Source organism: Pseudomonas sp. P129 (assembly GCF_020312195.1).
GTDB lineage: Bacteria > Pseudomonadota > Gammaproteobacteria > Pseudomonadales > Pseudomonadaceae > Aquipseudomonas > Aquipseudomonas fragariae.
Genome location: NZ_JAGPYS010000002.1, coordinates 689,486 through 747,156, shown reverse-complemented (window position 1 = coordinate 747,156; position 57,671 = coordinate 689,486). Strand labels below are relative to the sequence as shown.

General features: G+C 58.1%; 50 protein-coding genes and 3 pseudogenes (2 of these 53 running past the window's edge). 21 read left to right on the top strand and 32 right to left on the bottom strand.

Annotated features, from left to right (window positions below):
• Positions 1-1,620, top strand: partial view of a glycoside hydrolase family 15 protein gene (locus tag KBY02_RS08470; protein ID WP_104684105.1) — the 3' portion only. The gene continues 207 nt to the left of window position 1, outside the view; only the last 1,620 of its 1,827 coding nucleotides appear in the window; its start codon lies off the left edge, out of view; it ends in the stop codon at positions 1,618-1,620.
• Positions 1,621-1,676: 56 nt separating this feature from the next.
• Here the strand turns inward: KBY02_RS08470 and KBY02_RS08465 are convergent, their stop codons facing one another.
• Genes KBY02_RS08465 through KBY02_RS08445 form a run of 5 tightly spaced genes read right to left on the bottom strand, consistent with a single transcriptional unit; the run spans position 1,677 to position 7,624 of the window.
• The gene (locus tag KBY02_RS08465; RefSeq protein WP_225650164.1) at positions 1,677-3,104 is read right to left on the bottom strand and encodes a DUF2723 domain-containing protein; all 1,428 of its coding nucleotides are present in this window, start codon (positions 3,102-3,104) and stop codon (positions 1,677-1,679) included.
• A 53-nt stretch (positions 3,105-3,157) separates the two neighbouring features.
• A complete protein-coding gene (locus KBY02_RS08460) occupies positions 3,158-4,126 on the bottom strand; it encodes a lysylphosphatidylglycerol synthase transmembrane domain-containing protein (RefSeq protein WP_024651516.1) in 969 nt (322 codons plus the stop codon).
• Entirely contained in the window at positions 4,123-4,863 is a 741-nt protein-coding gene (locus KBY02_RS08455; protein ID WP_011267576.1) for an SDR family oxidoreductase, read from the bottom strand. Before KBY02_RS08455 ends, KBY02_RS08460 begins: the two co-directional genes overlap by 4 nt.
• Positions 4,860-6,176 (bottom strand): FAD-binding oxidoreductase, encoded by a 1,317-nt coding sequence (locus KBY02_RS08450; RefSeq protein WP_104684108.1) that lies wholly within the window; start codon positions 6,174-6,176, stop codon positions 4,860-4,862. Before KBY02_RS08450 ends, KBY02_RS08455 begins: the two co-directional genes overlap by 4 nt.
• Positions 6,173-7,624 carry a UbiA family prenyltransferase gene (locus KBY02_RS08445; protein ID WP_024642569.1) on the bottom strand — a complete coding sequence of 484 codons (1,452 nt, stop codon included), beginning with the start codon at positions 7,622-7,624 and terminating at the stop codon, positions 6,173-6,175. The genes KBY02_RS08450 and KBY02_RS08445 overlap by 4 nt, the downstream gene beginning before the upstream one ends.
• A 428-nt stretch (positions 7,625-8,052) precedes the next feature.
• On the opposite strand from KBY02_RS08445, the gene KBY02_RS08440 reads away from it, so the two are divergent.
• Positions 8,053-8,277, top strand: a complete 225-nt coding sequence (locus KBY02_RS08440; RefSeq protein ID WP_003407519.1) for a DUF6555 family protein — start codon at positions 8,053-8,055, stop codon at positions 8,275-8,277.
• A gap of 20 nt (positions 8,278-8,297) precedes the next feature.
• On the opposite strand, the gene KBY02_RS08435 is transcribed toward KBY02_RS08440, so the two are convergent.
• Positions 8,298-9,716 carry an MFS transporter gene (locus KBY02_RS08435; protein ID WP_024639487.1) on the bottom strand — a complete coding sequence of 473 codons (1,419 nt, stop codon included), beginning with the start codon at positions 9,714-9,716 and terminating at the stop codon, positions 8,298-8,300.
• 315 nt (positions 9,717-10,031) lie between these two features.
• On the opposite strand from KBY02_RS08435, the gene KBY02_RS08430 reads away from it, so the two are divergent.
• Positions 10,032-11,339: an Nramp family divalent metal transporter gene (locus KBY02_RS08430; protein WP_225650247.1), complete on the top strand. Its 1,308-nt coding sequence runs from the start codon at positions 10,032-10,034 to the stop codon at positions 11,337-11,339.
• Positions 11,340-11,400: 61 nt separating this feature from the next.
• Positions 11,401-12,852, top strand: a complete 1,452-nt coding sequence (locus KBY02_RS08425; protein WP_225650162.1) for an MFS transporter — start codon at positions 11,401-11,403, stop codon at positions 12,850-12,852.
• 6 nt (positions 12,853-12,858) lie between these two features.
• On the opposite strand, the gene KBY02_RS08420 is transcribed toward KBY02_RS08425, so the two are convergent.
• The 5 genes from KBY02_RS08420 to KBY02_RS08400 all read right to left on the bottom strand — a co-directional run bounded on the left by KBY02_RS08420 (position 12,859) and on the right by KBY02_RS08400 (position 15,574).
• Complete coding sequence (locus KBY02_RS08420; RefSeq protein WP_003349205.1) at positions 12,859-13,056, bottom strand: hypothetical protein; 198 nt, start codon at positions 13,054-13,056, stop codon at positions 12,859-12,861.
• A 153-nt stretch (positions 13,057-13,209) separates the two neighbouring features.
• A complete protein-coding gene (locus KBY02_RS08415; RefSeq protein WP_003367271.1) occupies positions 13,210-13,413 on the bottom strand; it encodes a hypothetical protein in 204 nt (67 codons plus the stop codon).
• A gap of 63 nt (positions 13,414-13,476) precedes the next feature.
• Positions 13,477-13,965: a DUF3828 domain-containing protein gene (locus tag KBY02_RS08410; protein WP_024660401.1), complete on the bottom strand. Its 489-nt coding sequence runs from the start codon at positions 13,963-13,965 to the stop codon at positions 13,477-13,479.
• A gap of 345 nt (positions 13,966-14,310) precedes the next feature.
• Positions 14,311-14,619: an RcnB family protein gene (locus tag KBY02_RS08405; RefSeq protein ID WP_003407540.1), complete on the bottom strand. Its 309-nt coding sequence runs from the start codon at positions 14,617-14,619 to the stop codon at positions 14,311-14,313.
• A 97-nt stretch (positions 14,620-14,716) separates the two neighbouring features.
• Positions 14,717-15,574 (bottom strand): SDR family oxidoreductase, encoded by an 858-nt coding sequence (locus tag KBY02_RS08400; protein WP_096126976.1) that lies wholly within the window; start codon positions 15,572-15,574, stop codon positions 14,717-14,719.
• Between the two features lie 88 nt (positions 15,575-15,662).
• Between KBY02_RS08400 and KBY02_RS08395 the strand changes: the two genes are divergently transcribed.
• The 11 genes and pseudogenes from KBY02_RS08395 (at position 15,663) to KBY02_RS26455 (ending at position 29,566) form a co-directional block, all read left to right on the top strand.
• Positions 15,663-16,127, top strand: a complete 465-nt coding sequence (locus KBY02_RS08395) for a winged helix-turn-helix transcriptional regulator (protein ID WP_024651508.1) — start codon at positions 15,663-15,665, stop codon at positions 16,125-16,127.
• A 138-nt stretch (positions 16,128-16,265) separates the two neighbouring features.
• Positions 16,266-18,155, top strand: a complete 1,890-nt coding sequence (mrdA, locus tag KBY02_RS08390; RefSeq protein WP_011267586.1) for a penicillin-binding protein 2 — start codon at positions 16,266-16,268, stop codon at positions 18,153-18,155.
• 156 nt (positions 18,156-18,311) lie between these two features.
• Positions 18,312-20,030, top strand: coding sequence for a ubiquinone-dependent pyruvate dehydrogenase (gene poxB / locus KBY02_RS08385; protein ID WP_096135685.1), 1,719 nt, complete (start codon positions 18,312-18,314; stop codon positions 20,028-20,030).
• A gap of 371 nt (positions 20,031-20,401) precedes the next feature.
• On the top strand, positions 20,402-22,363 hold the full coding sequence (locus tag KBY02_RS08380) for a methyl-accepting chemotaxis protein (RefSeq protein WP_225650160.1): 1,962 nt from the start codon (positions 20,402-20,404) through the stop codon (positions 22,361-22,363).
• A gap of 188 nt (positions 22,364-22,551) precedes the next feature.
• Entirely contained in the window at positions 22,552-22,947 is a 396-nt protein-coding gene (locus KBY02_RS08375) for a prepilin-type N-terminal cleavage/methylation domain-containing protein (RefSeq protein WP_116893748.1), read from the top strand.
• 23 nt (positions 22,948-22,970) lie between these two features.
• Positions 22,971-23,688: pseudogene (locus KBY02_RS08370) on the top strand (type II secretion system minor pseudopilin GspK).
• 52 nt (positions 23,689-23,740) lie between these two features.
• Positions 23,741-24,112: pseudogene (locus KBY02_RS08365) on the top strand (chemotaxis protein); the annotation flags it as partial.
• Between the two features lie 573 nt (positions 24,113-24,685).
• Positions 24,686-26,083 carry an RHS repeat protein gene (locus KBY02_RS08360; protein ID WP_225650158.1) on the top strand — a complete coding sequence of 466 codons (1,398 nt, stop codon included), beginning with the start codon at positions 24,686-24,688 and terminating at the stop codon, positions 26,081-26,083.
• A complete protein-coding gene (locus KBY02_RS08355) occupies positions 26,080-28,851 on the top strand; it encodes an RHS repeat-associated core domain-containing protein (protein ID WP_162886587.1) in 2,772 nt (923 codons plus the stop codon). The genes KBY02_RS08360 and KBY02_RS08355 overlap by 4 nt, the downstream gene beginning before the upstream one ends.
• 53 nt (positions 28,852-28,904) lie before the next feature.
• Complete coding sequence (locus tag KBY02_RS08350; protein ID WP_225650156.1) at positions 28,905-29,258, top strand: hypothetical protein; 354 nt, start codon at positions 28,905-28,907, stop codon at positions 29,256-29,258.
• An 83-nt stretch (positions 29,259-29,341) separates the two neighbouring features.
• Positions 29,342-29,566, top strand: a pseudogene (locus KBY02_RS26455) (hypothetical protein).
• A gap of 294 nt (positions 29,567-29,860) precedes the next feature.
• Here KBY02_RS26455 and KBY02_RS08345 read toward each other — a convergent pair.
• Positions 29,861-30,121: a hypothetical protein gene (locus KBY02_RS08345; RefSeq protein WP_162886586.1), complete on the bottom strand. Its 261-nt coding sequence runs from the start codon at positions 30,119-30,121 to the stop codon at positions 29,861-29,863.
• Between the two features lie 133 nt (positions 30,122-30,254).
• Between KBY02_RS08345 and KBY02_RS08340 the strand changes: the two genes are divergently transcribed.
• The 3 genes from KBY02_RS08340 to KBY02_RS08330 all read left to right on the top strand — a co-directional run bounded on the left by KBY02_RS08340 (position 30,255) and on the right by KBY02_RS08330 (position 31,847).
• Positions 30,255-30,572 carry a hypothetical protein gene (locus tag KBY02_RS08340; RefSeq protein WP_162886585.1) on the top strand — a complete coding sequence of 106 codons (318 nt, stop codon included), beginning with the start codon at positions 30,255-30,257 and terminating at the stop codon, positions 30,570-30,572.
• Between the two features lie 205 nt (positions 30,573-30,777).
• Positions 30,778-31,296, top strand: a complete 519-nt coding sequence (locus KBY02_RS08335; RefSeq protein ID WP_116893746.1) for a chalcone isomerase family protein — start codon at positions 30,778-30,780, stop codon at positions 31,294-31,296.
• A gap of 17 nt (positions 31,297-31,313) precedes the next feature.
• A complete protein-coding gene (locus tag KBY02_RS08330; protein ID WP_003407549.1) occupies positions 31,314-31,847 on the top strand; it encodes a DUF3833 domain-containing protein in 534 nt (177 codons plus the stop codon).
• Positions 31,848-31,886: 39 nt separating this feature from the next.
• Here the strand turns inward: KBY02_RS08330 and moaA are convergent, their stop codons facing one another.
• The 9 genes from moaA to KBY02_RS08285 form a co-directional block, all read right to left on the bottom strand.
• Positions 31,887-32,885: a GTP 3',8-cyclase MoaA gene (gene moaA / locus KBY02_RS08325; protein WP_116893745.1), complete on the bottom strand. Its 999-nt coding sequence runs from the start codon at positions 32,883-32,885 to the stop codon at positions 31,887-31,889.
• A gap of 265 nt (positions 32,886-33,150) precedes the next feature.
• Positions 33,151-34,497 (bottom strand): cation:proton antiporter, encoded by a 1,347-nt coding sequence (locus tag KBY02_RS08320; RefSeq protein ID WP_116893744.1) that lies wholly within the window; start codon positions 34,495-34,497, stop codon positions 33,151-33,153.
• Positions 34,498-34,646: 149 nt separating this feature from the next.
• Positions 34,647-35,699 carry an ABC transporter substrate-binding protein gene (locus KBY02_RS08315; RefSeq protein ID WP_225650155.1) on the bottom strand — a complete coding sequence of 351 codons (1,053 nt, stop codon included), beginning with the start codon at positions 35,697-35,699 and terminating at the stop codon, positions 34,647-34,649.
• Positions 35,696-36,880: an NAD(P)/FAD-dependent oxidoreductase gene (locus KBY02_RS08310; RefSeq protein ID WP_225650153.1), complete on the bottom strand. Its 1,185-nt coding sequence runs from the start codon at positions 36,878-36,880 to the stop codon at positions 35,696-35,698. The genes KBY02_RS08315 and KBY02_RS08310 overlap by 4 nt, the downstream gene beginning before the upstream one ends.
• Positions 36,877-38,268: an NAD(P)/FAD-dependent oxidoreductase gene (locus KBY02_RS08305; protein WP_116893742.1), complete on the bottom strand. Its 1,392-nt coding sequence runs from the start codon at positions 38,266-38,268 to the stop codon at positions 36,877-36,879. The genes KBY02_RS08310 and KBY02_RS08305 overlap by 4 nt, the downstream gene beginning before the upstream one ends.
• Positions 38,265-38,555, bottom strand: a complete 291-nt coding sequence (locus KBY02_RS08300; protein WP_003407557.1) for a (2Fe-2S)-binding protein — start codon at positions 38,553-38,555, stop codon at positions 38,265-38,267. Before KBY02_RS08300 ends, KBY02_RS08305 begins: the two co-directional genes overlap by 4 nt.
• A gap of 16 nt (positions 38,556-38,571) precedes the next feature.
• Positions 38,572-39,366, bottom strand: a complete 795-nt coding sequence (locus KBY02_RS08295) for an ABC transporter permease (RefSeq protein ID WP_003348289.1) — start codon at positions 39,364-39,366, stop codon at positions 38,572-38,574.
• Between the two features lie 3 nt (positions 39,367-39,369).
• Complete coding sequence (locus tag KBY02_RS08290; protein WP_011267600.1) at positions 39,370-40,242, bottom strand: ABC transporter permease; 873 nt, start codon at positions 40,240-40,242, stop codon at positions 39,370-39,372.
• Complete coding sequence (locus tag KBY02_RS08285; protein ID WP_011267601.1) at positions 40,239-41,267, bottom strand: ABC transporter ATP-binding protein; 1,029 nt, start codon at positions 41,265-41,267, stop codon at positions 40,239-40,241. The genes KBY02_RS08290 and KBY02_RS08285 overlap by 4 nt, the downstream gene beginning before the upstream one ends.
• Before the next feature lie 241 nt (positions 41,268-41,508).
• On the opposite strand from KBY02_RS08285, the gene KBY02_RS08280 reads away from it, so the two are divergent.
• Both KBY02_RS08280 and KBY02_RS08275 read left to right on the top strand, forming a co-directional pair.
• Positions 41,509-42,348 (top strand): IclR family transcriptional regulator, encoded by an 840-nt coding sequence (locus KBY02_RS08280; RefSeq protein ID WP_003407563.1) that lies wholly within the window; start codon positions 41,509-41,511, stop codon positions 42,346-42,348.
• 196 nt (positions 42,349-42,544) lie between these two features.
• Positions 42,545-44,164, top strand: coding sequence for a methyl-accepting chemotaxis protein (locus tag KBY02_RS08275; RefSeq protein ID WP_058399086.1), 1,620 nt, complete (start codon positions 42,545-42,547; stop codon positions 44,162-44,164).
• Positions 44,165-44,234: 70 nt separating this feature from the next.
• Here the strand turns inward: KBY02_RS08275 and KBY02_RS08270 are convergent, their stop codons facing one another.
• From KBY02_RS08270 to KBY02_RS08250, 5 genes are all read right to left on the bottom strand, one after another.
• Complete coding sequence (locus tag KBY02_RS08270; protein WP_024641450.1) at positions 44,235-45,197, bottom strand: class I SAM-dependent methyltransferase; 963 nt, start codon at positions 45,195-45,197, stop codon at positions 44,235-44,237.
• Between the two features lie 65 nt (positions 45,198-45,262).
• Complete coding sequence (locus KBY02_RS08265; protein ID WP_011267604.1) at positions 45,263-45,967, bottom strand: YoaK family protein; 705 nt, start codon at positions 45,965-45,967, stop codon at positions 45,263-45,265.
• 50 nt (positions 45,968-46,017) lie between these two features.
• A complete protein-coding gene (locus tag KBY02_RS08260; protein ID WP_003317903.1) occupies positions 46,018-46,245 on the bottom strand; it encodes a hypothetical protein in 228 nt (75 codons plus the stop codon).
• A 129-nt stretch (positions 46,246-46,374) separates the two neighbouring features.
• Positions 46,375-46,716 (bottom strand): FKBP-type peptidyl-prolyl cis-trans isomerase, encoded by a 342-nt coding sequence (locus KBY02_RS08255; protein ID WP_003407572.1) that lies wholly within the window; start codon positions 46,714-46,716, stop codon positions 46,375-46,377.
• A gap of 152 nt (positions 46,717-46,868) precedes the next feature.
• Positions 46,869-47,150, bottom strand: a complete 282-nt coding sequence (locus KBY02_RS08250) for a hypothetical protein (protein WP_003407574.1) — start codon at positions 47,148-47,150, stop codon at positions 46,869-46,871.
• Positions 47,151-47,796: 646 nt separating this feature from the next.
• Between KBY02_RS08250 and KBY02_RS08245 the strand changes: the two genes are divergently transcribed.
• The gene (locus KBY02_RS08245) at positions 47,797-49,365 is read left to right on the top strand and encodes a TerC family protein (RefSeq protein WP_129450219.1); all 1,569 of its coding nucleotides are present in this window, start codon (positions 47,797-47,799) and stop codon (positions 49,363-49,365) included.
• A gap of 70 nt (positions 49,366-49,435) precedes the next feature.
• On the opposite strand, the gene KBY02_RS08240 is transcribed toward KBY02_RS08245, so the two are convergent.
• The 6 genes from KBY02_RS08240 to KBY02_RS08215 all read right to left on the bottom strand — a co-directional run.
• Entirely contained in the window at positions 49,436-50,011 is a 576-nt protein-coding gene (locus KBY02_RS08240; protein ID WP_129450217.1) for a GNAT family N-acetyltransferase, read from the bottom strand.
• 57 nt (positions 50,012-50,068) lie between these two features.
• A complete protein-coding gene (locus tag KBY02_RS08235; protein ID WP_024659955.1) occupies positions 50,069-50,812 on the bottom strand; it encodes a hypothetical protein in 744 nt (247 codons plus the stop codon).
• Between the two features lie 4 nt (positions 50,813-50,816).
• A complete protein-coding gene (locus tag KBY02_RS08230) occupies positions 50,817-54,197 on the bottom strand; it encodes a toxin VasX (protein WP_225650151.1) in 3,381 nt (1,126 codons plus the stop codon).
• On the bottom strand, positions 54,187-55,068 hold the full coding sequence (locus KBY02_RS08225; protein ID WP_024643128.1) for a DUF4123 domain-containing protein: 882 nt from the start codon (positions 55,066-55,068) through the stop codon (positions 54,187-54,189). The genes KBY02_RS08230 and KBY02_RS08225 overlap by 11 nt, the downstream gene beginning before the upstream one ends.
• A complete protein-coding gene (gene tssI, locus KBY02_RS08220) occupies positions 55,065-57,095 on the bottom strand; it encodes a type VI secretion system tip protein TssI/VgrG (RefSeq protein ID WP_060409344.1) in 2,031 nt (676 codons plus the stop codon). The genes KBY02_RS08225 and tssI overlap by 4 nt, the downstream gene beginning before the upstream one ends.
• A 71-nt stretch (positions 57,096-57,166) precedes the next feature.
• Positions 57,167-57,671: the 3' portion of an Hcp family type VI secretion system effector gene (locus tag KBY02_RS08215; protein WP_024643126.1), read on the bottom strand. The gene runs 14 nt beyond the window's last position; 505 of the gene's 519 nt are visible here — the last part of the coding sequence; its start codon lies beyond the right edge, outside the window; it ends in the stop codon at positions 57,167-57,169.

Here is a 57,671-nt window from a genome sequence, read left to right as displayed (position 1 = left end):
CGGCTGCAGATCTATCTGCCGGATACCAACGTCCTGCAAACCCGCTGGATCTCCGAGGACGCGGTGGTGGAAGTCACCGACCTGATGCCGATCGGCGAAGATCAGGATGATCTGCCGCGTATCGTGCGCCGCGTCCAGGTGCGTTTTGGCGAGGCCACGCTGCGCATGCGCTGCCGGGTGCGCATGGATTACAGCCGTGCCCACACCACCGCACGAGTCGATGGTCAGGACATCTGTTTCGAAGCCGCCGGGCAACCGGGCATGCGTTTGTCGGCAACGACGCCGTTGCGTCTCGAGCAGCACGACGCCGTGGCCGAATTTCATATGCACAAGGGCCAGACCATCGAGTTCATTCTGGGCGGAATCGACGATCCGAATGTCGCTGCTGGCCGCTGCTCGCGCTATTTCGATGACACCTTGAAGTTCTGGCGGCGCTGGTCCGGGCAATCGCAATACACCGGGCGCTGGCGTGAGATGGTCACTCGCTCGGCGCTGGCCCTCAAGCTGCTGACCTCGCGCAAGCATGGCGGCATTGTTGCCGCTGCGACGTTCGGTTTGCCGGAAACCGAGGGCGGCGAGCGCAACTGGGATTACCGCTACACCTGGATACGTGACGCGTCGTTCACCGTGTATGCGTTCATGCGCCTGGGTTACACCGACGAAGCCAATGCCTTCATGAGCTGGGTACGCGGACGACTGGATGACTGCTGCGAACAGACCGAAAAGCTCGGCATTCTCTATGCACTGGATGGCCACGCCGAGCTGCCGGAAGATAATCTCGATCACTTGTCCGGCTACGGCGGTGCTCAGCCGGTACGCATTGGCAACGAAGCGTACAAGCAGGTCCAGCTGGACATCTACGGCGAGCTGATGGATGCCGTGTACCTGGCCAACAAGTACGGCGACGCCATCTCCCATGACGGCTGGCAGCATGTGGTGCGTCAGGTCGACTATGTGTGCGAGCACTGGAGCGACCGGGACGTGGGCATCTGGGAAATGCGCGGCGGCGATCAGCACTTCCTGCACTCGCGGCTGATGTGCTGGGTAGCGCTGGACCGGGCACTGCGCCTGGCCTTCAAGCGTTCGCTGTCGGGGCCGTTCGAACGCTGGACCAAGGTGCGCGAGGAGATCCACAACGATATCTGGGAGAACTTCTGGAATGACGACCTGGGTCACTTTGTGCAGCACAAGGGCAGCCGCAATCTGGATGCCTCGATGTTGCTGATGCCATTGGTACGTTTCGTCGGTGCCAACGATCCCAAGTGGCTGGCGACGCTGGATGCCATCGAGGCCGCGCTGGTGCGTGACGGGATGGTGTTCCGTTACCGCAACGACGACGATCATGATGACGGCCTGGCAGGTGAAGAGGGCGCCTTCGTGGCTTGCTCGTTCTGGTACGTCGAGTGTCTGGCCCGTGCCGGCCGGGTCGAACAGGCGCATCTGGAGTTCGAGCAGTTGCTGCGCTACGCCAATCCGCTGGGCTTGTACGCCGAGGAATTCGACGCGCATGCTCATCACCTCGGCAATACGCCGCAGGCCCTGAGCCATCTGGCGCTGATCAGTGCGGCCAGTTTTCTGGACCGCAAACTGGGCGGTGGACAGGCGCTCTGGCAGCCTTGACACGGTGAAGAAACGGATCATGAAATGAACGTTCAACGCTTCAGCCATGATTCGTTTCACTTGGCGTGCAATGAATACCCCACTGGCTGTTCTTCAAGTCGGTGGTCTTGCGCCACAGTCGCGCAATAACTCAACCGCGGCAGATAAACGCCGTTGCTGCGCATGGCTGCCCGAATCGCCACGTCGTCATCACAGGTCGCCAGCGTGCGTCCGTCAAGCAGCCCGATCGCTTGCCCCGAGCGCATCGCGCCCATCGGTGTCCAGTCGGCAATGATCAACGCACCTTTGGGCACTACCGGCTCGTAGGCGCGCACGAAATGCTCAGCGGACCGGTCGCGCAGGTAGGGCACCATGAAGTAGCGAATATCGTCACGATAGGGCAGCTGCTCCTTGTGCGCCGGAAGGGTGATGACCCCGTTGGCGTAGAGTGAATACGTCAGCAGGATGACTGCCGGTGCCGACAATGCCGAGAGATTGAGCAACGTGCCGCGTGCCGCTGTGCGGGGCAGGATACGCCGCAACTGAATCATGCCGAGGATCGTCAGTATCGCTGCACCGGGCAGAAAAAAAGTAAAGCGGTCGGTCACGTTGTAGGAAATGGCGAACACCAGATTCAGCAGCGCGGCGCTCCATAACAAGCGCAGCCGGCTTCCCCTGGGAAACAGCAGCAGCCCCGCCATTTGCGGCCCGATCAGCGACAGCAGCAACAGCGCTACCGCGCTCTTCTCCTCGAGGAGTTTGTCGAAACGCAACAGACTGCCTTCCCACTCCGGCCCTGCAACGGTCGCGCTGGCCCCGGTCATGTAACGATGCGCAATGTCCAGCAGGCCCATCCCGGCGTTCAGGTCATTGATTACCGCAACAGCGGCCGCCGCGAAACCAAGCATGAAACCGGGCAGGGTGATCAATACTTGCGCCTTGTGCTGAAACAGCAGGTGCACGTAAAGCGGCAGCAGAACCACGAACGTCAGTTGATGAACCGAGGCCGCCAGCCCGGTGAGTACGCCAATCGCGAAGAGTTTTTTCAGCGGCGTCAGAAGCGGACTGTCATTGAAGTACAGCGCATAGGCCAGTAGCACGATCAGCGTGTGCAACAGGTAGACCTCAGCCTTCGTCGACACCCAGAACACAACATGGGCCAGTGTTGTCGCCGCGGCAGCGAGCAGCGCCTGGCGTGCACCCGCGCCAACGCTCTGCGCCAATCGGTAGACGACCCAAGCCAGCGGCAGGAGAAGCACCGAATTCAGCAGGCTGAGCGAACGTGCACCGAACAGGTTGGAAAAAACCGTATTGAACAGCTGATAAAACGGATGCTCCAGTGGCCCGAGCGACTGGCTGAAATACTGACCCTCATGGGCGTTGGCCAGGAACATGCCATTGTCCATCCATTGCACCGGACCACTGGAGGCCAGAAAGCTCGCCGTGATGGCGGCAGCTAGCAAAAACAGGGGGATACACATCGATGCGCGCGAATCGAGTGGCATTGAACCGCTCCTCCGTGAGGTGAACAAAAATGTCGAGCGTCTGAGTTATGGCCTCAAGACTGAGGATTCGGTACGGGTTTCGCGCCGGTAAAGCGCGAGAGCATCACGGCGCCGATGGCCACCGCAAACCACAGGGTCGCCAGACGTATCAGCACTGTGGCAGCCACCGCATCCGCCCCCGGCATGCCCTTGAACATCAGCAGCCCGACCATCACCGCTTCGGCGCTGCCCAGGCCGCCCGGCATGAAGCTCAACGCTCCCGCGAGCATCGCCAGTGCGTAGGTGAATACGGCAAAGGTCAGCGGGATCTGTGCGCCCATCCAGCCAAGCATCCAGTAAAACGCCAGTGCCTCGGCGCTCCAGGCCAGCAGACTGAGCAGGCTGGCGGTCAGTAGCACGTTGCCATGCAGGCACTGGCGAGCCGCAAGCAGCACGTTGAACAGCTGCTGCCACAGGCTACTGACGCGCGTGTTTTTTGTGGGCAGTGAAGCCTGTAAACGCTCCAGCAAGTGACGGCGAGACAGCACCAGCGAGCCCGTCAGAACCAGTGCAAAACCGAGCAGGATCATCGGCTGCGCCTGCGGATACCAAGACAGGCCGAACAGCGTGAGCAGTACGATGGCCAGCAGATCGGAAAGACGCTCGCTGACAAACGCGGCAAAGCTTTGCGGGTACGGCACGCCCAGCGGCCTGAGCAATACGCCACGCAGCGCTTCACCGGCCTTGCCGGGAGTCGTGGTCAGGGCGAAGCCAGCCAGATAGATCCGCAGGCTTTTTCGCCAGGCCAACGAATGCCCCAACACTGAAAGGTAGAGTTGCCAGCGGACGAAGCGCAGCGCGTAGTTGATTGCAGACATCAACAACGCCACGCCGATGCCGAGCAGCCCGACCTTGCCCGTGGCTTCGCCGACCGCCTGCCAGCCGCCCCACAGCGAGAAACCCAGATACCCCATGGCCGAGACGACGATCGACAGAAGCACTGCCCGATAGCGCCATCCGGACAGCAACAGCAAGCCGCTCACAGGTTGAGCCTTTTGAACAACGGCTGCGGGATCGAGCGAATCACCCACATGATCCATGCCCAGAAGCCCGGCGCGTAAAGGCTTGTTGATTGGCGTGCGATGCCATTGACGATGCGTTCAGCAACGTCTTCCGGTTGCGCCACCAGCCAGGCCGGCAGTGGCAGACCCCGGGTCATGGGCGTGTCGACAAAGCCTGGTTTTATGGTCACTACGTGTACGCCCAGCTTGAACATCCGCGCCTGTAACCCGTCGCAGAACGTCGAGACGGCAGCCTTGGCCGAGCCGTACAGATAATTGGAAGGGCGTCCGCGATCGCCCGCGACCGAGGAAATCACCGCCAGTGTGCCGCAACGCTGAACCTCGAACTGCCTGGCCAACACGGTCAGCAAGGCAATCACCGATGCGCCATTGGTGATGAATTCCTGCACGGCCAGCCCTGCGTTCTGCTCGCAGGCCTTCTGATCGGGCAAGGTGCCGTGAGCCAGAAGCACGACATCGATCTGCTGCAGTACAGCCAGACAATCAGCCAGCATCGCCGGGTGCTCCGAGAAGTGCGTGACGTCCATTTGATAGGTGTCTACGTGTCCGGCACCGCGAGCCCTGAGGTCGGCGGCATTGCTCACGAGCTTGTCCGTATTACGCGCCACCAGGAAAAAATCACAGCCTTGCGTGGCCCAGCGTCGGGCGCAGGCATGGGCAATGGTTGATGTAGCGCCAATGATCAGAATCTTTTTCATGACATCACTCGTTTCCAGAAGCGGGACATCAAAGAGGGGTCGCGCAGGGCTTCCAGTTGTTCCCACGCCGGATAGGCCTGACGGAAGTCGCTGCCGCTCATGTGTGCATCCTTGGCCGGGTACAGTCGTCCACCCGCGTCACGGACAATGGCATCCAGACGCGGGAACAGTGACTCGGCCAGATCGCGCGTTTGCGCAAAGTCCAGTGCCAGCGAGGTGCCCTGCATCGGAAAAGACAGCAGCCCGGGCGAGGCGATGTCACCGCAGCGCTTGAGGACTGCGAGGAATGACCCCTGTCCCGAGGCTGCGATGGCATCGAGCAGCAGCTGCATGGCCTGGGGTGCACAATGCTCGGGAATCACGCACTGGTATTGCTGAAACCCCTTGCGACCATAAAGACGGTTCCAGTGCAGCACTCGATCCAGCGGGTAGAAGAACGCCTCGCAGGCGCTGCGGCGGGGCCTCGGCAGGTCTGAGTGCGCGTGCCAGTACAGCGAATTGAACGCACGCAAGGACAGGCTGTTGACCAGCGACACCGGAGGCGTAAACGGCACGTTCAGGCGATTGCGCGCCTCAACCGACAGTGACCCGTAACGGGCGTGGTCGCCGACCATGTAGACCCCGCGGCCGCTATGCGCACCACGGGCCAGGCAGTCGATCCAGGCCACGCTGTATTCATGCTGCGCATCCAGCTCGTGCGACAGCGTAAAGAACTCCGCCAGATTGGCGAAGCGCACTGCCGTACTGTCGATCTGGCTGCTGCGGATCGGCATCAGTTGCAGCTCGACCCAACTGATAACGCCGGTCAGACCGAGGCCGCCAATGCTGGCGGCGAAAAACTGCGGATTGTCCACGGCCGAGCAGACCATGGGCGGCTGGTCATGACGGATCAGCTCGAAGCGCATGACATGACAGCCAAAGGTGCCGCGCCGATGATGGTTCTTGCCGTGCACATCATTGGCCAGCGCGCCGCCTATCGTCACGTACTGTGTGCCAGGCGTGACCGGTAGAAACCAGCCGTGCGGGATCGCTGCCGCGAGCAGTTGCGACAGTGTCATGCCCGCTTCCAGTTGCACCACGCCGCGCTGCCAGTCGGCAGCAATGAAGCGATCCAGCCCGCGCATGTCCAGTACGTGAGCGCTGCTGGCCAGACAGCTGTCGCCGTAGCTGCGGCCGTTGCCGAAGGGCAGGCTGGTGTGATGGTGTGCAACGGTTTGCGAGATGTGCGCGGGGAAGCGTTTTATCGAGTCACATTCGTGACCCTGCTGGGCAACCTGCGGGTAGCGACCCCAGGAATAGAGAGGCCCGCTCATGCTGCGACCCAGAACACCAGCAGGAACAGCAAGCCGATCCCCTGGCTGATCCGGTCGCGAATCGCGAAAACCACCGGGTCCTCGTTCATTTCACCGCGATGGGTGAGCATCCAGATCCGGGTGATCCAGAACAACAGCAATGGGCAGGCCAGCCAGATAACGTGCGGGTGCTGATACAAGGCCACCGTCGCACCTTCATGGATGTAAAGCGCCAGCACCATCACTGCCAGATTGCCTGACGAGGCCCCCAACGAGGCGATCATGTCCAGATCGCCCGGGTAGTAACCACGGCCAGCCGTCTTGCCTGTTACAGCGCGCAGTCGTGCCTCGCGCAGTTCGGCATAGCGCTTGACCAGCGCCAGGCTGAGAAACAGAAACATCGAAAACGCCAGAATCCAGAACGTCAGTGGCAATTGAAACGCTGCCGCACCGGCCAGGATGCGCGTGGTATAGAGCATCGCCAGAACGATGACGTCGACGGCCATGTGGCGCTTGAGGTAAAGCGAATAAACCAGCGTCAGCAGGTAATAGGCTGCCAGCACCGCCGAAAACTGCCACGGCAATCCTGTTGCCGCAGCGGAGAAGGCTGCGGCGAGCAACAGCGGTATGACCAGCAGGCCGGATTTTATCGACAGCGCACCACTGGCGAACGGGCGCTCGCGCTTGCTTCTGTGGTGGCGGTCGTCTGCCAGGTCAAGGAGGTCGTTGAGCAGGTATACACTGGATGCGCACAGCCCGAAACACAGAAAGGCCAGCAAACCGTCGAGCAGCAACTGCGTGCTCTGGACCTGATGGGCAGCCAGCAGGGGCACAAAAATCAGCGCGTTCTTCAGCCATTGGTGCAGGCGCAGCGCTTTGCGCCAGGCGCTGGTCCCGGACGTTACCGATTGGATAACCTGCTCGACATTGCCTTGTGCCCGCGCCTTGCGCTCCACACCGGCAAGCGGGCTGGCGACGATGGCCTTGCGTGAGACACCCCAGATGCACAGATCGTCCCGGGAGTTGCCGATGTAATCGAAGCCCTGCTCACCATAGTGGCTAACCAGCAAATCGCGTTTACGATGCGCGGAAAGGTTGGTTCTACCGTCCGAGGCCCACACCTGATCGAACAGTTGCAGATGTGCCGCGATCCGGTTGGCGAGGGTTTCGTGCGAGGCGGTGGCCAGAATCACGCTTCTACCGGTCTGCCGCTCGGTCTGAATGTAATCAATGACGTCAGCGTTGAACGGCAGTAACGCAACGTCAATGTCGGTACCCAGCGCCAGGCCTTGCTTGAGAGACGCCTTGCCCTGCAGCAGCCAGGCGAAAAGACTGAACAGCTTTAACGGATGACCACGGATAAACGCCACGGCGGTTTCAAACAGCATGTCGGATCGCAGCAATGTTCCGTCGAGGTCGACAACCAGCGGTGTATGAACCTCAAGAATTCTTCCTTGAATACCGGGCATGAATAGTTGCTCCTGTGAACGTGAGCGCACTATGGAACGAAAACGGACATTCGCCACTTCAATAAAGTTAAACGCTATCGATAATTCAGCCGTGCCGATGGCGTCAGAAAAATCAGCTGTTTGACACTATTCGCCACACGACGGCTATTGATCCGTTATTCGATCAAAGACCGGAATCTGGCGGTGGCAACGGTAATGGCTGGCGAGTGCCGCGCCACCCATCGCGATCTGGCCGGGGCAGTGCGCTTTCGGCGATTCTCTGCCGATCGGTACCAGCGACTGCGCGTGACCCGTTGCAGATCCCGGCCCCGCGCGGACTGCGCTTGAGGTGTTCATTGGTCGCAGACATCAAAAAAATAATGAATTTCTTTGCCACGAATACAGTCACCTATACTTCAAGCCACTGCTGAAAAAGGATCAGACTTTCAATGGCACTTCCAAAGCATTACCGCATTGATTATCTGCTGAATGGTTCGTTCAAGAGTTTTTATATACGAACCGAGAATATGGATAACGCTGAAGCATGGCACTGTGCAAGTGTCGACGCAGGTCTCGCACGCATACCGAAATACCGTTTGGAGAAGGTCGCGCGGGTGTCGAAACCGTACGCCGAGCACTTCGGTGTCACCAATGTTGAGTGGGCTCAGGCCTGAGCCCACTCAACCTGCACTCGTCAGCGGTGAGCGATCTGCTCCAGCGCAAGATTGCGTGTGCGTGGCCCGAACCGGCCGATGGTGACGATCACGATCAACATGCTGCCGACGATGAAGGCCAGCACGCCCGGTGTGCCGAAGTGATCGAGAAATATCCCGATCAGCAGGCTGCTGAACACCGTTGACAGTCGGCTGAATGAGTAGCAGAAGCCCACTGCGCGAGCGCGGATGTTGGTCGGGAACAGCTCACCCTGATACGAGTGGTAGCTGAAGCTCAGCCATGCGTTGCAGAACGTGATCATGATCCCGCAGAAAATCAGCCCTGCCGCGCTGGTCTGAAAGGCGAACAGGCTGCCGAAGATCATGGCGCCCAATGCTGAGCCGACGATTTGCCATTTGTTCTCGAAGCGGTTGGCAAACTTCACGAACAGCAACGGCCCCAGCGGATAAGCCAGCGTAATCACGAACGCATAGGCCAGGCTGTGGGTGACGCTCAGGCCCTGACCAGAAAGCAGGGCAGGCAGCCAGTTGCCGAAGCCAAAAAAACCGATGGCCTGAAAAACGTGAAACACGATCAGCATCAAGGCGCGGCGACGATAGGGTGGCTGCCACATGTCGGCAAATCGACCGTTGCCTGACAGCGCTACGTTTTCCGGTTCAGGCTCATCCAATGGCTTGCCGTGGTCTCTGATACAGCGTGCTTCAATGCCGTCCATGATGCGCTCGGCTTCATCGAAGCGTCCCTTCTGTGCCAGCCAGCGCGGCGATTCCGGCAGCGCCGAGCGCAGCCACCAGACGAACAGGGCGAAGACTGCACTGCTGATTACTACCCAGCGCCAGCCGGAAAAACCGAAAGGGTCCTGGGGCACCAGCCACCATGACATCAGCGCGACGCTGGGCACTGACAGAAACTGAATGAAGAAGGCAAAGGCGAACGCCGAACTGCGTATGCGCTTGGGCACCAGTTCCGACAGGTAGGTGTCGATGGTGACCAACTCGACCCCCAGGCCGATACCCACGACGAAGCGCATGCCTATCACGCCCAGCGCAGAGGTCTGCAGGCCCATGATCACGGTGGCAACGGTGTACCAGATCAGCGCGAAGGTGAAGATCGCGCGGCGTCCGTAACGATCGGCAACCGGGCTGACGAGGCTGGCTCCGAAAAACAGTCCCAGAAAGGTTGCCGAAGCAAAGGCTGCCTGATCGGAAAAGCCGAACAGACCCTGACTGCCGGTGGCGAAGATCCCGTCGCGAATCAGACCGGGACTGATGTAGGCGGTCTGGAACAGGTCGTAGAGCTCGAAAAAGCCGGCGATGGACAGCAGGGCGACCAGTCGCCAGATGGTCGCGACCGCAGGCAGTCGGTCAATACGCGCCGAGATGTACGCTGCCCGCAACGGCTCGTTCGCGGTTGCCTCGGTATGAGGTAATGAGGTCATGGATGGCCATCCTGAGTTCTTGTTAAGGCCTGAATACTACTCCTTACAATTTGTAATCATTGGTCTTTTAATGCAGTTATCGGGGTATAAAAGATGAAAAATTGTTTACTGGATCGGTTTTTTGACTTTTTATATCGGATCCATTAGGTCGCTGGAATTAAGTGAACATGAGGACGGTGCAGCGGTGACCGTGTCAGGCAGGGAGGTACGCGAAAAACAGCAGGCATGAAGCCATCAATGATGTATCAACATGTGTCGCAAAACTTTAGGATTGGGCCTTAACTATCTGCATGCCGGGTTCCCGTGACGTACAAACTGCCCACTACTGCCACCGCTCCTTTCTGCCCTTCGGCGACCACGGACAGTGTGGCCATTCCGCCGAACGCGTCCTTGCTGCGCAAGATGATGCTGTTTGTCGGGCCTGGCCTGCTGGTTTCCATCGGCTATATGGATCCTGGCAACTGGGCGACCGCCATCGAGGCCGGGTCGCGCTTCGGCTATTCGCTGCTGTTCGTGGTGGTCCTGGCCAGCCTCTCGGGCATGGTCTTGCAGAACCTTTGTTCGCGGCTGGGCATCGCGACCGGCCGTGATCTGGCGCAACTGTCCTCCGCACGCTACAGCCGCAAGGTCGCCAAGGGCCAGTGGTTGCTGGCAGAGCTGTCGATCATTGCCACCGATCTGGCGGAAGTGCTGGGCGCTGCGCTGGCGTTTCATCTGTTGCTCGGCGTTTCCATCACCACCGGTGTGGCGCTGACCGCTTTCGATACGCTGATTGTGCTGGCCTTGCAGGGCGCCAATTTTCGTCGTCTGGAAGCCATTGTACTGGGGCTGATTGCAACCATCGCCAGTTGCTTTGCCGTCGAGTTGTTTCTGATCAAGCCATTCTGGCCGGATGTCGTCGCGGGTCTGAAGCCGAGCTGGGATGTGTTGAGCAGCCAGGAGCCGCTGTACATCGCCATCGGCATTCTGGGCGCCACCGTCATGCCGCATAACCTTTATCTGCATTCGTCTGTGGTGCAGACGCGGGTCAACGGTTCGGACCAGGCCAGCAAGGCCAGCGCCATTCGCTACGCGCGGCTGGACACCATCGGTTCGCTGAGCCTGGCGCTGCTGATCAATGCGGCGATTCTGATCCTCGCTGCTGCAGCGTTTCACAAGACCGGGCATACCGAGGTGGTCGAGATTCAGGACGCCTATCACCTGCTTGATCCGCTGGTGGGTGGTGCGATCGCCAGCGTGCTGTTCGGTATTGCCTTGCTGGCGGCGGGGCAGAGCTCGACCTTCACCGGCACCATTGCCGGGCAAGTGGTGCTCGAAGGTTTTCTGCAGGCAAAGATCCCGTGCTGGCAACGGCGCTTGATCACCCGCGCACTGGCACTGATTCCGGCGATGATTGGCGTGATCTGGCTGGGTGACAGCTCGGTGGGGCAGATGCTGGTGCTCAGTCAGGTGGTGTTGAGCCTGCAACTGCCTTTTGCGCTCTGGCCGTTGATTCGTTTCACCAGTGACCCACAACTGATGGGGCCGTTCGTCAACAGCCGTCTGGTTAAAACGGCGGCCTGGGGGCTATTCGGACTGATCTCGGCGGCCAATCTGACGTTACTGTGGTTCTGGATCAGCTGAACTTGATCGGCTGCCGCGACTCTCACACCTGACACCAATGTCAGCCGTCAGGTAGCCGGACATGAGCACATCGAGCGACAAGGGCAGCGTCTTCGAAACCGATTTGCCCGCGCGTCTGGACCGCCTGCCCTGGGGACGGTTCCACACCTTGCTGGTGGTTGCGCTGGGGATCACCTGGCTGCTGGACGGCCTGGAAGTCACCCTTGCAGGCTCCGTCGCCGGGGCCTTGAAAGCCAGCCCGGCGCTCAATCTCAGCAACAGTGACATTGGCTTGGCGGGTGCCGCCTATATTGCCGGTGCCGTGCTGGGCGCGTTGTTCTTTGGCTGGCTGGCGGACCGTCTCGGGCGTCGCAAGCTGTTCTTCATCACCTTGCTGCTGTATGTCGGCGCAACGGCCGCCACGGCGTTTTCTTTCAGTGTGTGGAGCTTCATGCTGTTCCGCTTCCTGACCGGCATGGGCATCGGCGGCGAATACACGGCAATCAATTCGACCATTCAGGAATTTACCCCGGCCCGCTACCGTGGGTGGGTCGACCTGACTATCAATGGCACGTTCTGGCTGGGTGCCGCGCTCGGTGCGATTGGCTCGATTGTCTTGCTCGACCCGCTGTGGGTTGGCGTCGAGCTGGGCTGGCGCCTGTGTTTCGGGATCGGTGCGGTATTGGGCCTGCTGGTTCTGCTGATGCGACTGTGGCTGCCAGAGAGCCCGCGCTGGCTGTTGATACACGGCCAGGCTGAACAGGCCAGGCAGATCGTCGAGCAGATAGAAGCAGACTTGCAGCGTCAGGGCCACGTACTGCCCGCAGTGTCGGGAAAACCCCTGCGCCTGCATGCCCGTGACCACACGCCGCTGGGCGAGGTCGCCAGAACGTTACTGGTGACGTTTCGTCAGCGTTCGCTGGTAGGCCTGACGCTGCTAACGGCCCAGGCGTTTTTCTACAATGCGATTTTTTTCACTTACGCACTGGTGCTGACCGACTTCTATGATGTGCCGGCCGAGCGCGTCGGCTGGTACGTGCTGCCACTGGCGCTGGGCAATTTCTGCGGTCCGCTGCTGCTGGGCAGACTGTTTGACGTGGTCGGTCGACGGGTGATGATCAGCCTCACCTATGGCGTCTCGGGCGTGCTGCTGGCGATCAGCGGCTACCTGTTCCAGCAAGGCGTGCTGGACGTCACCCAGCAGGCCATCGCCTGGATGGTGATTTTCTTCTTTGCATCGGCAGCGGCCAGCTCGGCCTACCTGACCGTCGCCGAAACCTTTCCACTGGAAATTCGTGCCTTGGCGATTGCGGTGTTTTACGCATTCGGTACCGGGCTGGGCGGGATGATTGGCCCGACGCTGTTCGGCGAGCTGATCGAAACCGGCGAGCGCAGCAATGTGCTGATCGGCTATCTGATCGGAGCAGGGCTGATGCTGCTGGCGGCGGTTGTGCAATCGATATGGGGCACGGCTGCCGAGCGCAAATCTCTGGAAGATGTGGCCAGACCGTTGTCGCAGGCCGGGGACCGATAGGGGGCGTTAACGGAATATGCCGCGCAGGCTGTCCACGGACGCCTGCAGGCCGATGATCCGCTCACTGACCTCTTGCGCTTCGTGTGCCCGGGAAGTTCGCTCGAGGTACAGGAGATGTCCGGCCAGGTTGGCCGAAACAAGTTCCAGGTCGTCGGCAGTACGCCTGATGTACGCCTGCATGTCTTGCAACTGTTCGATCTGCACGGATGGTGCCCTTATAGGTCGCATCCGAGCGCACTAAATGAATGGGTGACTATTATCAATCCACCCGATCGGGTTGTCGGCGGCAAGGTCATCTTTCTTTAATGCCGCAGGTAAATAAACAAGCCAATCAGTTTTCGCACCGTGCCGAGCAGCCTAATCGTCTTCCTGATCATCGTGTTCCGAGTAGGAGTCCAGCAACTCGGCCAGTGCCAGGGTGCGGTCCAGCCCACTGCGGGTGGACATGATTTCGGCTACCGCCTGCGTGGCGGCAACTCTGGCAGCTTCGCGTTCGGCATCGGTGTTATTGGGCGTGGCGGCCTGCGCAGCCTCAATAATCGATTGCTCAAAGGTATTCATGGTGCTCGCTCGTGAAATTCAAGTGCCTGTGATACCGAGAATGGCGGATTGTTTCAAGGCCGATCAATCACCTTCGTAGGGAAATTCCTCCAGGCTCTGCATCAATGCAACGCCCTGTGGCCCCTGAACATTCTCCAGCACCCAGCAACTGTTGGCATTTTTGGCCAGCAGCAGGCGTGTTGTCTGGCGGGTGACCGGCTGCTGCGGGGCATCCTTGTAACCCAGGTTATAGGTCATTTCGACCACGGCCTGCTTGTCCGAGTTGGACACCAGCTTCCAGTCAACTGGCTTTTGCACATCACCGTCCTGCGCGTCGGTCCACGGGTTGGCACTCACGGCGCATTGATCGCCGTTCTGGCACGCCCAGTCCTTTTTGAGCAGGCTCAGTAAAGGTTTTGACAAATAATCAGCGCTACCTTTGCCGTTCAGATAAAAATCCTGGTGCTTCTCATAGATCCAGCCCGCCGTGTCGACCGGGGTCGCAGCCGGGCAGGCCGCATGGGCAGTGGTTGAAAGCAGGCAGGCGAAGGCAATGGCGACGGTTCTGGACATGGAGCGGGCTCGCAGAAAAGGTGGCAGTGAGGTTACAAGCTGACAACACTGCATTTGTAAGGCATGCGGACAAAAAAGCAATGGTTTCGGTCATGCGTCAGAGGGGCGGGCAGACTAAACCGGATTGAGGGTCATTTCATTCAGTACGCGGTTCGCGGCCGTCACTTCCTTGATCCGGTCCTTTCCGATCGTGTTCAAGGGGTTTTTCATGAGTCTGCTCATTTCCACGACCGCGTTTGCGCGGGAGGAACCATCGAGACGAGCTCTGCGCCGGACATGCCCTGCATGGCGCTCTGCGGCGCATGGGGCATGCTCACGCAGAGCGTCGGCGAAGAAGGCTTAGCCTTACTTCTTGATTGGCACGATTTCCATCATCTGGCCATTGACCTTCTGGAAACGCACGTATTTGTCGTTGATTTTTACCCATTCGCTTTCTTTCGCAGGCTCTTTAAGGCCTTTGCTTTTCCAGTCCTTCACTTCCAGATCGCTGCGGCGATATTTTTCCGGAACGCGGGAGCCTACTTCCAGCTCATGGACATTGTCCTTGGATTCGCTGACTTTCGGTTCCGCCGTCTCTGCCGCGTGAACGGGCAGGGTGACGGCGGAAAAGCAGCCGAGCAAGGTCATGCAGGCGATCAACGATTTGCTATTCATGTGAAGACTCCCAGTCTTTGGTATAAGGCGATGGCTTAATGCCTCGTAATAACTCGGACCCTCACTGTTGCAAATCATTCGATCGGGTTTGCTGTGCTCAGCCTTTCAGTGTCTCGGCGATGGTTGCAGAAAGCGGGGTGGTCGGGCGGCCGATCAGCGCGCTCAACTGGCGACTGTCATCGAACAGGGCGCCCTTGGCAGCAGCGGCATCGGAATCGGCCAGCAACCGGGCGACGAAGTCCGGCAGGCCTGCCTGGATAAGCGCTGCTTCGAATTCGGCCTGTGGCAGGTTGACGTAAGGCAGGGACTTGCCGCTCTGCGTCGACAACTGCGCCGCAAATTCGGACAGCGTGTAGGACTCATCACCTGCCAGTTCATAGACTTTACCGGCTTGTGTCGTTTCCGAAGTCAGCAGCACAGCGGCCGCTTCGGCGTAATCCAGACGCGAAGCAGAGCTGATACGGCCCTCGTCGGCACAGCCCATGACTGCGCCATGGGCCAGCGCGCCGGAAATGCCCGCCGTGTAGTTCTCGGTGTACCAGCCATTGCGCAGCAAGGCAAAGGGCAGGCCGCTGGCACGCAGGTAGTCTTCGGTTTCGCGGTGCTCGCTGGCCAGGCTCAATCTCGAGGTGTCGGCATGCAGAACACTGGTGTAGGCCAGCAGCTGGACCCCGGCACGTTTGGCCGCATCGATCACTGCCTTGTGCTGCGGCAGACGCTGACCCACTTCGCTGGAAGAAATCAGCAGCACTTTGTCGGCGCCGGTAAATGCGCTGTCCAGTGTCGCCGGCTGTGAATAGTCGGCCTGACGAACCTGAATACCCTGCCTGGACAGATCGGCGGCCTTTTCCGGACTGCGCACGGCGGCAACGATTTGCGAAGCGGGTACGCGGCTGAGCAACTGTTCAATGACGAGGCGGCCAAGCTGGCCGGTGGCACCGGTGACAACGATCATGGAATGATTCCTTGAATCAGGTTGAAAGGAAGCGCCAGCATAGTCATGATGCTTACCTTTAGTAAGTACGTACAAAAAGGTAAGTGTCATGAGCGAATCCGCCTCGCAATCAACTGCCCCGCGATCAAGCGTTACGCCGCAAGGCCTCCAGTCTGAAGCAGTCGAGACGCTATTGGCGCTGGTTCGTCAGGGCCAGGTGCTGGCCACTGACTGTCCTTCGCGGGTGGTGCTCAATCACGTCTGCAGCCGTTGGGGCGTGCTGGTGCTGGTGGTGCTGCGGGGTGGCATGCATCGCTTCAGTGAAGTACGCCGCAAGATTGGCGGGGTGAGCGAGAAAATGCTCGCGCAAACGCTCCAGCATCTGGAGCATGACGGTTTTGTCAGTCGCAAGTCGTTGCCCGTGGTGCCACCGCATGTGCAATATCGGCTCACCCCGATGGGCGAAGAGGTCGCCTTGCAGGTTGAAAGCCTCGTCACCTGGATCGAGACCAATCTGCCGCGCATCATGCAGGCTCGAGAAGCGTCAAACACACTGCAGACCACGCCCGAATGAACCTTTTCTGACAGAATTTTCATCCTGCGATTGTCGGCTTGATCGCCTGCAATCCGCCGCTTCTTGGTATGGTGCGCGCCGAAATCTTTATATACACGTTCAGTTGCGCCGTTTGCCCTTCACCGAGAAGCTGTAGAAATGCCCAATCCCATTCCCCTGAAAGACCACGAAAAAGAGACGCGGCTGGTCAATCAGCGTCTGATTGCCTGCGCAGTGCTGGTCGGCCTGCTGGCTGCCTGTCTGGTCGCACGCATGTATTTCCTGCAGGTTACCGAGTTCGACTATCACTCGACCATTTCCGAAAACAACCGTGTTCACGTACTGCCGATCCCGCCCGAGCGCGGTTTGATCTTTGACCGCAATGGCGAAGTGCTTGCCGACAATCGTCCCAGTTTCAACCTGACCCTGACCCGCGAACGCGCTGGCGACTGGCACAAGGTGATCGATGAGCTGATGACCCTGCTGGAATTGCCCGATGAAGACCGGATTCTGTTCGACAAGGAGCTTAAGCAGGTTCGTCACCCGTTCGAGCCGGCAACATTGCTCTATGAACTCACCGAAGAGCAGATCGCCATTCTGGCGGTCAATCAGTACCTGCTGCCGGGCGTGGACGTGGCGGCGCAGTTCGTTCGCCATTATCCGTTGGGCGCCCATTTCGCTCATTCGATCGGCTACGTCGGGCGTATCAACGAAAAGGAAGCGGCGCACCTCGACAACGAGTATCGCGGCACGCAGTCCATCGGCAAGACCGGTGTCGAGCGCTTCTACGAATCCGAGCTGCACGGCCACGTAGGCTATGAAGAGGTCGAAACCAACGCCCAGGGCCGCGTGCTGCGCGTGCTGAAACACACTGACCCGGTGCCCGGCAAGAACATCACTCTCACCCTGGACGCGCACTTGCAGGCTGCGGCGGAAAACGCGCTGGGTGATCGACGTGGTTCGGTGGTCGCACTGGACCCGGAAACCGGCGACGTGCTGGCGATGGTCAGCAAACCCAGCTTTGACCCCAACCTGTTCGTCACCGGCATCAGCTTCAAACAATACGCGGCGCTGCGCGATTCCATTGATCGGCCACTGTTCAACCGTGTGCTGCGTGGCCTGTATGCGCCGGGCTCGACGGTCAAGCCGGAAGTAGCGATTGCCGGTCTCGACAGCGGCGTGGTGACGGCCTCGACAAAGGTCTTCGACCCCGGCTATTTCCAGTTGCCGGACTTCGACCACAAATACCGCAACTGGAACCACAGTGGCGACGGCTGGGTGGACATGGACACCGCGATCATGCGTTCCAATGACACTTATTTCTACACCGTGGCGCACAAGCTCGGCATCGACCGCCTGCACGACTACATGACCATGTTCGGCATCGGCCAGAAGGTGTCGCTGGACATGTTCGAGGAGTCTGCAGGGCTGATGCCGTCCCGCGAATGGAAGCGGGCCACGCGTCGCCAGGCATGGTTCCCTGGCGAAACGGTGATTCTCGGCATCGGCCAGGGCTACATGCAGGTCACGCCGTTGCAACTGGCCCAGGCCACGTCACTGATTGCCAGCAAGGGTGTCTGGCATCGACCGCACCTGGCGATGGAAGTCGGTGATACGGCGCCCGTTGACGAGCATCCGATGCCAAATATCGTGCTGCACGATCCCAACGAATGGAATCAGGTCAATACCGGCATGCAGATGGTTATGCACGACCCGCGCGGCATTGCGCGGGATGCCGCCAAGGGCGCTCAGTACCGCATCGCCGGCAAAAGCGGTACGGCGCAGGTAGTGGCGATCAAGCAGGGCGAGCGCTACAACCGTTTGAAGACTCTGGAGCGTAACCGTGACAACGCCTTGTTCGTGGGCTTTGCGCCAGCCGACCATCCCAAGATCGTCGTGTCTGTGACCATCGAAAACGGCGAAGCAGGTGGCCGGGTAGCGGGCCCGGTGGTCCGGGAGATTCTCGATGCCTGGCTGCTGGACAGCGAAGGCAAGCTCAAACCGGAGTACGCCACACCCGCCAAGGCACCGGGCAACCCGCACGCCTGATCAGCCTTTTAAAGCGCTGGCCGAGTGACCGAGCCCTGAACAGGGCTCAGGTTTTCTGAACTGTCGAGAATGCATCGGGTCGACCACAACAGGTGTGGCAGAGCGCTGCGCGCGTTTTACCGAATTCATTATCATTGCCTCGACAAGGAACCCCGCATGTCCAAGACCATTGCCGACCATCTCGCGCAAACCCTCGCAGCGGCAGGTGTTTCGCACATCTGGGGGGTGTCCGGTGACAGCCTCAACGGCCTGACCGACAGCCTGGAACGCACCGATTCGATTCGCTGGATGCACACCCGTCATGAAGAAGTCGCAGCCTTTGCTGCCGGTGCCCAGGCCGCGTCCAGCGGCAAGCTGGCGGTCTGCGCCGGCAGCTGCGGGCCGGGCAACCTGCACCTGATCAACGGCCTGTATGACTGCCACCGCAACCGTGTACCGGTACTGGCAATTGCTGCGCATATTCCGTCCTCGGAAATCGGTCTGGATTACTTTCAGGAAACCCATCCGCAAGAGCTGTTCAAGGAGTGCAGCCACTTCGTCGAGCTGGTCAGCAACCCCGAGCAGTTCCCGCGTGTGCTGGAACGTGCCATGCGTGCCGCGATCAGCCAGAAAGGTGTGGCGGTGATTGTTTTGCCGGGCGACGTGGCGCTCAGCGACGCGCCGGATGTCGCGGCAAAATGGATCGAGGCTACAGCGCCCAAGGTCGTGCCTGCCGAAAACGACCTGCAGTCGATGGCCGACATGCTCAACGCTTCCAAAGCCGTCACGCTGCTGTGCGGTGCGGGTTGCGAGGGGGCCCACGAGCAGCTTCTGGCATTGGCGGATACGCTGGGCGCGCCGATCGTTCACGCATTGCGCGGCAAGCAGCACGTTGAGTACGACAACCCGTTCGACGTCGGCATGACCGGCCTGATCGGTTTCAGCTCCGGCTACCATGCCATGCTGTCCTGCGACACACTGGTGATTCTGGGCAGCAGCTTTCCGTACCGGAATTTCTACCCTGAAAAAGCCGATATCATCCAGATAGACCTCGATCCGACTCAGATCGGTCGCCGTACGCCGGTGGCGCTGGGTCTGGTTGGTGGGGTGCGGGAAACCCTTGAAGCGCTTCAGCCAAAACTGAAGCCGCATACCGATCGCCGTTTCCTCGACAAGGCCCTCAAGCATTACGCCAAGGCCCGGGAAGAACTGGACGAGCTGGCCACTCCGACGCCGGATGGCGCGCCGATTCACCCGCAGTACCTCACTCGACTGGTCGACGAGCAGGCGGATGCCGATGCGATCTTTACCGTCGACGTCGGTACGCCGACGCTGTGGGCGGCGCGCTACCTGCACATGAACGGCAAGCGCAGTCTGCTCGGCTCGTTCAACCACGGCTCGATGGCCAATGCCTTGCCGCAAGCTCTGGGGGCCAAGGCTGAACACCCGGATCGTCAGGTCATCGCCCTGTGTGGCGACGGCGGCCTGTCGATGTTGCTGGGCGACCTGCTAAGCATTCGTCAGCTGAACCTGCCTATCAAGATGGTGGTGTTCAACAACAGCTCGCTGGGCTTTGTCGACATGGAAATGAAAGCCAGCGGCTACGTGCCGCACGGCACTGATCTGCATGAAACCAACTTCGCCGGGATTGCCCTGGGCGCAGGTATTCTGGGCCTGCGTGTCGAGAACGCCGAAGAGCTGCCCGCCGCCTTGCGCAAGGCGTTCGATCATCCCGGTCCAGTGCTGATCGACGTTGTCACCGCCAAGCAGGAGCTGGGCATTCCACCGAAAATCAAGCTGGCACAGGCCAAGGGCTTCAGCCTGTACATGATGCGCGCGATCATGAGCGGACGCGGCAGTGAAGTGGTGGAACTGGCGAAAACCAACCTGCGTTAATACATTATAAAAACGTATCGGTTGAATAGAAAAAAGTTGCAACTTCTACCCACTGAGATTGTCACCGCTGTTACAGGTGACAATGTCGGTGTCTTTATATTTCCCTTCTCATCATGACCGCCCAAGGCGGTCATTTCTTTGTGGATCCAAACTTCGCTCACTCTGTGCTTATTGAGTTCGCTATTTGAACTAACAAATTCAAATAGTGGGTAAAGCTTCCCGGCAGACAGCCGAGACAGTGATACGGGAGCAAGACCGGCTACGGCAGGCTGATTACCGAACAGTCCCTGGCGACAAAAAAACGTCGACGCTACAGAACGTTACGCCCTGGATATTCTTTATAGAAAAGTCTGCATGTCATGAGGTCTGCAATGCTTAGAAATGCTCCTTTGAGTATGAAACTGCTGCTTATTTTAATATTCCCCCTATTGGGCTTCCTGGCCTTCGCAGGTCTGTTCGTTGCTGACAAAAGCGAAAATCTCGGTGATATGAGGCGCGCGGTGACAGCCACCGCGGTTGCACAGAAACTGAGTAACGTGGTCACCACCATTCAGCGTGAGCGCGGCGCCAGCGGCGTGTTTCTGGGCAGCGGCGGCAAGTCCATGCAGGATAAGCTGAAGGCCTTTCGTCAGGAAACCGACAAGGCGATAAGCGAGATGCGCACCCAGTCGACCGACGGTATTCCCAGCCCCGACAAAGTCTACCGCGCACTGGATGACCTGACCGCGCTGCGCCTCAAGATCGATACGCTGGGGATCAACAACACCGAGTCCTCTACGCGGTTCACCGACGTTATCAAAACACTCGTCGGGTTCTCCTATTCGCTGGAAGCGAGTATCGAAGATCCGGAAATACTGCGTGGCCTGAGTTCGCTCAACCAGTTCGTGGATATGAAGGAGCGTGCCGGTCGCGAGCGCGTACTGCTCGTTCAGGCGTTCAACCAGAACCGCTTTGATGCGCCACTGTTATCGCGCTTCAGTCGTAACCTCGGAGAGTTCTCCGGCTACCTCGAAGCCTTTCAACGCTGGTCCCCTGAAGTATTCAAGACCAAACTCAATGATGTCATGCAGCAGCCGGGCTCGCTGGAAGTGGCCCGCTTGCAACGTCTGGGCTTCGATACCCCGATGGGTGATCCGCTCAACGTCAAGCCGGAAGACTGGTTCAACCTTGCCACCGCACGTATCGACATGATGGCCAATGTAGAAGCAGAGCTTGGCCAGAACGTCGTCGGCCTGGCAACGGATGCGCGCAGCTCCGCTCAAAGCAGCCTGTACGTGGCGGTTGCCATCGTTGTCCTGATGCTGATCGTGGTGCTGTGGCTGGCGTCGGTGATCATCCGCAACATCAAGGTTGCGGTTGTCGATGTGAACCGCACGCTGATGGCACTTTCCACACGTGATCTGACCGCCCGGACCCGTTATGTCGGCAAGGACGAGTTCGGCGAGATCTCGCGCAATCTGGACAACATGGCGCAACAGATCAGTGATGTCATCCGCGACATCGGCAGCGCCACGGCACAGGTTGCCACCGCCGCCGAGCAGTCTTCCGCAGTGGCGTTGCAAACCAATCAGAACGTGGCGCAACAACGCCAGGGCACTGATCAGGTCGCCACTGCCATCAGCGAGATGAGTGCCACGGTGAAGGATGTAGCACGCAGCACCACTGACGCGGCCGAGATGTCGCAGCGCGTCAACAACAGCACCCTGCAGGGCAAGACCGAAATCGACAACACCATCGGCCTGATTCAGGGGCTCTCGGTGCAGGCAGAAGAGACTTCACGGATCATTGATGAGCTCAAGGGCGAGAGCAACTCGATCTCCTCGGTGCTCGATGTCATTCGTGGCGTCGCCGACCAGACCAACCTGCTGGCGCTCAACGCAGCCATCGAGGCTGCGCGTGCCGGCGAGCAGGGGCGTGGTTTCGCGGTGGTTGCCGACGAAGTGCGCAATCTGGCCAAGAAGACTCAGGACTCTACCGTCAGCATCCAGAAAATGATCGCCAACCTGCAGTCCGGTTCAGAACGCGCTGCCGCGTCGATGCAGGAAACCCTGGGCAAGGCGCAGGAGGGTGCCAGCAACGTCGTACGCGCTGGTGAACTGCTGGAAGAAATTGCCGAGGGCATCGCGACCATCAGCGACCGCAACATCCAGGTCGCTTCGGCCGCTGAAGAGCAAAGCCTGGTGGCCGAAGAGATCCACCGCAATGTCGACGACATCAACTCGCTGGTCATCCAGGTCAGTGCCGGTGCCGAGCAGACCGCCGTCACCAGTCGCGAACTCGCGCGTCTGGCCGAGCAGCAGCAGGGGCTGGTGGGACGGTTTAAAGTGAGCTGACGATAAGGGGTTTGTTGGGTGTTCAGAGGCCTGGGAGCGTTAGCTCTCGGGCTTTTTTGTAGTGGTTGTCGGGCGGCAGGAATTCGAGTGGCAGTTCTTGTGCGACGGCTTGGCTCGGCATACTTTCGGAACTCAAAGAAAATAGCATCGTCCTGGAGGGCCCTACCGCGACCCCGAGGCTGAACCGCATGTGTGAGAGCCGAGCCGACCTCGCACGCTACCAGCGTGGGTTCACCTTGCTGGAGATGCTTGCCGCATTGACCCTTATGGCCATTTGCAGCACGGCCGTGCTGGTCGCCTTCGGCCAGAGCGTGCATTCCCTGTCGCAGGCCGAGCAGAGCGACCGCCTGACCGAAGCCGCCATGAGCGTGATGGATCAGGAAGCAGCAGGGCCGTTGGCTGACGGTATCCGCCAGGGCAGTCTGGGTGGCGGTATCAACTGGCAACTGAGCGTCGCCCGGCAACCGACACGTCTAGGCCAACTGCGCCTGTTTCGCCTAGACCTGACGGTAAGCGACGCCCGGCATCAGGCGCGTTTCAGTACCTTGAGACTGCGTCCGGCGACTGATCAGGTGCACCTGTGAATCCCCAACGATGGCGTGTGTGCATGATGCCGCAGCGTGGCATTGCATTGCTGGTGGTGCTTTGGGTCATGGCTTTGCTCAGCCTGCTGCTGGGGTCACTGGCCGGCTGGGTGCAACTGGAGAATCGCCAGCCTCTGCGGCCAGCACAGCCAGGCACTGCTGGCCGCAGAGGCTGGCGTCGAGCTGGCGGTGCAGGCCCTGGCTGACCCTGTGCAGCGCAAAAAGTGGGTCGCCGACGGACGTGAAATAGCCCTGACCTTCGACGACACGCAGCTCTACGTCAGCCTGCACAGCGAGAACGGCAAGCTCTACCTGAACAACGCTCAAGCGGAAGACTTTTCCCGTCTGGCAATGGCGTGCGGCGCGAGTCAGGCGCAAGCCAGTCAAATAGCCGGTGAACTCGAAGTTCGGCGAAATCACGGCCAGCCGCCATTTCGCTTGCTTGAAGAAGTTCGGCAACTGCCGAGCATGACGCAAGCGCTGTACAGCAGGCTTTTGCCTGAAATCACGCTGTGGAGCAGCTTCGACCGGCCTGACCCGGCCTTCGCAAGCCCGCTGATGCGCATGGCACTCAATCTGCCAGCGGGAAACGCGGTAGACGTCGATCCTGGGGAGGTGTTGGTGATCGAGAGCCGCGCGCAGAGGGCAGAGGGGTATGTGGCGCGCCTGCAAGTGACGGTGTTTTTGAATTCGATGGAGGGGCGAGGCAAGGCCTATACGGTGTTGCGGTGGGAGGAGTGAGGCAGCTAAGCAAGAGCCTTGAAATCCAGCAATATCTGCCTGACGCAGTGACGAGCTCAAGGGCGAGAGCAACGCCATTTCCTCGGTACTCGATGTCATCCGAGGCGTCGCCGATCAGACCAACTTGTTGGCTGGCTCCGAACGTGCTACCGCGTCTACGCAGGAAACCTTGGGCAACGCGCAGGATGGTGCCAGCAACGTCGTACGCGCTGGCGAACTGCTGGAAGAAATCTCCGAAGGCATCGCGAACATCAGCGACCGCAATATCCAGGTCGCTTCGGCCGCTGAAGAGCAAAGCCTGATTGCCGAAGAGATCCACCGCAACGTGAATGACATCAACTCGCTGGTCATTCAGGCCCGATCCGTTGCTGGGCAAACCGTCGCCACTAGCCGCCAACTGGCTAGACCGACTGAACAGCCGCAGGCGGGATTCAAGGTGGAACTGATGGCAAAAGGGTTAGTTGGTATTCAGAGGGCTCGGAGTGTTAGATTTCAGGCCTTTTTCATAGAGGAGTGTCGGAGTACGCATCACATTCAGGAGCGATGTCTGAATTTTTAAGCTGCCGTAGCAAAATATAAGAGCTTTTTGCTGTAATCTTACGGTACATTAATGTGACCCCTAATCACAAGGATGTTCGTATGTTCTCTCACTTTACGGCTCTTTTTTTGTCGGATCCACCAGCCATGTGCAGAACGCAGTTTTCGTTCCTGAGGATTGTTTCCGCAAAGGTTCTCTTCGATGCTTTTTAAAGTTAAACTTCTGTGGAAGTTTTGATTTGGCTTGCTAGAGCATTTGTCAAGCTAAGTGTGTGTTTTGCTGTCTGAGTTATTGTTTTAAAAGTATTTGCTTTTAATTTGATTCAGATGTGCTTTTGCGATTTTTGATTAAGCAGTTATTAGATTTCAGAGGTCAACGATGTTAAGGATTAAATCAGTTTTGGTTTTGCTTCTAATGAAATGCTGTTTTTATGTGGGCTTTGTTAGGGGGGAGGTTGTTGTGGACCTGTTTGGGACGGGCTCCCACATAGAAACTATAGATGATTTTGAAACCCGCGATCAAGCTTTTGCAAGATGTGAGGTTTTTCGGAAAGCGCTTGGGTATGTAGTCGATGGTCAGGGCTATTGTCATAGCTCATACGTTAGTCCGTTGATCGAGGCGGGATGGCTACTTGATAGTGGTAATGTTTTTCATTTGGGTATTTTTTGGTTCGGGAAGTGCACAAAGCCTTCTGTTTTTAATGTTTCAACTGGGGAGTGCGGTAGTGATGAGCAGAAAGGTTTTCCTTCGATAGAGGATTGTGTCGGTAATCCTATAAATATTGCCATAGGGAATAAGTTTCAGAGTGAGATAGATTATCAATCATTTTCAACTGGGGCTCCCTATTTTGAACGGTTTTATAATGGGTTTGATGGGTTGTGGCGTCATAGTTATTCTGCTTTTATTCGCTTCGCAGTGGGCAAGTTGGCGGTTGTTCATTCAGATGGAAAAGAGTCATTTTTTAATGTTTTAGGTGATAATACTAAAGCGTACTCAACTGATCTAGGCACATTGACCAAGTCGGGTGATCAATGGGTTTATATGTCTGCTGACAATCAGTATTTAATTTTTGATGGCAAGGGGCGTTTAATTGAGAGGACAGATCCTGCTGGGCTCAAGATGCATCTTATATACAACGGAAGCATTGTCAGGGTTGTTGGTGGTGATGGTCAAGCATTGGAGTTTACGGAGGATTCCCAACATCAACCTCTCAGTTTTGCTGCCGGAGGCATCAGCATTAAATATGAATACGATAGCAATAAACATCTCGTCCAATTGACCCGCACTTATGGTGCCCGAACCGAGCGCAGGCAATTTCATTATGAAGATTCTCGCGATACAGGATTGTTGACTGGCATCACTGACGAGCGTGGTATCCGATTTGCAACATGGGCTTATGATGAAAAGGGGCGAGCCATCAGCAGCCAGCATAGTGGAGGCGCGGGATTGACGCAGGTTGCCTACAACGCCGACGGCTCCAGCACGGTTACCAACGAACTTGGCAAGACAACTGTCTACCAATACCAACAGATCGGGGGTATCAAGCGCGTTACTTCGATCAAGGGTGAGCCTTCTGCAAATTGCCCAGCTAGCAATTCCTCCTACACCTACAACGACCGTGGCCTCGTGCTAACCAAAACCGATGCCAAGGGCCTGATCACAACCTATTCCTACAACGACCGAGGCCTGGAAATCAGCCGTACCGAGGCCACCGGCACTACTTTGGCGCGCACCACTACAACGGAATGGGACCCTAATCGTTTTCTCCCGATCAAGGTAATTGAACCCAATCGCATCACTGTGTATAGCTACGACAATCAAGGACGTGAACTCACTCGGCAGAGCACCTCCCGATGAGTACTTTCTATTTCAAGGATTTGAGCATGACCGTTTCTTTCTTGCGCAAGGTAGTGGTGGGGGTTGCCTGCACCTGGTTGGCATTTTCCGCTCACGCAAGCATCATTAGCCGCACGTATACCGCCCTCGGGCAGGTTGCAAGTATCGACGGCGTACGTACTGACGTGAATGACGTCACTCGGTACACATACGACGCTCAAGGCAATCTTACAACGGTGACCAATGCGCTGGGTCAGGTCTATGCGCTTGCCAGTTTTGACAGTTACGGCAATCCACAAAGCATCACCGACCCAAACGGGGTGATGACAACGCTCAGCTACACCCCGCAAGGCTGGCTTGCGAGCCTGACGATTGACTCGTCGACGACTCAGTATGCCTACAACGAAGTTGGTGATCTGTTGCAGGTCACCACCGCTGATGGCAACTGGGTCAAGTACAGCTATGACGATGCCCGCAGGCTTATCGGCGTGCGCAATCGGCTTGGTGAGAGCATCAATTACACCCTCGACCCAATGGGTAACCGGACGGCGGAGCGGACCAAGGACGCGAATGGCGCAGTGGTCCATCTTCAGCGACGGGTGTTCGATGAGTTAGGTCGATTGATCCGGGTAGTCGGTGCTGATGATCAGACGCAGCGCTACAGCTATGACCTGAACGACAATCAGTCGAGTGATACCACGCCGCGTAATAACAAAACGCAGCAGGCGTTCGATGCTCTGAATCGAGTCAGCAAGATCGTCGATCCTCTGCAGGGCGTGACTGCCTTGGGTTACAACTCGGATGACAAGATTACCAAAGTAATCGACCCGCGTGGCGTGACGACGCTGTACACCTACGACAGTTTAGGCAATCGCATCAGCAGCAAAAGCCCGGATGGTGGTACCAGCACTTATGCCTACGACGAGGCCAACAATCTCATTCGCAGCACTGATGCACGTGGGGTTGTGACTGAGTACGCCTACGACGCGCTCAATCGCCTTACCAGTAAAAGCTATCCAGCCACGCCTGCGCTTAACATCAAGTTTCTCTATGATCAGACTGCTGATGGCAATCTCGGAATTGGCCACCTCACAGGTCTACAGGACAGTGCCGGGGTTCTGACGTATACCTACGACGCCAAGGGCAATCTGGTCAGGCAGTATCGCTCAGTGGGCGTTAACAGCGGCGACTATTACGAAACGCTGAATTACGGGTATGACGCCGCCCGTAATCTGGTGCAAATCGGCTATCCATCAAGTATCAACCTGACCTACACCCGCAATAGCGCGGCACAGGTAACAGGCGTCAAACTGGCCATTGGCAACAAGACAGCGACACTGGCAAGCAACATTTCCTACCTGCCTTTTGGTCCAGTCAATTCTCTGACCTGGGGCAACGGCATCCTGCTATCGAGAACCTATGACCAAGATTATCAGCTGACCCAGCAGCAGGTGGGTAACTGGCAGACCACTTATCGTTATGACGCTGACAGCAACATCGCCGAGACAGCCACAAGTCTGTGGGGTGCGGTGCAGTATGAATACGATGCACTGGGTCGTTTGACTCAGGAGCAGACCAATAGCCTCAAAAAGGCATACAGCTTCGACGCTACAGGCAACAGGACGCAACGTACTACCACCAGCCTGACCACAAGCGATGCCACTGACACCCAGTCGTTAACCTATGCTAGCGACAGCAACCGACTGACCAGCGTCAATGGCTCAACACTGCCTGTGGACGCTGCGGGTAACCACACGCAGATCAATGGCCGCCGATTCACCTACGACAGCCAAGGCCGTCTGAGCGAGGTTTATCAGGCAAACATCTACAAAATTGCCGACTACAAATACAACGCACTAGGCCAGCGAATCATCAAATGCTCTTACGTCATGGGTAGTCAGGCGTTGGCGGGCACAACCACCTACCTGTATGACCCAAGCGGCAAGCTGATCGGCCAAACGCTCTATGACGGAAATGGCCAGAAAACCAGTGGCCAATACTGGTTCTGGCTGGACAACATGCCGCTGGCACAGCTGACGGCGAACTTCTCTGCGCTGGGTGAAGTGAGCAGCAGCAAACTGATTTACCTGCATGTCGATCACCTGAACACCCCAAGACTGGCGACAGACAGTTCCCAAGCACTGCTGTGGCGTTGGAACGGTGATGCGTATGGAGTCGGATCACCCGAGGAAGATGTGGACGGTGATGGCAAGGCCACAACCATCGCGCTGCGGTTTCCGGGACAGATTTACGATGCGCAAACGCAGCTGAGTTATAACTATTATCGGGATTACAATCCGGACACTGGGCGGTATGTGCAGAGTGATCCGATTGGGTTGGGGGGCGGTCTCAATACATATGCTTATGTTAATGCCAATCCTATGTCATTTATTGATCCTATGGGATTGGCGGCAACTGCATTACCAACTTGGTTTGATAGTATTCCAGATCTGATACCCCAAGTTGGGAGAGGTGTTGGCTTAGGCTTTGGTGCTGGGGTGTCATGCTTACTTTACTCACCCACGTTAGGAAACGGTGAGTGCCCTCCAGGTGGTTGCTATTATAGTGAGTCAGCAGAAAACAGTGCTGATCAACCCGACGAGAACAATTTAGATAAATTGAGTAGCAATAAAGCTGCAGATGCTGCGGCCCGAGAAGCTGGGTACGAAGATGCTCACGATGCCAAAAAGGGCGAGGGTGATTCAAAAGTAAATATATACAACGATAAAACTACGGGCTTTAAATGGCTTTGGAATGGAAAAAGCGGATCGAGTAAAAACCCATTATGAGTATTAAAATTCGAAAGCCGAAATCAGTATCGATGACATTCAGAGAGTTCAACATGCCTGCAGAAGAGGTTGCACGTCTTGCTGGGGTTACGCCTGAATTATCTGGTAATCAAGGTGAACCTAAAAGACCGGGATCCAAGACGTTACTGAATAAGTCTTATGTGATCTTCTCTAAAAACCTTCCAGAAGATTCCGATATGGCAGAAGATTTATCGTTTTTTTTATCGGAGCTTGGTGGGGTGGAAAAAATTATGCACATGAAAGAAGTTGTTAATCCCAAGTTTATAGAGTTTAATTTTTACTTGCCCAGTCGGACGTCTGAAACGATACAGGACGGGTATTTGTCTTACGAGAACATTGAAGCAATGTATAACCTAAAAGCGACTATTGGCTTTAACTACTTTTAGGGGGGGCGAACAAGTCTCAAATATGCGAAAATCGGCTGATCACCTGATCCTTCACGGATTTTCTCTAGCCAAGGTTATAGAGAATGAAGAGGATGAAGTGGGATACAGTAGTATTAAGTGAGTCTGAGTATGATCATTTGGTCGCCGAGCTGCATTTTGGTGATCAGTTTTTATTACTGGTAGATAGGGAAGATGGGCGAGAGAACATTTTGTAGCTTTTCCAAAAAGAAGGGGGCTCGTGAGAGCGTATTACGCTGGATGCGTTTATTGAGCAATTAAAGTTGGCAGCTGAGAATCTTCGTCGTTGAGGCTTTAAGGCGCCGGCAAAGGTACAACTTTAACTTTGGCACGGCGTCAAATCATAGGGCGCTGGCTGGAGTGGTGGTGGGTCGTATCGTGATCGTCCGTAGTGGCCTCTTCGTGAGCAAGCTCACTTCCCACATCCACCGGGCAAGCTATCAGGCCCTCAATTAAGCAGGCGCTTGGCCCCACCCGTGACCCTCCAGTCACCTTTTTCACCTAACCCCCCGACCCGCATACGATTATGTAGTGACTAAAAATAATCACTACATAATCGTTGACGCACTCCATTTGCCCTTGCATTATGCAGCTGTCTCCCCGATCGGGAGCGCTGCAAAAGGTGTGATGAACAGGCTCGGCAAGCCGTCGAGATGTTCCCGGATGTAGGCTGCCCACAAGGCAGATTGATGGAGCTGAACTGGCATTTGTCGTCGATAAGGGCGAGAAGCTGGCGAAATGTCCTCATGATGCTTGTAACGGATCGATTGCCGATCCTGGGCCGGGTCTTTGGGTTTCGTGACTTCTTCTATCTGCGCTGATGCCGCTGTGTAGCGGCTCTTCATCAAGGCTACCTGCATGTCCTTGAGGGCTGGAACGGTATTCAACGCGCATTCAATCGTGTTGCGTTGCTGAAGTTCTGGCGCATGAACTTGATGTATCAATTATTGAACAGTCTATGAGCGAAGGGGCATCAACATGAATATCGACACACAACCGACTATTGATGAACTGGCTCGTCTGTTTGCTGCGTGCAAAGACACGCTGGATAACCATATCGCCTGGGTAGCCGAATCGGGTGAAGTTCGCGTCGACGCCATGTCGCCGTTCACGCAAGAGCACGAGTTTCGTGATGCGCACCCGCAACTGCGCGCAGCCCTGAAGATGTTCCGTCGTGGCCAGGGTTATGTTGGCAAGAAGGCCGCTGCCGATCGTGCCTACATGGAGGACACGCTGCAGGCGTTGAAATGTGAGTGGCAGAAGACTCGTCGGCAGGCGCACTCGCAGGTTGCCTGAGCAGGTCATCGCATGTCTTGAAGCCTGTTCCCGATCCGCGATCGGGAACAGGCTTTTTGGTTTTCGGCATCGGGAGGGCGAAGGCCTTATCGGTTGTACAAAGTGATTTTGCTGGTATAGATTCCGGGAGTGAGTCAGTGCATCTGACTCGTCTCGTTCCCAGCCTGCCATCGAAGCCGTGGCAGTGCCTATACAGAGGTTGCCGATGCGTGCGCCACGATGGTTATGGTTGGTGATGTTACTTAGCGCCGGCGCTTCGGCGGACTGGCGCGAGGCATTGCCCAATGCCCAGGTCGTCGGCAGTGGCGAGTTGAGCCTGTTCGGCTTTCGTGTATATACGGCCAGGTTGCTAAGCCCCACCAAGCCCTTCGTCGCGGATGCACCGCTGGCTCTCGAGCTGACCTACCACCGCGACATTGACCGGGAAGATCTGGTCGATGCCAGTATCGATGAGATCAAGCGTATTTCCGGTTCGAAGGTGACCGAACAGCAACTGACTGAATGGCGCCAGCAGATGAACCAGTCATTTGTCGACGTCCAGCCGGGCATGAAGATTACCGGCGTCTATCTGCCTGGCCGCGAAGCGCGGTTTTATGTGGGTGACAAGCTCCAGCATGTGGTGCCCGACAGCCAGTTCGCCAAGGCTTTCTTTTCCATCTGGCTGGACCCGAAAACCCGTAACCCCGAACTTCGCGAGCAGTTGCTCGGCAGTACCGGCTCATGACCCATCAAGGAGGGCGCATGCTGAGAAAGTGGATGTTAATGCTGTGTGTGGGGCTTGTACTGAGCGGCTGCGGTGGCGTGCCGGTAACCCGTTACAGTCAGGAAGCGCCGAAGCTCGATCTGCGCCAGTACTTCACCGGGCGTGTCGAGGCCTGGGGAATGTTTCAAAAACGCTCTGGTGAAGTCACCAAGCGCTTTACCGTGGTGATCGACGGGCACAGTGAAGGCGAAGTGCTGGTCATGCACGAGGCTTTCAGCTACAGCGATGGCACCAAGCAGGTCCGGGAGTGGCGCTTGCGTCCCGATGGTCCGGGCCGCTGGAAGGGCACGGCAGGTGATGTAGTTGGCGAGGCCTATGGCGAAGTGTCAGGCAACAGCTTCCACTGGAACTATGTGCTCAGGTTGCCGGTGGATGGCACCGAGTACGACGTGAGCCTGGATGACTGGATGTACCTGATCGACGAGAAGACCATGGCCAATCGTTCGTCGATGACCAAGCTGGGTGTCGAAGTCGGGCAGATCACCTTGTTCTTTCGCAAGGCCGGTAAATAAACAACGCCTCGTATGAGGCGTCATCCTTCAGGGCGGCTGTCAGCCGCCCGTCATATTCATGAAGCGCACCACTTGCACGCCATCGTCGTGGGTGAAGTTGTGGCTCCACGGCTTGAGTTGCATGGCGTCGATGATGGCTTTTTCGAGCTTTTCCGGCTGGCCGGGATTGGCGCGCAATACCGCCTTCAAATCCACGGAATGCTCGTTGCCCAGGCACAGCAGCAGGCGACCTTCGACGGTCATGCGCACGCGATTGCAAGTGCCGCAGAAGTTATGGCTGTGCGGGGAGATGAAGCCGATGCGAATGCCCGGTGCCTCGGCCAGGCGCCAGTAGCGCGATGGCCCTTGAGTCGATTCAGTCGAAGGCACCAGCGTGTAACGTTCGGCAATGCGTTCGCGCACCTGATCGCTGGAGTAGAAGGACTCGGCGCGGCTGTGCTCGCTGATGATGCCCAGCGGCATCTCTTCGATGAATGAGACGTCCAGGTTGCGATCAATGGCGAACGCCAACAGGTCGTTGATCTCATCATCGTTGCGACCGTGCATCACCACGCAGTTGAGCTTGGTGTGCACAAAACCGGCGGCGTTGGCGGCATCGATACCGGCAATCACTTTGTGCAGATCGCCTGTACGGGTCAGCTCGCGGAAACGCTGTGGATCAAGGCTGTCCAGGCTGATGTTCAGGCGTGTGACGCCGGCCTTGAACAGCGGGGCAGCCAGTTTGTCCAGCTGCGAACCGTTGGTGGTCATGCACAGTTCACGCAGGCCGGGCAGGGCGGCGATCTTTTCACAAAGCCCCACCACGCCGGCGCGTACCAGCGGCTCACCACCGGTAAGACGAATCTTGCGCGTGCCCAGTGCCACGAAGCGCTCGGCCACCTGGAGGATCTCCTCCAGCGACAGAATCTGTTGCCGAGGCAGAAACGTCATCTCTTCGGCCATGCAGTACACGCAGCGAAAATCACAGCGGTCGGTGACCGACATGCGCAGATAATCGACTTTACGTGCAAAGCGGTCCATCAGGACGGGTTCTGACATTTCACCTTCTAAATAATCGAGTGGGCTGTATTACCGGATTTGGAGGCCAGTGCGTGACAAGGGTTCAGCCAATTTGCGGTGTCCTGATTTCAGGATCGGTTGCAGACTGGCAAAGTGCCTTGCACGAGTTACATAGTAGCTGCACGCATTGCTGCTTGCACTGGCTGCATGGGCGCCACGCTAACCGAGTCGAAATGCCGCAGTCCAATTGCTTGTTCCAATACGCTCATCGACACGCTCTATGGCGCTTTGCCTAGATGGCTGATCAGTCAGGACTGGCGGCAGTACTGCGCTCGTAACGCTCCAGCAAAGGCTGGATACTGATGCCGTGTACCAGGATGCTTAGCGCAACAACCGACAGGGTCATGCCGATCACCACGTGGCCGACGTCGTGTGCCAGACCATGTGACAAGGCGAAGCACAGGTAATAAAGACTGCCGATGCCGCGAATGCCGAACCAGCCAACCAGTGCTTTTTGCCTGACGTTGAGCAGACGGCGACTCACCAGCAACCAGACGCTGGCAGGGCGAATCACGCAAAACAGCGCGATCCCCAGGCCGATGGCGCGCCAGTCCCAGTACATCGCCAGCGCCGCGCCCAGCAGGGTGATCAGCAGGACTTCCATGGCGCGCTCCACCAGACTGCCGAACGCCAGCATATCGCCCATCATCACGCCGGCAGCCAGTTGCGAATCGCTCATGTCGTCGACCTGCGCGACCGTGCCCTGTTCGAGGGATGACGTCATATGCCCGAGGACCGGCTGCGCGACATGCTCGGACGGCAGCTCTGAACGCGTGACACGTACCTCGGCCTGACGCAGCCCGAACCCAGCGGCAAATACCGAAAGAAAGCCAAAGGCACCCACGCTTTGCGCGAATACATAAGCCAGAGCAATCAGCGCCAGCGCCAGAAAGTCATTGGGCGAGGTGGTGCTGTCGGCGTTCTTGATGCGCAGGAAGATCATCAGATGGCCGACCCCGCGGCCCATGCCGTAACCCATCAACAAACCGGCCGGCACCGCCCAGACCAGGTCCTTGATCAGCCATCCCTGGACCCAGTCGCTCATCGCGCCCCCGGAACTCAGGTACAGCAAGGCAAAAATCACGAATGGAAACGCGGTTCCGTCGTTGAGGCCCGCTTCGCCAGACAGGCCGAAGCGCAGGCGGTCCTGATCCTGGGCGTTGTTGACCTGCACCATGCCGGCGAGCACCGGGTCGGTCGGCGACAGCATGGCACCGAGCAACAACGACACACCCCAGTCCAGGCCGATGATGTAGTGCCCCGCGACCGTCACGCCAGCGATGGTCGCCAGCATCACCGGCCCGGCCAGCCAATAGGCTGAGTGCCAGGCTTTGCCGCGCAAAGGCAGGCGCAACTTGATACCTGTACCGAACAGCGAAAACAGCACCGCCACTTCGGTCAGGCGTTCCAGCCACTCGTAGGACTTCTCGAAATCCAGATCGACGATATCCAGGCCCATCGGGCCGATGCCGAAGCCGAATCCCAGGCACACGGCCGATGTGGTCACTGGCATCCAGCGCAGGTAAGAGGAAGTGAGCGCCAATAGCATCAACAGCACGCCAAGCACGCCCATGCAGACAATAAAACTCATAGAGAAAGAACCACCGTCAAAATGCGCCCGAAGAAGAGGGCGTAACGGTGGGACTCCCTTGCACGGTAATAAGTTGAAATAATTTGCTGGATGGCAATCAGCATGCGTCTTTTACACACGGCGATGCCTCTCGGCGTCGCCGCTGACGTCTAGCGCTCGATACTGCGGCTCCAGCGTGCGTTCCACTCGGGACGGATCTGATTGACCTGATCCCAGTCGATGGTCACTGCTGTTTCCAGGTACTTCTCCATGGCCTCGACCTGACTGCGTGTCTTGTCAGTTGTCGGGGTTTTCGGGTTCGACGGGATCTGGTCACCGAACTCCAGCGCAGGCGCCTGTGCTTCCGGCGTCAGCAGATAGGCCGCCAGCTTTTGCGCCAGCTCCGGCTGGTTGTTGTTGGCGATCGCACATTCAGCCACGTTCAATACCACGCCGCCTTCCTTGGGCGATGCATATTCCACCGGTACGCCCTTGATCTTCAGCGCGGTGACCTGGGTCGGCGTCAGCGGGAACAGGGCGGCTTCGTCGGTCTGGACCATTTCCGAGATCTTGGCCGAGCTGGCGATGTATTCCAGCACGTTCGGGCCGATGGTTTTCGGCCAGGCCTTGAAGCCGGGCTCGACGTCTTTCTCGCTGCCGCCCTGGATACGGTTGAACATCAGAAAGCCATGCAGGCCGAAGGTCGAGGAGGCCAGTGACTGGAACACCACCTTGTCCTTGAAACGTTTATCGGCCAGGTCCATCCACGAGGTGGGCGCGCTCCAGCCCTGTTCCTTGAACATTCGCGTGTTGTAGGCCAGGCCGGTCACGCCCAGGCTGACGGCTGCTGCCTGTTCCTTGATTTTGGCCTTGGCAGGCAGGTCTGCCAGGCTGGCGCTGGGTTGCAGCGTGTCGCACAGGCCCATGGAAATGGCCCGGTACATGATGCCGTCGTCGAGAAAGATGACGTGCATCTGCGGGTTGTCCTTACTCGCCTGAACCTTGGCGAGGATATCGGCCGACGTGCCAGGCACGATCACCACCTTGACGTTGTTGGCCTTCTCGAACGTCGGCAGCACCTGATCGGCATATAGGCGCTCCATGGTCCCGCCGTTCATGCCCAGGTACAGCGTGGTTTCGGCCATGGCAGGCGTGGACAGAAGTGCGGCAGCCAGCGGCAGGCAGGACAGCCCGGTGAGGGCGAGACGTTTGGTGCTTTTCATAGGGACGACCTTCCTCTGTGCAATGGGATGACGTTCGTAACAGGTTCGATGGCAGGGGGGGGCAGAGCGATTTGCTGAAAGCGGTTGATGGAAAAGGCATCGAGCGAGATCCGTGAGGCGCCGTCGCAGACCCATTCGGCCAGCGCTTCACCCGCTGCCGGACCGATCTGAAAGCCCGCCCCGGCAAAGCCGAAGCCGTGCAGCAGGCCCGGACGAGTCAGGCTCGGGCCCAGCACCGGCTCGCGATCCGGCAAATAGCCTTCGGTGCCGCTCCAGGTGCGAATGGCCTGGGCGCCGGCGAGTGGCGGGTAGAGTTCGACGGCGTTGCGCAGGATATCCAGCACCGCCGCCTGTCCCGGTCTGGCGCGTGCCGGGTCGAGGGCAAAGCCTTGTCCGCCGCCCAGCACGCAATTGCCGCGTGCCACTTGCCGGGCATAAATGCCGCCGCCTTCGACACCGGTGCTGACATCCATGAACATCGGCAGCGGTTCGGTCACCAGCATTGCCGGGTACCCTGAATACATCGGCACCGGTTCGTTGAATTGTGCGGCCAGCGCTGCGGCCCACGCCCCGGCGCAGTTGAGCAGCCAGGTGGCACGCAGTGTCAGGCCGGTGGCGGTGGTGACGACGAAAACGTTGCCGTCGTGGCTGACGTCGCTGACCGGCGCCTGCTCGAACACCAGCGCGCCTGCCTGACGCGCAGCGCGGGCGAAGGCCGGCGAGACCAGGCGTGGATTGGCGTGCCCGTCGTCGGCGCACAGCGATGCACCGACAGCGACATCGCCTGCCCAGGGATAACGCGCGCGCAGTTGATCGCGATCAAGCAACTGCAAATCCAGGCCGAATCCCTGGCTGGCTTCGGCGTAGGCGCGCAAGGCATTCATGTCCTGTTCGCTGCGCGCCAGTTTGAGGTGGCCCGAGCGCTGATACTCGCCGTCGATGCCGATCAGCTCGCGCAGGTTGCCCCAGATCTGGTGCGCCCGCTGCGACAAGGGCAACTGCGACAATGGACGACCCTGACGCCGCACGCCGCCGTAATTGACACCGCTGGAGTGCGATCCGCAAAAATCGCGTTCCAGCAAGGCGACCCGCTTGCCCTTCAGGGCCAGCGTCAAGGCTGCCGAGGCGCCGACAATGCCGCCGCCGATGACAATCGCATCGGTTTCAATCAGCGTGCTCATGGTTGCGTCTCCACTGATTGCTTCTCCATGGGCTGCATCCCCAGACCAAACGGCAGCGGCTTGATCGGTGCCTGGCCGCGCAGTCGGCCGACGTGCTCGACGGGCCGGCCGCTCTCGCGGGCGATGATCTCTGCCGCTGCCAGACCACACATCCGGCCCTGACAGCGACCCATACCGACCCGGCACATGGCCTTGACCCGGTTGATCTCCCAATGACCGTCCTGCACGGCACTGCGAATCTCGCCGGCAGAGACTTCTTCGCAGCGGCACACCAGCGTGTCATCCGCTACCTTGGCGGCCCAGTCCTCAGGGAACGGAAACGCGGTTTCCAGCCCGTGGCGGAAGCGTTCGATGCGTCGCAAGGCAGTTTTAAGCGTGTCGATACGGGCGGTGTCTGCGACCACACCGATGTCTTGCAGCAGCCCGAGCGCGGCCAGTTCGCCGGCCATTTCCGCAGCGTCTGCGCCCATGATTCCCGCGCCGTCGCCCGCCAGATAGATACCTGACACGCTGCTGCGTCCACAGTCATCGCGGGTCGGCAGCCACGCCCGGTTCAGCGCGCTCCAGGCGAATTCACAGCCCAGCAGATCGGCCAGTTGCGTCTCGCTGCGCAGTGCATGGGCAAAAGCGACCGCGTCACAGGCCAGGTGGCCCGATTTTCTATTACGTTGCCATTGAATGCCGTCTACACGTTTTTCCCCGTCGATGCGTGTCAACAGCGCACCTTGATGCACCGGAATACCGTGTGCGCTCAGCCACGCGCGGTAATACATGCCTTTGGCCAGCGTTGCCGGTTGGCCCAGCAGCGCCGGCAACGCCTTGCATTGCGCCGAAAACGGCGCGCTGTCGAGCACCGCCAGCACCTTCGCGCCCGCCTTGGCGTACTGATAGGCGACCAGGTAAAGCAACGGGCCAGTGCCACAAAACACCACGCGCTGACCGATCGCGCAGCCCTGGTATTTGAGCGCGATCTGCGCTGCGCCGAGGCTGTACACGCCTGGCAGGGTCCAGCCGGGCACCGGCAGAATGCGATCCGTGGCACCGGTGGCGACAATCAGGTGGCTGAAGTCGAGGGTGGCGGCGGTACCGTTTTGCAGGGTATCGAGTTGATGATCTTCGGCATTCCAGACCAGCGTCTGCGGCCGGTAGTCGATCTGCGCTGCCAGCGTGTCGAGTGCGTTGTGCACCGCGACTGCCTTGGCGCTTTCAAAGCCGTAGAGCGCCTTGGCCGAGCGCTGAAAGTTGTCCGGCTGGCGACGGTAGACCTGGCCGCCGCCGCGCAGCCCTTCATCGATCAGGCAGGCCTTGATGCCGTGGGCCAGTAGCGTCTGGGCGGCACGAATGCCGGCCGGTCCTGCGCCAACAATGGCAATGGCCTGACCGCTCATACGCAACGCCCCGGTTCACGAATCACCGCCTGACCGGCCTCCAGCAGTGTTGAACAGGCACGCACGCGCTGACCGTCACCCAGCCTTACCCAGCAGTCCTGACAGGCGCCCATCATGCAGAAACCGGCGCGAGGTTCGGCACTGAAATCACTGCCGCGCAAGTGTTCGCTGGCGGTCAGTACCGCGGTCAGCAAGGTGTCGCCCAACAGACCGCTGGCCGGCTGGCCGTCAAGGGTAAAGGGCAGAACCGGGCGGTCATGTTCGGTCAGTCGTTTCAGCAATGCCATAACGTCAAAGCTCCGGTTAGTGTTTGCCGACCAGTACGCGATCCAGCCCATAGACCCTGTCGAGCAGGATCATGGTGGCGGCGGTGAGGGCGATGACCAGCGCCGATACGGCGGCCATCATCGGGTCGATGGATTCGGTGGCGTAGACATACATGCGTACCGGCAGGGTCTGCGTCGCGGGCGATGTAACGAAGATCGACAGCGTGACTTCATCGAAACTGTTGATGAACGCCAGTAACCAGCCGCCTGCCACGCCGGGCAGGATCATTGGCAGGGTGATCTGCCGAAACAGCGTGAAACGGTCGGCCCCCAGGGACTCGGCGGCGTGCTCGGCGCTGCGGTCGATGCCAATTGCCGCCGCCAGTACCAGGCGCAGTACGTAAGGCGTGATGACCAGCACATGGGCGAAGATCAGCCAGGTGAAGCTGCCGTTCACGCCCATCAGCGCAAACAGGCGCAGCATCGCCACCCCCAGTACCAGATGCGGAATGATGATCGGCGACAGAAACAGCGCGTTGAAAAAATTGCGGCCCGGGAATGTATGGCGCGTGATTGCCAGGGCGGCGGGCACTGCGATCAGGGTGGCCAGCGTCGCCGATACGAACGCCAGGATCAGGCTGTTGTAGAACGAATCGATAAAGTCGGCGCGCTCGAAGACGGCCTTGAACCAGCGCAGCGAGAAATGGGTGGTGGGCAGGCTCAGGGTGTTTTCCGGGGTGAACGCCACCAGGCACACCACGACCAGCGGGGCCATCATGAAGATCACCACCAGCGCATGAAACGACAGGGCCAACGGACCGTTCTTGGACATGGATCATTCCCCCAGAGTTTTTTTGTAACGGCCTTCGATCATGCGGTTCCAGGACAGCATGACCAGAAGGTTGACCAACAGCAGCGCCACGGCAAGGGTCGCGCCCATCGGCCAGTTCAACTCCGAGAGGTACTGGTCGTAGATCACCGTGGCGACCATCTTCAGACGTCGTCCGCCGAGCAGGCCGGGAATGGCGAACGAACTGGCGGCCAGGCCGAACACGATCAGCGAGCCGGACAGCACGCCGGGCATGACCTGCGGCAGCACGATCAGGCGCATGACTTTCGCCTGGCTGGCGCCCAGCGACAGCGCGGCCTGCTCGGCGGTGGGGTCGAGCTTTTGCAGCGAGGTCCAGACCGGAATGATCATGAACGGCAACATGACGTGGACTAGCGCAATGACCACGGCAAACGGGGTGTACAGCAGTTTCACCGGGCGACCGCCCATGAACTGGATGACCTGATTGATCAGACCGTCCGCGCCCAGCAGCAGGCTCCAGCCGAACGCCCGGACCACCACCGAGATCAGCAGCGGCGTGAGAATCAGGATCAGGAAGATCGAGCGCCACGGCGTGCCCATGCGGCTGAGAATGTAGGCTTCGGGGACGCCGATCAGCACGCACAGCAGGGTGACCAGCGCACTGATCCAGAAGGTGCGCAGGAAGATTTCATAGAAATACGAGTCGGTGACCACGGCCACATAGTTGGCCAGCGTGTAGCTGTCGCTTTTCACCCCGACCTGATAGTCGAACACGTTGAACGACAGCACCAGGGTCAGACCCAGCGGCAGCACCAGCAAGCCGATATACAACGCCAGCGCCGGAGCTGACAGCCAATAGCCGCGGCCGCCCTGACGCATTTCGCTCAGCAGGCTCATGCGCGCACCTCGTCGGCATCCAGCACGCGCAGCAACTCGTCGGGCCAGTCCATGTCGACCGCCGCGCCTTGTTCCAGCGGCGCCTGGCCGTCGTTGCGACGTACTACCGTCACTTCGCCAATGCCGGTCTCAATCCGATACAGCCACTGGCTGCCGAGAAAATAACGCGTGACGATGCGCCCGGACAGCCGTCCGCAGCCAGGCGCCACCAGATCGATCTTCTCGGGACGCAGGCTGAGGGTCAGGCTGCCATCGCCGGGCACCTGACGAATCTGCGGAATGCCGCTGCTGTCCAGATCACCCTGCAACATGTTGGCCTTGCCGACAAAACCCGAGATGAAGCGTGTGCGCGGGTGTTCGTAGAGCTTGTATGGCTCGTCGATCTGGGTGATACGACCGGCCTGCATCACCACCACCCGATCGCTGATCGACAGGGCTTCGGCCTGATCATGGGTGACCATCAGCGTGGTAATGCCGACTTCGTTCTGAATGCGGCGGATCTCGAACTGCATCTCTTCGCGCAGGTTGGCGTCCAGGTTGGACAGCGGCTCGTCGAGCAGCAGCACTGGCGGCTCGATTACCAGTGCGCGGGCCAATGCGACCCGCTGGCGCTGACCACCGGACAGCTCGCGCGGGTAGCGCTCGGCATGCTGACCGAGGCGCACCAGCTCCAGCACCCGTTTGACACGCGGGTGCAACTCGGCGGCAGCCACCTTGCGCATCCGCAGGCCAAATGCAACGTTGTCGGCCACGGTCATGTGCGGAAACAGCGCATAGCTTTGAAACACTACGCCGAGGCCTCGGCTGCTGGGTTTGGCGTGGGTGATGTCGCGCCCGTCGAGCACAATGCGCCCGTCACTGACTTCAACGAAACCGGCGATCATTTGCAGGGTGGTGGTTTTGCCGCAGCCGGAAGGGCCGAGCAGTGAAACGAATTCGCCCTTGTCGACGGCCAGGTTGGTGGCAACCACCGCGTCAATGGAGCCGTAGCGTTTGGAGAGACCTTCGAGCTGCAGAAATGCCATGCCTGCTTCCACCTTTGTGCATGCGCGCCGAAGCACGCGTTTGTCATGGGCAGATGCGAAATGAAGTCATGCAGTTCTGTGGACGTTGGCGCTCGCTCTGCGTCGGCTACCGATGATTGTTCAAATCGCCCCTGTGGACTGAGAGTAGGGCGAAGGCTAGGATGGGCTCAACAAGGAATTTCACTGAATAACATCTTTCTTTGAATTAATTCTTTTGGTGGAAATATAAAGAGATATTGTCATGGATAATTCCACTGATCGGAATAACGTGAAGGCCGAGGTCGGAGTGGGAGCCGTTTCCCGGCTGTTCGCGGTACTGCGCTGTCTGGGCGATTGTGATGAAGGCGGCGAGCGGGTCACGCAACTCGCCCAGCGTGTCGGGCTGTCGCAACCCACCACACACCGCTTGCTGCGCAGCCTGATGGAGGAGGGCATGGTCGAGCAGGACCTGCTCAGCAAACGTTATCGGTTGAGCATCGAGTTCTTCGCCCTGGCCGCCAAGGCGGGTAATACCGGCAACCTGCGTGACGTGGTGCGCCCCAGCCTTTTGCGCCTGTCCGCATCGCTGGGTGACTCGCTGTTTCTGCTGGCACGCAGCGGTTTCGACGCGATCTGCCTGGACCGCAGCGAAGGCCCGTACCCGATCCGCACGTTCACCGGCGACATCGGCGGCCGTGTTGCCTTGGGCGTCGGGCAGGGCAGTCTGGCGATTCTCGCGTTTCTGCCCGAGGACGAGCGGGAAACGGTCATTGCCTACAACCTGCCACGGCTCAAGGATTTTCACCTGTACGACGAGGTGTTTCTGCGTTCGGAGGTGGAAAACGTGCGGCGCCTGGGCTATGCCGGGCGCAACACCGGCGCGTTACCGGGCATGGCCGGGCTGGCAGTGCCGATCCTGGACCGCAGCGGTCGTGCAGTGGCTGCGCTCAGTGTGGCGACCATCTCCGACCGTCTGGGGCCCGATCGCCTGATGACCGTGGTCGAACTGCTCAAGCGCGAAGCCACGGCCATCAGTGCCAGAATCAACCCGTTCGACCCGTCGCTGCGGCGGCCCAGCCAGGTGTTCGGGCAGGTTGATTAGGCAGCATTCCTTTTCCGGCAGTTTTTGATCTTTTATCGGGTATATTGCCGACCATCGCTGTTTTTAAAGAAAAAGTCTTGTGGGCCGATGTTGATTCCAAGGGGCCACACATACCTGATCCACAAGATCGGTCTACAGGGACGTGCCTGCAACTTTCGCGTATCCCGCGGATTCTTTTTCTCCAGAGATCGTCCCGATGTCCAAATCCCTGCGGCTGCAAATTTTAGGTCTGCTCGGCGGTAGTCTTGCGCTTGTGCTGGTCATTGCGTTGGCCTGCTTCAACTTTCTCTCCGACAACGTGCAGGCTTATCGCGGCCTTATCGACGGTCCGGTGCGGGCGTCGCAGTTGGTTGACGAAGCCAACCTGCAATTCAAGATTCAGGTGCAGGAGTGGAAAAACGTCCTGTTGCGTGGCAAAACGCCTTCCGAGCGTGACAAGTACTGGGGGCAATTCGAAGAGCAGGAGCGCAAGGTGCAAGGCACACTGGGTCGGCTTGCTGAAATGCACGGCACCGACGCTGCATTGAAAAGCCAGGTGCAGACGCTGCAGCAGGCACACCAGGCGCTGGGTACGGCCTACCGGACCGGTCGTGATGCGTTTGTTGCTGCGGGCGGTGACGCTGGCGCGGGTGACATGGCGGTCAAAGGCGTCGACCGTCCGACCAGCGAGCAGATGGCTGGTCTGGTCGATCAATTGCACAAGAGCAGCGACGCTCAGTCCGTTGCCATCAGCCATGAAGCCCAACGTACCATTCTGGTCGGTGCCGTGGTGATGCTGGTGTCTGCGCTGCTGGTCGGTTTGTTGGCGCTGTGGATGGTCAATCGCAACCTGATTGCGCCCATTCGCATGCTTATCGAATACGTCGCCCAGTTGAGCGAAGGCAAATTCGGGGCGCGTGTCGAGGTCACGCGACAGGACGAACTGGGTCGTCTGGCCGTTGCCGCAAATACCCTGCGGGATTTTCTGGCCGACACCTTCAACCGCCTCAAGCGCAGCAGCACCGATCTGGACACGGCGGGCGGCGAGCTGAATGCCATTGCCGAGTTGATGGCGCAAGGCACTCATGAGCAGTTCGAGCGTACCGATCAGGTCGCGACCGCCATGACCGAGATGTCTGCCACCGCTCAGGACGTTGCCCGACATGCCGCCGATGCTGCGCGAGCTGCGGATGAGGCCGACCAGAGCGCTCAGGATGGCGAGAGGGTCATGCAATTGACCATTGCGACGATCACCCGCATGCGCAACGAGATCGCTTCTACGGCCGATGTCATCGGGCGGCTGGAAACTGACAGCGGCCGTATCGGCAAAGTGCTGGAGGTGATTCGCAGCATTGCCGATCAGACCAATCTGCTGGCGCTGAATGCCGCCATCGAAGCTGCACGTGCCGGTGACGCCGGACGCGGTTTCGCGGTGGTGGCTGACGAGGTTCGTACACTGGCGCAGCGTACTGCCGTTTCAACCTCCGAAATCAATCAGATCATCAATTCGGTGCAGACCGGAGCCAGTGATGCAGTGCAGGCCATTCAGGGCGGTCAGGCGCGGAGTGAAGAGAGCGTCGAGCAGGTCGCGAACGCTGGCGCAACCCTGCAGCGTATTACCATGGCCGTGGAGAATATTCGCGACATGAATCGCCAGATTGCGACGGCTGCCGAAGAGCAGACTTCCGTGGCAGAGGACATCTCGCGCAACCTCACTGAAATCACCGCCATCGCCGTGACCAATCAGGACAACGTCAAACGCACTCAGAACGCCAGTCAGGAACTGCGGGGCCTTTCTAATGGCCTCAGTGATGTGATCTCGCGTTTGGGTGCCTGATTTGGGTGCTTGAGTAGTTTGAGAACCTGACAGCCTTTTCGGCGTTGAAGAGGCTGTCAGTCCTTGCTCGCTATGCCCACCCGCTGCGGCTCAGGCCTTCTGCCTTGAACACCAGCGCCTTCAAGCCGCCCTCGGCGCGAGCGTCGGGGAACTCCGGCGGATTTTCCAGGCGCTGCTCGAAGCGCAGGCAAGGTGCTTCGACTGCGGTGTGCTGAATCAGAAAGTCCGGTCCCAGCGCGGGATCGTTCATGCACGCCAGCACCGAGCCGTTCTCGTCCAGCAACTCCGGCAGGCGGCGCAGGACACGCTGGTAGTCCTTGTCGAGCATGAAACTGCCTTTCTGGAAGGACGGCGGGTCAATGATGATCAGGTCATAAGGGCCGCAGCGGGTGACCTTGGCCCAGGATTTGAACAGGTCATGGCCCAGAAAGGTCACGCGGCTGAGGTCCTGATCATTGAGGCGATGATTCTCGCGGCCGCGATTCAACGCAGCACGGGCCATGTCCAGATTCACGACGTGGTCGGCACCCCCGGCCAGGGCGGCGACCGAGAAGCCGCAGGTGTAGGCGAACAGATTGAGGATGCGCTTGCCCTTGGCCTGAGCCTGCACCCATTCACGGCCGTAGCGCATGTCCAGAAACAGCCCGCTGTTCTGTTTTTTGCCGAAATCGACTTTGTAGCGCAGGCCGTTTTCGGTGATCACCCATTCATCCACGACCTCGCCAGTCAGCCATTGCGTCGTGCTCTGCGGCAGATAACGATGTTGCAGCAGCAGGGTGTGAGCCTGGCTCTGCTGCCACTGGGGTGAGTCGATCAAGGCGTGCAACAGCTGCGTCAATGCTGCCAGCTCGGATTCAAGAGGCTCCTTGAACACCGAGACCAGCACCACGCCCTGCATCCAGTCAACGGTGATGTGCTCCAGCCCCGGCCACACACGACCACGGCCGTGAAACAGGCGGCGGGTTTCATTCGGGACGTTGTTCAACGCGTCGATCAGGTGCTGTTGCAGAATCGCGAGTGCTTCAGGGGTCATGGCGCAGGTCAGTCAGGAAAAGCGGCGTATGGTAAACGTATTTCAGCAGATGGGCATCGCAGGGTTCAGCGTGGCATGTATTGACGTTGCCAGCGGTGCGGGATTTTCAGCGAAACCAGCCCCAGCAACGTCGACAGACTGCCGCTGATCAACAGGGCGTTGAGTCCCAGGCGATGCTCGAGTAGCGCACCTATCACGGCGCCGATGAACATGCCGACCCAGGGGACCAGTTGCACGCGCCAGCCGTCCCGGCGTTCCCCGAGCATCCAGCGACCCAGGCCACGACCGAACCGCGACAGCGCGCCGGTTACATAAGTCAGGCCGACCGGCAGCCCGTTGACCTGCTCGACGGCGGCGTTGAGCATGCCCATGGCCAGAATCGCCCAGATCAGTGCGAGCATATTGCTTTCCAGCGGCCATGCGGCAGCGGCACACAGCAGCGTGGCGATGCCCAGCAGCAGGGGCAGGGCGCGCCGCCCGCCAAGGCGCGCAACCACCACGCCCAGCGCGTTGCCGGCAATGAAAGCAAGGATTGCAAGGGTCAGACGCACCGTCACGCTCAGGTCGCCATCACTGATCGCGACGGCAAGCCGGGTGGTGTTGCCACTCATGAACGAAACGAAGTCGCCGGTCGCCATGAAGCCGATGGCATCGGTCATGCCGGCCAGAACCGACAGGCTCGCAACCAGCCCCATACCGACCCGGCCACGCCATTTCTGCATGCTCAGGTGCCTGGGGCTGACGCTGGAAGTGGCGGGCTGTGGCAGCATCGAAGGCCCTCTGGAGCGAAGAACGCACGTCTGAACGCAGGTGCAGCGATTTACAGCGGCTTGGCGCGCACGATTCGCTTGGCCTTTACCTCATCAGCATAGGCTTTGAGCTGGTCGGCATCGCTGTAAAGACGGTTGACCATCTGCAGCACTGCGGTGACATCCACATCGTTCATCTGTGAGGCGAGTTTGAGAATTTCTTCCGCCGTGTTTTCCAGGTTGGTTGCTGTCCCTTTCAGGTGTCGCTTCAGCTCCTGAGTCGACTTATTGAGCGCCATACGTGTTCCTGTGCCAAGACCTTGAATTCCATACCCGGAGCATGGCTTTTTCTGCGATAACAAGCAATCAGGCGTGTGCCTGTGTGTCAGGGTATCGGCCGATGCAGGCTGATCTGCAAGGCAAGCTGCTCAATCGTCGCGGGTCAGCACTTCCAGCAGTTCTATTTCGAACGTCAGGTCGGCACCGGGCTTGATGTGCGCGCCCATGCTTCTGTCGCCGTAGGCCAGGTGGGCAGGGACGAACAATTGACGCTTGCCGCCGACTTTCATGCCCATCAGGCCCTGGTCCCAGCCCTTGATGACGCGACCGGTGCCGATCACACACTGAAATGGCTTGCCACGCTCGTGGGAGGAATCGAACACAGTCCCGTCCTCAAGGGTTCCGGTGTAATGCGTGGTGATCAGCGCACCCTTTACCGCTGCCTTGCCCTCGCCGAGGTGCAGATCAGTAATCTGTAATTCTTTGCTCATTGCGATGCTTCCGGTTGCTGCGCGCTCTGTCATTGGCGCGAGCGGGCTTTCTCGCAGAAAAGCCGCTTCATGACAAGCCGCCTCATGACAAACCGGTGAAACGAAAACGGGGGAAGCTTTCGCTTCCCCCGTTGGGTCGAATCCAGTGCCTCTCAGAGATTCTGCGAGCTGACTACCATGGCCTGCGCGATATTGTCTTTCTGCTCCTGAGTGAAGCCGTCCCAGATATTGGTCTTGGCGTAGTAACCCAGGCCAGCCAGGCAATAAAGGCTGAGGGTCAGAACGATGACGATCGAAACAAAGGTCCAGCGGCCTTCGTCATCGTTTTCGCGTGTGAAGCTGCGCGAATAGTTGTCCTCTGCGCTGCGGAAGAACAGCGCGGACGACAGACGCTTGAGCCACTGGAACAAATGAACAACAACGATGCGCAGCATGGGTAAATCACCTCAAAGGTCAAGAAAACGGGTTGCCCTGATGCCGTCGAGGACATCGGATGCAAAAGCTGAAAACGAAAAAAGCCCGTCTATGACGGGCTTTCTTTTTATGATTCTGTTCAGGCGAGCAGTGAAGGGCGATGTGAAACGGATCGCGAGAAGCACTGCGCATGCCTGACGTTATGGAAACATTTTAAAACAAATGGATTGGCGCATCTACCCGCGCCATTCTGTTGTGAGACAACTGGTAGTGCCTGGAGGTGTGACAAAACGTCGCCCCGTGCTCATTTGCTGCTCAGCAAGCAGCATGCTCCGTGGTCAAGTCTTGTAATACTTTCTCAACGTACGAAACATCTATGGGTATTGTACGATCAGCGCCCGTATTGATTTTCAGGACTGTATGAATACCCTCCAGGAGCCTCCGAGTTGTCCTCCTTCCATCGCGTATGGCTGGCCGGTGATTTCACTGTTACCGAGCAGACCGCTTCATTCGAACGTCTCTCTACTTAACCTCTTGCACTGTATGGATTCCGGCAGACCTTCGCGTCCTGACGCTGCAACGCCATGCCTGATGTTCAGCCATGGTGTCTGGTCTACAGTGACCAATAACCACTCCTGCCATTTTTATCGTGAGGCTGCATAACCCATGGAATGGATCGCTGATCCCACGGCATGGCTTGGCCTGCTGACCCTTATCGTGCTGGAACTGGTGCTGGGCATCGACAACCTGGTGTTCATCGCCATCCTGGCCGACAAGCTGCCCCCTGAACAACGCGACAAGGCGCGCGTCATTGGCCTGTCGCTGGCGTTGATCATGCGTCTTGGCCTGCTGGCGAGCATCTCGTGGATGGTGACCCTGACCGAGCCGTTGTTCGAGGTGTTCGGCAAGACGTTCTCCGGTCGCGACCTGATCATGCTGTTTGGTGGTGTGTTCCTGCTGTTCAAGGCCACCATGGAACTGCACGAGCGTCTGGAAGGGCATGTCGCCCAGCGCGCCGGTAATGCGGGCTATGCGTTGTTCTGGCCCATCGTTGCGCAGATCGTCGTACTGGACGCCGTGTTTTCGCTGGATGCGGTGATTACCGCCGTCGGCATGGTCGAGCACCTGTCGGTGATGATGATCGCGGTGATCTTCTCCATCGGCCTGATGATGATTGCCAGCAAGCCGCTGACCAAATTCGTCAACAGCCGCCCGACGGTGATCATGCTGTGTCTGGGCTTCCTGATGATGATCGGTTTCAGCCTGACCGCCGAAGGCCTGGGCTTCCATATTCCCAAGGGCTATCTGTATGCGGCCATCGGCTTCTCGATCCTCATTGAGGTGTTCAACCAGATCGCCCGCAAGCGCGGCAAGAAGTCGGCCCATGGCCACCTGCCGCGCCGCGAGCGGGCAGCCCACGCGGTGATGCGCCTGTTGGGCGGTCGCAAGCTGGAGTCTGGTGACGTCGATGAGGAAATCACCGACATGCTGGATGGGGAAAGCAGCGAGCCGGTGTTCGACCGTCGTGAGCGTGTGATGATCAGCGGCGTACTGCAGCTGGCAGAGCGGCCGATTCGCACTGTGATGACGCCGAGGGCGGAAGTTGACTGTATCGACCTGAACGACAGTGCCGAAAAGATCCGTCTGAAACTGATGCACTCGTCCTACTCGCGTCTGCCGCTGATTGGCGAGCGCGGTATCGATGAGCCGCTGGGCTTCGTGCACAAGAAAGAGCTGTTCAAGGAGCTGTTGTCCGGCAACGAGCCCGACTTGAAACTGATGTCGCGCAAGGCAATCAACCTGCTGGAAAGCTTCACCATCCTCAATGCCCTGGAGCAGATGCGCAAGGAATCGACGCACATCGCCTTTGTGGTCAACGAGTTTGGTGACTTCATCGGTGTATTGAGCATGACCGACATTCTTGAGTCCATCGCTGGCCAGCTGCCTGACGCCAGCGAAGTGGAAGGCCCGGACATCGTCGAGCAGGGCGAGGACTTCGTGGTATCGGGTGCCTTGAACCTGAGCCTGATTCGCGAGCGCACCGGCTTCCAGGCCAAAGCGACCGAGGATTATCAGACCCTGGCCGGACTGGTCATGAGCCTGCTGGATCGCCTGCCGTCTACCGGCGACAGCCTCAGCTGGCAGGGCTGGAACCTGCACGTCGTCGGTGTGGAAGAGCGCCGAGTGACTCGGGTATTGCTGCAGAAGCAGCCCGACATGGGGGCTGGCAAATAAGCACCGAGCTGTAATGCAAAACGGGGCCTGCTCATGCTGAGCAGGCCCCGTTTTCATGTGCGCGTCATGCTTATTTTCGACGCGGACGCGACACCACGGATTCGATATTCTTGCGGCCAATCAGCTTGGGCTGCGCAGGCTCTTTGGCCACCGGGTCATCAGCCAGCCACTTGAACATCACCAGACAATCCACCAGGCCCAATCGGGCATGACGATAAGCCTTGGGCAACCGCCCGACCGTCTCGAAACCCAGCTTGTTCCACAACCCGACCGCCACCTCATTGCTGGCGACCACCGAATTGAACTGCATCGCCAGGAACCCGCTGTCGCGCGCCAGTTGCTGCGAATGCTCGCACATCAACCGCGCCACACCGCGCCCTCGCGCCGCGTCCGTCACCATATAGCCACAGTTGCAGACATGATTGCCCGGGCCTGCCGCATTGGCCTTCAGGTAATAGCTGCCCAACAGCTGGCCATCTTCCTCGGCAATCAGCGTGTGCAGCGGCGCCTTCATCCACAGATCGCGAGCCTGCTCCTGAGTGAGGGCAGGGTCGTAGGCGTAGGTTTCCTGAGCGATGACGACAGCCTGAAAGGTGGGCCAGAAGCGCTCGAAATCTTCCGGTGTCATGGGGCGGATCTGGATCATGGTGAGGCCTTGGTGGGTATGGCTTGAAATTCCGGCGTGTACGTTAGCTTGGGTGTGCTACCACTTCCAGGCTTTTTCGGTGAACTCGGCCGTGGAGGGGAGCACGGTGTGGAGAAAGCTCAGGTACTTGTTGAACAGTACCTCGTGCTGGAAGCGGGCCTCGAAGCCGAGAGTGACGTCGGTGCGGTGCGTGATGATCATCAAGCGTTTGCGGTCGACAGTGACGAAGTTGTACTCGCCCCATGGCAGGCTTTGTTCGTGGTGGATGGGGTTTTCCCAGTTGAGTAGCTTGATCGCTGCGATAAAGGCCATGGCGACAGGGCCGACCAGGAAGAGCAGTGAGCCGGTGAGTATGGCGACGAATACGAACAGCATGATCACGGCGATGGCGATGCCTTTGAAAAAGGAAGAGGCGAAGTCGGGGTAGTGGAGGTAGTACTCGAGGTGGGCTCTGTCGGTTTTGATGGTGTAGTTGTAGATGGTTTTTTGGCGGACGCCTAACGCTATGATGTAGATGGCGGCGCCCGCAAATGTGTACACCAGAAAAAGTGCCTCAGAGGGCTTCTCTAGATAGACATCCCTGCCAAGCCATATGCAGAAGCTCATGGGCAGCGCGCATATAAATATCGTACCTAGCTGGGTCCAAAATATTTCATTGGGGGATCTTGCCATGGTTTTTATGGACCAGTTAAAAATATCGTTGCTCGCTAGGCTCGGACTGATTATTTTAGCATTACCTGAATCATCAGCGATGTTGTTTTTTGTTTTTTGCAAGATAGGGGCTTTCGTTTTATCAGTCATGATGTTATTCCGCTATTTCAAGTGTCAAGGTGCTGATTCGACTAGACGCTTTTATTTCCAGTTCGACATGTGCCAGCCCGTCGACTGCTGTATCTCCCTGACTATCAAGTTTCAGTTGAAACAGGTAGCCTACGTCCTGTTGACCAGGTCTTATCAGACTGTCGGGATACCATATTTGTAGTTCCAGATACGTTGCGTCTTTCTCAAGCGGCACCCAGGTTTCCCAAACAACATCTTCACTTTCAGGGGGCATAAGCGGAAATGTGAAATCTTCTTGGGCTTTGCGAGCGGGCTGATTGACAAGCTTTTTAAATTGATCAACCTTCTTGAACTGTCCTCTGTCGAGAAAGGGGGCGAGTATCGGGTCATCAATTTTTGCTACAGGCAGCACGCCCAGTGGACGTTTACTACTGATGATATTGAAATGTACTGATTGTCCGCGCACTGCGCTTGGCAGAAGAATTTGCACACCAGCACCGTATTGTACCGGAGCGCTATAGGGGGTATCTCTACCAAAATAATGGTCTTCGTCGCGTGTGGTGCTTTTAACATGAACCTGAGGGCTCAGCTGTATCGTGAGCAGAGCAAGTTTTTCTTCAAGTTGACCATCTGCATCTGTTGAATAATGGTAGTTGATTGATTTGGACCAGCTGCATTTTCGCAGCCACCATCCAACGCTATCTTGCTTGAAATAATTCAACGCCATATTAGTCAATAGATAAATCACACCTGTTAGCAGAATTGCTACGCTAAACCACGGGTTCATTGCAACCAATGTATAAGAACTGGTTGGAAGAATTCCTGCAGCGAGCTGGAATGTGCTGCCTATCGCCATAAGGCCTACTGAACCAAATTTTATACGTGTGACAGTTGCCTCTTCAGTTGTTTTTGTTTTAGTCAGGTCATCGTAGATGTCTATCAACTCCAACGTAGACGCCGCTATCCCAAACGCCCCCATCGCCACCATCGAAACCTTGAACCCCCGTATCGCACCACTCCACGCCGCATTTCCCTTCGCCCTCCAGTAACCCGCAGAGCGATCCAGAATCCCCACATTCTTGCCATCGATCAGCACCGGCGTCGCATCCCTGATAATTGCCCACGGCGCTTCAACAAACACCGCCATCAACAAGTTAAAGCTATACCCCAACCCATACGTCACCTTGCCGATGTCCTTGGCACTGAATTCTCCATCCCGAGTAAGGTCGCGATAGGTGAAGGCGGTGTTGATGAAGTTGAGCATGATCACGCCCCAGGTGATCGAGCCGGCAATCCCACCCAGTCCATCGAACCAGCGCCTGGCGGTGCTCAGCCATTCTTTGGTGATGGCTTTGCCGGACTGGAAGTGCAGGCGAATCTCGTCCTGCAACTGCCTGGCGTATTGGTTGTTCTGAAAGTCGAGCAGGGCGGGCATGCTCAGTTCGTGCAGGCGAAGCTTTTGCTCGAGCGCGCGCAGGTGGCTGGCGATGCTTTTACGGGGGTTGTAAGCGGTTGGGTAGAGCCAGCTGCGGCGGGTGTCGCTGATCTGTTTGTTGAGTACCTGCCACTCACTGATCCAGTTTTTCAGCTTCGCGAGCATTGTGTGATCGATTGCAACACGCGCCTTTGAGTCGAGCAAAATCTGGCCGATCAACAGTGTTTGAATCAGAGCGACGATGTTCTGCTGCTTGCCCACCGCCATGCGGCTGTCTATGGGCACCCAGGCCAGCAGGATACTTTCGAACGTTGCCTTGCCTGCGCTGCTGGCCAGTTGGCCGAGGGCTTTGAAGGTGTCCTGAACAGGTTGTTTCAGCGCCTTCATCCACGGCTTGTCGGCAAAGCCCTGGTGATTGAGCGTGCCGTTGAGTTCGCCGATGCGGGTGGCCAGGTTGGTGATGTCGCCGAGGCCGTTCAGCAGCGCGTTGGCCTCCTGATGCAGCGCGTGTTTGAGCGCCGGTGAGAAGCCGTAGCGCAACGTGCCAAACAGGCTGCTGTCGTTGGTTTCCTGTTCGGCGAGCCAGGCGCTGGCGGCGTTGTCCTGAGCGTAAATGATCTGCAGGTTGAGCATGAGCGTTTGCAGGTACAGCAGGCTTTCAGGGTGAGAGGTGTCGATAAACAGCTTGAGCGGTTCTGTACCCAGATGAGTCGACCATTGCCGGAAATCGCTTTGCGTGTCACGCACCTGTTGCAGAAGTGTGTCGCCGGTTGGCAGGTGCTGCTGAAGGTACGCACGGGCACCACTCAGATCGACCTCGCGACGCCATTTGTGGCGATCTTTCCAGGCTTGCAGGGCCTGGTCGGAGGGCGCGCTGCCGTATCGCATTTCAATCGATTTGCGCATATCCAGGCTCTTGAACATGTCCGGCATCAGCAGAAAATCGCCGGGAACGTTACTGCCGCTGATCTGCGCTTCCTCAAGGATGCACTGCTCGAAGTAAGCTTCGAGCTCGCCCAGATACTGGTGAGTGAGCGCGGCATTGCCGCGTACCGATGCCGGCAGTTTCTCCGGTTCACTTTCAGCGCCACATAGCGTGGTGACGGTCTGGGCAATCTGGATCTTGTGTTCGTGTTCGGCTTGCCAGTTGCGGTAAGCGGCCTGATCGGCGGCCAGTTGCATGCCCAGATCATTGAAAATGGCCAGTGGATCATCAAGAGCAATGAGCAGGGAGCTGTCCTGATCTTCAACGCTGCCCTGCCAGAAAACGTCAGCGCCGATTGGTGAAAACAGCGGATCGGCTTCCTCGCTGGAGGCCTTGGATGTGGGGATCGCCGAGTCTGCAAAGCGGTCATCATCGACCACATACTCCTTGTCGATGTCCGCCACCGCTTCGGCGATACGGTTCAACGGCAAGGTATCCGGCTCGGCCATGGTCATGCAATAGCGCTTCAGATCCAGCATTTTCATCCATGACGCGCGGCTTGCCGGATTGGAGCGCAGGTGTTCGCAGATTCGCCACGTCCACTGCTGCGCTGAAAAAGCGATGTGAAGCCGGTTGTTTCGCGGATACAGCAGAAAAGGCTTGCCGTCGCTGCCGCCACTGCGCTGGTCACTGCCAAGCTGCGCATCGGTCCAGACAATACGGCTCAGGTTGCCTGTGGCGGCTGACACCGCGTACTCATGCAACGTCTCGGCTGTTTCGTCGTAGACATACACATAGCCGTCATACAGTTGGCGAAGGGTATAACTGCGTGTTTTCAGCTTCGGCATCACCGCCCAGCGGCTGCCCTTGAGTAGCGGTTTCAGCTTCTCGGGCGCGGCATCGTAGCGGGAGCGGTCCAGCGCATAGCGCACTGGCACGATGGCGACCTCAGGTTTTCGGAAGGGGCACAGACTGGTGGCCGTGGCGGGTATCTTGGCGAACGTTGCAGCACGTCGTTGCGAATGTGTGCCGGATTTATCGGTCATGCGTGGCATCCCTGTCTATACGAACTTTCTGACGGTATTCATCGAGTCCGGTTACGCGGAGTTCCGGGGGCAAGCGCTGTTGCTCGGGGTGTTGAGCACACCAGGATTGGTAGTGGCCCTGTGGCGAGCTCGCAAAGCCAAGACCCCAGTCGTGGCAGATGTCTGCCCAGGTCGCCAATGCATATTCACTGACCAGCCCCCACTCAATTGCGCTGTCCACGACATGCGTCAGCCAGATTTCGATCTGATCGTCGCTCTGGTCCAGAAAGGCCAGCGGATCCTGCTTTTTGACCCATTCATAAATTCGCCCTTCGAAGAGCCATCGATAGCAGCTTTCGAAGGCTTGCAACTGACGTTCGCTCACCAGAGAAAAATGCGATCGAGAGACTTTTTGCGCACGTTCGTTAACAAATGTCGTGATCGCTGGATCGAGGTTTTGTTGCCAACTGCGCTGGGGGCTCTGAACCCAAAGTTGATCGATTGGGCCTAGCGTCGAGCTCAAATGTTCAGGGTCATAGCTCGATAGCCAGTAGTGCATCACCAGCGGATCTGCGAAGCGCAGCAGACTTGAATGACCGAGATAATCAAGGGGGCTCAGGAAACGCTGCAAATGTTCAGAGACGATTTTCAAGGACGCATTGCTGGAAAAAATGCAGGCGTCGATACGTTGTTCAGGATGTCGATGCCACTGCGCAATGAGTTCGGAGGGATGAGCCGTGCGCACAAGTACAGGGCCTAAATCCATGATCTCCGCCCACCGTGTGCCGAGATAAAGCGGAGCGATCTCGATAGGCTCGTCGTACTGGTATAGCTGCTTTACGGCGTCAGGTCTCAGCACTCCGTCAATCAACAGGTAATTGGCTTGATTCATTTTTTCGTTTCTTCGGTTGCTTGCGAGCATTGGCTACAAAGTGGGCTGCGTGTCATTGCCTGTCGCTGTGCGGAGATCAGCATGTCACCTGATTCGCCAGCTTCTGGTCGCTCTGCATTGCCTGGAAGTAGCGGGGTTGCTCCAGAGCCGTTTCCGGGGCTGCCCCCCGAATTGAGCTTTATCTGAGACCCGTTCACGGTCACGCCACTGGCATCAATCTTGATAAAGGAGCCGCCTGCTTTTAGCGTGATTTCCAGCCCCGCCTCGATGATCAGTTTGTTACCGGCTTTGAGGTGGATTTCCTGTCCGGCGTGGGCCAGTAATCCATCACCCACTCTGATGTGCCGGGTTCCGCCCACCGTGACGTGATCGCTCGCTTTTACCTCGGTCAGCCGGTCGCCATCGACAGTCCGATGTTCCTCGGTCTTGAACTCGCTATAGCTGTTGCCTTCGATCCGCTCATGCCGATGATGACCGACCCGGATTTTCTGCTCATGCTCGATGTTCTGCTCCCAGTCGCGCTGGGCATGAATGTAGATCTGCTCCTGACCGGCCCGGTCTTCGATGCGCAGTTCGTTGGAACCATTGCCACCGGGGCTGCTCAGGGTCTTGAATACACTGCGCGTCTGATGTGCAGGCAGGTCGTAGGGCGGGACGTGCTCTGCGTGGTACAGGCAGCCGCTGACCAATGGACGGTCAGGGTCGCCGTCAAGGAACGTCACCAGTACTTCCATACCGACTCGCGGGATGACCATGCTGCCGTAGTGATTACCGGCCCAACCGGACGAAACCCTTACCCAGCAACTGCTCCGATCATTGGCCTGCCCCTCGCGGTCCCAATGAAACTGCACTTTGACCCGACCGTGCCGGTCGCAGTGTATTTCCTGATCTTTCGGACCGGTGACCACAGCAGTCTGGCTGCCGAATATTCTTGGCTTGGGATGATGCCGGGGAGGGCGATACGAGGCTTGCCACGGTGTAGCGAGAAAGGTATTGCGATAGCCCTGATGAAAGTCACCCTTGTCCTGTAATGCATAGGCGGACTCCTCAAGCCCCTGCGGCTGGCGGCCCTCGTGACGAACCTCGGTCAACAGCCACAGGTCGTTCCATTCCTCGTTGGGGTGCTCGCGCAAAGGTAGAAAATGGCCGCTGACCAAGGTGGGTTGATCACTTTGGCCATCGCCCAGCCGGTAATCCTGGCGATGGCGCTCAAGTGCCCGACTCGCCAGATGCGCGCCCCGACCCCGGTGAGTGAAGCCGCCCGGATATTCATAGTTCTCCAGCTCCGGCCAGGCGTTGTCATACGCCGAACCTTCCATTTTCAGAAGCGGTTTTTCAAAGTGATAATCGCGGCGGGTAACGCTGTTTGTACGTGTTTCCAGGCGCAACCTGAAGCGCTTGATGACCGAATCACCGGGCACCAGGCCGCTGTCCTGCTTATAGATAACCGGCCTTAGTTTCGGAAATACGGTCTGGTCATCACCAAACACCAGTTGATGTGCCGTGTGGCTGTGTTTGAAGTGGTAATGCAGGCCTTCCTCTTCGCAAAGCCGCTGGATGAAGTGCAGGTCCGACTCGCCATACTGAACGCAGTATTCGCGCTCCGGGTAAGTCGTACCAAGCTGGAAGCTGTAGGCATCGCCCATCAGGTGATGTTCTTCCAGTACCTGCTCAATGATCTTCTGTACCGTGCGATTCTGAAAAATACGCTGATTGGTACGGTGTCTGAGCCGTGCCAGGTTCGGTCGCAAGGTGACTGAGTAGTGTGTAAGACGCCTGCCGGAATCGCCTTGGGAAACCTGATCGATCATTCCATGAATGCCGTTGCCCCTGGATGTGTACTGCAGAAATGCGGGGCAATTCAGCAGGCTTTCGAGATCCATCGACGTGCGCTCGCTGACCAGCTCAAGCTTGAAACAGAAGGGCTGATTGATAGCTTCGTGGCCGGTAAAGGAAAGGATTTGAAAATCATGCTCAGGGCCGTCGACGCTCAGGCTGAAGTAAGGTCGATCAGCGGGGTTCAGCATCATAGGGACCACCGTGTCTAGCCGGTTTATAAAAACCCCGCCGATCCTGTCGAACCGCCGGGGCAGCGGAGTTATGCCGACTTCGGACTTCTCCAGTCATCAGACCCGGTAGTAGTGGCCTTTACGTGGTCCCAGGTTATTTTGCGATAGCTGAATTGAACGTCCTCCAGGTGTCCAAAGTGCGAGTTCTGCGGATCCTGGCAGTTGTGCATGTAGGACTTGATGTTGACGATGACCGCATCCTCCAGGGTGGTGGTGTAATAGTGTTCCTGCTTGCCATCGATGGACGTCCGGTACCACTTGATTTCGACTTTGCTTAGTGTTGAGCCTGAGCAAAGAGCCTCCAGAAGCAATGGCGAGGTCTTGTCGAAAATTTTCGTGACACACGCAGGACCATGAATGCGTTGGCCAGTAGGCTGGCCTGACTGAGGATCACAGGGTGTAATGATGTTATGGCTGAATGCCTGGATTATTGCTTCATCTTCATGGCCTTCCTGATAGACGTTGCCGACAGAGTCTGCTGTGAAAGCTCCTGCTGTCAGTATTTTCTGATTGGCGTCTATGACAGTCATATAG

Excerpts from the sequence above, each read along its gene's own strand:
- KBY02_RS08285 (WP_011267601.1), bottom strand. The coding sequence starts at position 41,267 with ATGGCATTTCTGCAGCTCGAAGGTCTCTCCAAACGCTACGGCTCCATT.
- KBY02_RS08395 (WP_024651508.1), top strand. The coding sequence starts at position 15,663 with ATGAGCGAATCCGCCTCGCAATCAACTGCCCCGCGATCAAGCGTTACG.
- poxB (WP_096135685.1), top strand. The coding sequence starts at position 18,312 with ATGTCCAAGACCATTGCCGACCATCTCGCGCAAACCCTCGCAGCGGCA.
- KBY02_RS08320 (WP_116893744.1), bottom strand. The coding sequence starts at position 34,497 with ATGAGTTTTATTGTCTGCATGGGCGTGCTTGGCGTGCTGTTGATGCTA.
- KBY02_RS08455 (WP_011267576.1), bottom strand. The coding sequence starts at position 4,863 with ATGAAAAAGATTCTGATCATTGGCGCTACATCAACCATTGCCCATGCC.
- KBY02_RS08230 (WP_225650151.1), bottom strand. The coding sequence starts at position 54,197 with ATGACCGATAAATCCGGCACACATTCGCAACGACGTGCTGCAACGTTC.
- KBY02_RS08425 (WP_225650162.1), top strand. The coding sequence starts at position 11,401 with ATGAGCACATCGAGCGACAAGGGCAGCGTCTTCGAAACCGATTTGCCC.
- KBY02_RS08295 (WP_003348289.1), bottom strand. The coding sequence starts at position 39,366 with ATGTCCAAGAACGGTCCGTTGGCCCTGTCGTTTCATGCGCTGGTGGTG.
- KBY02_RS08400 (WP_096126976.1), bottom strand. The coding sequence starts at position 15,574 with ATGATCGTTGTCACCGGTGCCACCGGCCAGCTTGGCCGCCTCGTCATT.
- KBY02_RS08405 (WP_003407540.1), bottom strand. The coding sequence starts at position 14,619 with ATGAATAGCAAATCGTTGATCGCCTGCATGACCTTGCTCGGCTGCTTT.
- KBY02_RS08275 (WP_058399086.1), top strand. The coding sequence starts at position 42,545 with ATGTCCAAATCCCTGCGGCTGCAAATTTTAGGTCTGCTCGGCGGTAGT.
- KBY02_RS08280 (WP_003407563.1), top strand. The coding sequence starts at position 41,509 with ATGGATAATTCCACTGATCGGAATAACGTGAAGGCCGAGGTCGGAGTG.
- KBY02_RS08265 (WP_011267604.1), bottom strand. The coding sequence starts at position 45,967 with ATGCTGCCACAGCCCGCCACTTCCAGCGTCAGCCCCAGGCACCTGAGC.
- KBY02_RS08240 (WP_129450217.1), bottom strand. The coding sequence starts at position 50,011 with ATGATCCAGATCCGCCCCATGACACCGGAAGATTTCGAGCGCTTCTGG.
- KBY02_RS08235 (WP_024659955.1), bottom strand. The coding sequence starts at position 50,812 with ATGACTGATAAAACGAAAGCCCCTATCTTGCAAAAAACAAAAAACAAC.
- KBY02_RS08450 (WP_104684108.1), bottom strand. The coding sequence starts at position 6,176 with ATGAGCGGGCCTCTCTATTCCTGGGGTCGCTACCCGCAGGTTGCCCAG.
- KBY02_RS08310 (WP_225650153.1), bottom strand. The coding sequence starts at position 36,880 with ATGAGCACGCTGATTGAAACCGATGCGATTGTCATCGGCGGCGGCATT.
- KBY02_RS08290 (WP_011267600.1), bottom strand. The coding sequence starts at position 40,242 with ATGAGCCTGCTGAGCGAAATGCGTCAGGGCGGCCGCGGCTATTGGCTG.
- KBY02_RS08340 (WP_162886585.1), top strand. The coding sequence starts at position 30,255 with ATGAATATCGACACACAACCGACTATTGATGAACTGGCTCGTCTGTTT.
- KBY02_RS08350 (WP_225650156.1), top strand. The coding sequence starts at position 28,905 with ATGCCTGCAGAAGAGGTTGCACGTCTTGCTGGGGTTACGCCTGAATTA.
- KBY02_RS08435 (WP_024639487.1), bottom strand. The coding sequence starts at position 9,716 with ATGACCTCATTACCTCATACCGAGGCAACCGCGAACGAGCCGTTGCGG.
- KBY02_RS08245 (WP_129450219.1), top strand. The coding sequence starts at position 47,797 with ATGGAATGGATCGCTGATCCCACGGCATGGCTTGGCCTGCTGACCCTT.
- KBY02_RS08330 (WP_003407549.1), top strand. The coding sequence starts at position 31,314 with ATGCTGAGAAAGTGGATGTTAATGCTGTGTGTGGGGCTTGTACTGAGC.
- KBY02_RS08315 (WP_225650155.1), bottom strand. The coding sequence starts at position 35,699 with ATGAAAAGCACCAAACGTCTCGCCCTCACCGGGCTGTCCTGCCTGCCG.
- KBY02_RS08445 (WP_024642569.1), bottom strand. The coding sequence starts at position 7,624 with ATGCCCGGTATTCAAGGAAGAATTCTTGAGGTTCATACACCGCTGGTT.
- KBY02_RS08255 (WP_003407572.1), bottom strand. The coding sequence starts at position 46,716 with ATGAGCAAAGAATTACAGATTACTGATCTGCACCTCGGCGAGGGCAAG.
- KBY02_RS08225 (WP_024643128.1), bottom strand. The coding sequence starts at position 55,068 with ATGAATCAAGCCAATTACCTGTTGATTGACGGAGTGCTGAGACCTGAC.
- moaA (WP_116893745.1), bottom strand. The coding sequence starts at position 32,885 with ATGTCAGAACCCGTCCTGATGGACCGCTTTGCACGTAAAGTCGATTAT.
- KBY02_RS08415 (WP_003367271.1), bottom strand. The coding sequence starts at position 13,413 with ATGAATACCTTTGAGCAATCGATTATTGAGGCTGCGCAGGCCGCCACG.
- KBY02_RS08270 (WP_024641450.1), bottom strand. The coding sequence starts at position 45,197 with ATGACCCCTGAAGCACTCGCGATTCTGCAACAGCACCTGATCGACGCG.
- KBY02_RS08305 (WP_116893742.1), bottom strand. The coding sequence starts at position 38,268 with ATGAGCGGTCAGGCCATTGCCATTGTTGGCGCAGGACCGGCCGGCATT.
- KBY02_RS08465 (WP_225650164.1), bottom strand. The coding sequence starts at position 3,104 with ATGCCACTCGATTCGCGCGCATCGATGTGTATCCCCCTGTTTTTGCTA.
- KBY02_RS08440 (WP_003407519.1), top strand. The coding sequence starts at position 8,053 with ATGGCACTTCCAAAGCATTACCGCATTGATTATCTGCTGAATGGTTCG.
- KBY02_RS08250 (WP_003407574.1), bottom strand. The coding sequence starts at position 47,150 with ATGCTGCGCATCGTTGTTGTTCATTTGTTCCAGTGGCTCAAGCGTCTG.
- KBY02_RS08410 (WP_024660401.1), bottom strand. The coding sequence starts at position 13,965 with ATGTCCAGAACCGTCGCCATTGCCTTCGCCTGCCTGCTTTCAACCACT.
- tssI (WP_060409344.1), bottom strand. The coding sequence starts at position 57,095 with ATGCTGAACCCCGCTGATCGACCTTACTTCAGCCTGAGCGTCGACGGC.
- KBY02_RS08345 (WP_162886586.1), bottom strand. The coding sequence starts at position 30,121 with ATGAAGAGCCGCTACACAGCGGCATCAGCGCAGATAGAAGAAGTCACG.
- KBY02_RS08335 (WP_116893746.1), top strand. The coding sequence starts at position 30,778 with ATGCGTGCGCCACGATGGTTATGGTTGGTGATGTTACTTAGCGCCGGC.
- KBY02_RS08260 (WP_003317903.1), bottom strand. The coding sequence starts at position 46,245 with ATGGCGCTCAATAAGTCGACTCAGGAGCTGAAGCGACACCTGAAAGGG.
- KBY02_RS08375 (WP_116893748.1), top strand. The coding sequence starts at position 22,552 with ATGTGTGAGAGCCGAGCCGACCTCGCACGCTACCAGCGTGGGTTCACC.
- KBY02_RS08300 (WP_003407557.1), bottom strand. The coding sequence starts at position 38,555 with ATGGCATTGCTGAAACGACTGACCGAACATGACCGCCCGGTTCTGCCC.
- KBY02_RS08355 (WP_162886587.1), top strand. The coding sequence starts at position 26,080 with ATGAGTACTTTCTATTTCAAGGATTTGAGCATGACCGTTTCTTTCTTG.
- mrdA (WP_011267586.1), top strand. The coding sequence starts at position 16,266 with ATGCCCAATCCCATTCCCCTGAAAGACCACGAAAAAGAGACGCGGCTG.
- KBY02_RS08380 (WP_225650160.1), top strand. The coding sequence starts at position 20,402 with ATGCTTAGAAATGCTCCTTTGAGTATGAAACTGCTGCTTATTTTAATA.